The organism is Sedimentitalea todarodis (assembly GCF_032595355.1).
Lineage (GTDB): Bacteria > Pseudomonadota > Alphaproteobacteria > Rhodobacterales > Rhodobacteraceae > Sedimentitalea > Sedimentitalea todarodis.
The window spans coordinates 115,344-172,556 of the sequence record NZ_JASMWN010000007.1 but is presented as its reverse complement, the minus strand read 5'-3'; the positions used below and the strand labels follow the sequence as shown (position 1 = coordinate 172,556).

Here is a 57,213-nt window from a genome sequence, read left to right as displayed (position 1 = left end):
CCAGCTATCTGAATCAACTGGAAAATAATCAACGGCCTCTCTCGGCTGCGGTCATGCTGGGGCTTGTTGAAAAATTTGATATCGACCTCACAACTTTTGCGGAAGATGAGAGTCTTCGTCTCGCTGCAGACCTGCATGAGGCGCTCGCAGATCCTATTTTGGCAGGGCGACGTCCGTCGAAACAGGAAACAAAATCGGCAATTTCCCACTCTCCAGCGTTCGCGCACGCCCTCATTGCCTTCCACAGCGGCTACCAAAACCTGCAAAATAGCCTGGTTTCGCTGAATGACATACTGGAGCGCGGTCAGATTCCCGCCATACCACTGCCCTATGAAGAAGTGCGGGACTTTTTCCACTATAGCGACAACTATTTTGACGCTCTCGACAAGGCTGCGGAGGCGCGCGCGCGCGAGTCGGGAATTGACGGAATCAACAACAAACACGCTGCGATTGATCGCCTGTCCAAGAAACATGGTATTACAGTTTCGTTCGAACGCGACAATCTGCCCAAGGACAGTCTCAGCGAGTATCGTGCGGACTCAAAGCTCTTGCTCATCAACCGCGAGCATCCGGAGCCCAGCCAGATTTTCCTGCTTTGGCACCAGATTGCCTTGCTCGAAGATTCCGAGGAAATTGACCGGCTGATCGACAAAGCTGCGTTTCAGTCCCCGGAAGGACGTTCGATTGCGCGGATCGGTCTGGCAAATTTTAGCGCCGGGGCTACGGTGATGCCCTATGGGGAGTTCCTCGCGCTCGCCTCGGATTTCCGCCATGATCTCGATCTTCTGGCGGGCAGATTCGGTGCCAGTATCGAGCAGGTCGCGCATCGCCTGAGCACGTTGCAGCGGCCGGGGGCCAAAGGCGTGCCGTTCTATTTCATGCGTGTCGACAGGGCAGGGGCGATCACGAAACGCCATAGTACGACCCGTTTGCAATTTGCCAGATATGGCGGTGCCTGTCCTTTGTGGAATGTTCATCAGGCATTTGAAACGCCGGGAGAGATCGTGCGGCAGCTGGCCGAAACGCCCGACGGAGAGCGCTATGTATGCATCGCACGGACGATCACAAAGCGAGGGAGGGGATTCCGTGCGCCGATCAGACGATATGCAATCGCACTTGGCAGTCCGGCCGATTTTGCAAGGGACATCGTCTATGGTGATGACCTCAAGGTGAACTCGCTTGAAGCTTACGAAAAGATCGGCGTCTCATGCAGGATTTGCAATCGCAAGAACTGTCCGCAACGGGCAGTTCCACCCATTGATCGCAAAATCGAGGTAGACACGAACACGCGCAGAATAGTCCCATTTCGGATCGAATAGGGCCTTTTTTGTCGATACTTTGGTTCTTTGCCCCTGATTGCCGGTAGATTGGTGCCGGCGCACCGGGTCGCGATGTCAACACTGGACCGAAGCCTGATTCTGAAAAATGGCGCCTGAAAAGGCACCATTTGGGCGAAGCGGTTGCCAAACGCAATGGGACGCCGGACGTTCGCGATACGACCAGTCGAACTGTCCTCTTGCGTTCTATTCGGCTGCGCCCGATGAGGCGCCCAAAACCGTGATGTAGACCGAGCGCTGGATCATGTCGGTTCGCAAGTCGCGCGATGGCGCCGCCTGACCGGCGAGATCGCGCCCCTATTGGGCCAAAAAGGCCATATTTTGCTGGCATTCTGTCGCGAAAATTCTGGACTGAAACATGCATTGACGTTACATTAATTTGGGAGCTTAAGGAATTTACACGGAACTCGGAAGTGCCATCTGGTCCACGAACTCCGGATCTTTTCTATACGACGTCGGGGGGCGCGGATACTGCCAGTTGAGCCGTGAAAGGCAAACATGGTTGATATTTTTTCGAAGAAAGATGGGCCGAGGCGCGAGGATGTCGCGGCCAAGCGACTCATTAGTGAAAACAGGACCACGATACATCGGCTCGCCGATCAGTTCAGCGGTGGCGAGTTTTCCCGCTCGCGTACTGCGATGGCCAAGGCGAAAGAAGAGCCCAAAGCTGACGGTCTGAGTATTCATATCATGGGGGGCCCATCCAGCCCCACACCGCCAGAACCCGCGGTTCGCGTCAGCTTGAACGGTCGCGTCATTGTCGTGGATGCAAACGCTGGGAAACAAATGCAGTTTCTTGGGCAGATGCGCGTGAAGAACGGACAGAAGTTCTTTGCGTTGGCGACCAAGGAAAACGGGTTTGTGTCGCCGGTGGACGACGATGTCGAGCATCTTCTGGCCGATCTCAACGGGATCGTGATCGAGTCTGACGACATCGAGAACAAATTCGTTGGCGTGATCAAAGACAGGCTTAATCTCTAATCTGAAGCGACACGTGCCACTGGTTTCAGCGGGCATTTTTGTGGTTTCCTCACCGAAAGGTGACATATGCGAACGACCTATTTCGACGCCATGAACCGAATGAACAGACGGAAATCCTCGTCTGAAGCTGAACGCATCTCTCATGCGACGACACGTGCCTGGGAAAAATATGTGGAACGTGGACGGGCAGACGAGGAAATCGAACAATCCGTGCGGTCGGAGATATTGGAATCCTGGGCGCGTTGCACGGATTCGGGGATAAGCGCGCTGGCTGTCGCGACGCCGCAGAAGATTGGCGAGGAGGATGTCTCTGTTCTGCGCCGCAAGAACAGGTCGCTCTGTCAGGCGGCGCGAGCCGCCTTTGAGCGATTGGCACCGCACCTGACGGATTCCGGTGCGATCCTGATTCTAACCGATCAAACGGGTACTGTTATCGACGCCATTGGCGATCCCCAGACCTTGGAACTGGGGCAGGAAATCCAGTTGGAAATCGGCGGTGTCTGGGATGAGGCTGTGATTGGCACAAATGGGATCGGAACGGCGCTTCGGACCGGCAAGCCAACCTATGTGCATGCAAGCGAACATTTTTGTCAGGGTATACAATCTTGGACCTGCGCGGGTGTTCCGGTGTTCGACCCGCTGGACAGATCCATCATCGGTGTTGTCGACCTGTCCGGACCGCCCGATATCTTTCAGCCCCACAATGTGGCGCTCGTCGTGGCAGCGGCCCGTGAAATCGAGATTGCCTTGGCTGAACAGCAGCGCCAGGAACGCACGACACTCTTGGAAGCCTACATTGACTTGCCCAGAACGCATGACAGCGACGAGGCAATTGTGCTCCTGAACAGTTCCGGCCGCATTGTGTTCAGCCGGAATACCGACAAGGCATCCGACCAAAGCCGCGACAACCTGCCTATCGGTCGGCAATTACTGAACCTAAGCTCCGGTATGACGGATGGTGACCTTGCTGCGGCGCTGCCGCCCAACCTGGCTGCCACGGTGATCGACATTCTGAAATCCGGAAATGAAGTTCAGGGGGCCGCACTGATCCTGCCGGGCAAGGCGCCATCGCTGACGCGTCCCAAGCTCAAGGGTGTAACGATTAAACCCCGGGCGGGCGTTGAGGAAAGTGAAATCGTCATTATTGGCGAATGCCCGAAAATGCTGGAAGCCATCGAGTTCGCGCGCCGGGCGGCAATGGCCAATGTGACGGTTCTGGTTCAAGGTGAAACGGGGGTTGGAAAGGAACTGTTTGCGCGTCTGATTCACAGTCATCACACCAAGGAAGATGTGCCCTATGTTGCGGTGAACTGTGCTGCGATTTCTGGGGAACTGATTGGCGGAGAGCTGTTTGGCCATGTCGCCGGCGCCTTTACCGGTGCGCTGCGTGAAGGCAAATCCGGCAAGTTCGAGCAAGCCAATGGCGGCGTCCTATGTCTGGATGAAATCGGCGATATGCCCCCGGAACTGCAGACCTACCTACTGCGAACGCTTGAACAACGCGCGGTTTATCGGATCGGGTGCAACAAACGTCGACCTATTGACGTTCAGTTGATTGCCATGACCAACCGGAATCTACGTCAGGATATCGAAGCCGGCCGTTTCCGGCGCGATCTGTTCTATCGCATCGGGACGATCGTCATTGACGTGCCTCCCCTGCGTGAACGAGGCCGGGATATCGACCAGTTGGTCCAGCATTTCAATTTCACGCTTTCCACAAAATTCGAACGCGGGATTCTTGAGTTTTCTCCCGAGGCGATGGCCGCCCTGCGGACGTATCGCTGGCCGGGCAACGTAAGAGAGCTACGCAACACGATCGAGCGCCTGTGCCTGCTGCACGGGGATGGCGCTGTTGGCCTCAGCGATTTGCCAGATGAAATTTGTAACCCTCAGTCAAGTGACTTTCTGTTTGGAGGAACCCCCGCTGCGGCCACGGGGCAGATGGATTTGGATGGCATTGAATCCGTTGCCATTCAGCGCGCCATAGGTCGGGAGAACGGGAACTTGACCAAAGTTGCCCTGACGCTGGGAATATCACGCCCGACTTTGTACCGGAAAATCCGACAGTACAATCTGGACCGTGGAAAATAGATGTGGCGGTCAGGTTGAACCCTGCCGCCACCTGGAGCGCCTCGCGTTTGACCTGCGTCAGCTGGTTTCACCCGACGCCTTGGATCTATGATCACAGGCAGCGTTCGGTGAGTCAGGTTTGTCGCGAAACGCCTTGAACGGACCAGGGCTGTTGCGAAAGACGCATGTCACCTCTGGTCCAGGTTCAAGCAAAGCCGTGCTCAGGGCACAATCACCCCGCGGCCAGTGAACCGTCGGCTTTTGAAATCGTCGATGGCCTGATTGATGTTGGCGAGCGAGTATTCAGTCTGGTGCATCTTGACCAGCCCATCCGCGTTCAGTTCCATCAGCTCGACCAGTTCGGTGTAGTCTCCAACCAGACTGCCGCCGATCTTGATCTCGTTGACGACCAATTCGACCGTCGGAACTTCGATCGTGCCGCCATACCCGACCACGATCAGCTCGCCTCCCTGCCGCAGCAGTTTCCAGCAGACATTCTCGACGCCTAGTTCACCGACAAAATCGATGACCACATGGCTGCCGCCGCCGGTTGCATCCATGACTTTTTCGATCAAGTCTCCGTCGCCGTTGATGACGACATCGGCCCCCAGATCCTTGGCCAAGGCCAGTGCTCCGGGTTCGCGGTCAATCGCGATGACGCGCGCGCCGCACAGGTGTTTCAGGCACTGGATCGCAATGTGTCCGAGGCCACCCACGCCCAGGACGGTGACGTAGGCTCCGGGATAGACCAGCGCGGCGGCGCGTTTCGCCGCACGGTAGGCGGTGATCCCCGCATCGGCCATTGGCGCGACCTCCAGCGGCGTGACATTCGTATTCAGTTTGATCAGCGAGCTTTCGTTGGTGATGAAATACTCGGCAAATCCGCCGTCTAGGCCCAAACCGGGAAACAGACCGTGGTCGCAGTACATATCGTGGCCATACCGGCAGTTCAGACAAATGCCACAGCTTCGATGCGGATGACAAATCACCGCGTCGCCCGGTTTGATCGAGGTAACATTGCTGCCAACGTCCTCGACCCAACCGGCATTTTCATGCCCCATGACATAGGGCAAGAGGCTGCCCTCGGTATCCATGATGTCTTTCCAGACACCTTCGATGATGTGAAGGTCGGTGCGGCACAAACCTGCCGCCCCCACTTTGACGATCACTTCATCAGCCGAGTTGATCGTCGGTGCTGCCACCTCTTCAATCTTCAACTCAACATTCATGGCCGGATCGTATTCGTATAACCGTGCGGCTTTCATGTTTCGCTCCTTCTGGTTCAGATCTTGTTCCGGTTCGGCTGCGCTGCCGAACCGTGTTTGGGATTACGGGCGCCCCAAAAGCTCGGCACCGCCGCCCAGGGCAGGACCTTCGGTTGGGTCGGCCTCGCCTTCGGCCAGATCGCCCACCAAGGTTTCTGTCGTCAGGATCAGCGTGGCCACAGATGCCGCATTTACCAACGCGCTGGCGGTCACCCGCGCGGGATCAATGATCCCTGCCTGGAACATGTCGCGGAACTCACCGCCCGAGGCGTCATATCCGTACCCCGGTTGCGCCGAGATGACCGAAGCCACCACCGCGCAGGGGTCGGCGCCGGCGTTGCTGGCGATGCGCTCCATCGGGCGGGTGAGAACCGACCGGACCAGATCGACCCCTTTGCAGACGTCGCCTTCGTTGTCCGAGACAAGATCATCCAGCACCGCGCCGATCTGGGCCAGCGCCGTGCCGCCACCCGCGACCACGCCATCTTCGGCAGCGGCTTGAACAGCACAAAGCGAATCCTCGATCAGCTGTATCTTGCGCTTTTGCTCTACCGGAGTGAAACCGCCCGCGTAGATCACCGCAGTACCGCCGGACAACTTGGAAAGCCGCTCTCGCAGTTTGTCCTGTTCGATATTGGGTGGGGCGACATCGTGTTGACGCTGCACCTGATCGCGCCGCGCCCTGATCGCTGATGGCTCGCCCTCACCACGAATGATGCTGGTCAGTGATGCGCTGACCTTGGCCTTCTGAGCGCCACCAAGTTGTTCAAGTGTGACGTTTTCAATCTTCTTGCCCAAATCGCGCGCAAGCACTTCACCACCGGTGAGTATCGCCAGGTCATCCATCATTGCCGAACGCCAATGGCCATATTCCGGCGGGTGAACAATCAGGTACTTGCCCGCGCCGCCTTCGTTCATCAACGAAATCACCACTTCGGGGGCGATCTCTTCCGCGACGATCAGCAACGGGCGGTTTTCGCGACTGGCTATATCGCGCGCGTTCTGCAAGATATCGGGATGCAGGATTTTCTGATCGGACAACAGGATCAGCGGGTTCTCAAGAACCGCCTCCATGTTGTCGCGGTCCGTGACCATGTGATGCGAAATATATCCCCGTTCAAAGGACATTCCCTCGACCACTTCAAGGGTCGTGTCGATGGTCACGGAAAAATCAGTGGTTATCACGCCTTCCTTGCCGACCCGGCCGTAGGCTTCGGCCACGAGTGATCCCAGTTCAGGATCGGTGGCCGACACACGCGCAACGGCTGTCAAAAAGTCAGTGTTTTCGTCACAGGAGCGTGCACTCTCATCCAACTCCTGAATGATGCGCTCTACCGCGAGGTCGATCCCCTTGCACAAATCAACCGGCTTGACGCCCTGCTCGGTGATCCTCACACCCTGCTGGATCAGGGCATTGGCCAATACGATCGCCGTGGTTGTTCCGTCACCGGCCACCTCGTTTGTCTGCATCGATACCTCGCGCACGACCTGCGCGCCCATGTTTTCGAACCGATCCGGCAATTCAATCTCCGAGGCGATTGACACCCCATCGCGGGTCACTAGTGGGGTGCCGATCGGGCGATCGATCATGGCGTTCAGGCCCTTGGGGCCAAGGGTGGGCTCGACCGCTGCTGCGAGTTGTGCCACGCCCCGCGCAAGCGCCTGACGCGCAGTTCCGTTATGTATGAGAAGTTTGGCCATGATGCTCTCCCTGCCAGGACGTGTATGCCTGGACACTTTGTTTGATGAAGTCTGAGACGCCCGTGTTTGTGATTGGCTAGGTGGTCACTCCGGATTTGCCGCCCGCACCCTTCGGGGGCACGCGGTGCAGAATGAAATCGATCAATGTTGGCCCGTCCTTGCCGATCTCGACTTCTTTGTAGCGGGTCGATTGCAAGCCCCGGCACAGCGCTCCGCTGAACTCCATATTGATGCGGACGCCGCGCAGAGTGGCGAGATAGCCTCTCAATCCGTCGATGGTCAGCCGGTCACCTTCCCAGGTCACAAACGCCGGATCGTGAAGGCCAGTAGCCAGGCCCCGCGACACCAAGAGCGATCTGTATCTGGGTTTCTGCTTGGCTTCTTCGCAGCCTGTGAAATGGACCGCATCAAGGGTTTCAAGCGTCATGTTCACGATGTCTGCGCCCGAATACCCCTTGGCTTCCAGCCCCAGCAAAACGGTCTCCTGGCGCCGGATGAAGGCCTTTTCCAGGAACTTCAGACGCACCGCATCGAGATTCTCGCCGTCGCAGTAGTCGGCAAAGACATCTGAAAATTCGTGATTTCCGTTGACGCCATCATTTACGCGATCCGCGAAACAGTGATCGTTCAGCGTCACGTTGACATGGTTCACCCAGGGCAGAGTTGAGACCGCACTGCGAATGTCGAACGCCATGAGGAAGGCAAAATTCGGCGAACACCAGTAGGTAGGAAGCCGAAACTCGACTTCCACCCTTTTTTGCTGTGGGTCTACCGAGATGCGCTCGATAAAACCCATGTCTGTCACAGGTTCATCAAGCTCGGGGTCGGTGACATGCTCCAGGCATTCCCAGACCGCGTTTGCCTGTTCAGTTTCCTGGAGTTTCAGGAACATCGCGCTACTCCGCCGCGATCTGAACGGGAGCAGCGTTCAGCTGTTTCTTCTTGGCTTCGACATCGATGTTGTACATCTTGGCCGCATTCAGACCGAGGATTTTTTCCTTGACTTCATCGGTCAACTGCACGCCGACGCGTTCTGCCGAAATGTCTTCGTGGATCTGGAACTCCCAGAACTTTTCGACCAGCCATTGCGGCGTCCAGATCGCATAGTCGGACCCGAACAGGATCTTGTCCTCGCCGATCCAGAACAGCAATTCCGCCATCACTTCGGCGAAATACCGAGGGCGTGTATGGATAAACGGCATGACCACGGCCAAACCGGCATAGACGTTGGTTTCCTGCGTCGCGATCCAGCAGAAATCATCCAGCCGCGGCAATCCGCAATGCTCGATAATCCAGTTCAGGTTCTGGAAGTCGGTGGCCGCGTAATCCACATCGTGAACGTCAAATGCGTCCTTGTTCAGCGGAATGATCGTCGGGCCCTTGTGGACATGGATGTTCTTGATGCCGAGCTTGTCGCAAAGTTCGAAACACTTGTAGGCGGCCGGGTCGTTCAGCGCCCAACCCTTGCTCTCTCCGTTCCATTCGGCGGTGTACATTTTCACGCCCTGGATATCGAATTCTTCTTTCATGTAATGGATGTATTCCAGCGCCTTTTCCCCATCGCGCGGGTCGAAGGAGCCGTTCACGATGAAGCGTTCGGGATGGCGGGCCGCCATCGAGGTGCTGCGTTCGATGCTGGAGAACCCGTTCTTGTAGAAATCCCGCAGGTAGGTCGACTGGATGATCGCTACATCATCCGGCCCGTCGATGAACAGGTCACGGTATACATCATCTTCGGAGTACTTCTCGAACCGCCCCTTTTCCCATAGCTGTTCGGGGGGGCTCAGGTTGGTGTGATAGGCGTAAAAGCAATCAATGAACTGCTTGCCATGGATGTTGCTTTGGTTCTCGGGGCTGCCATCCCAGAAATGGGTATGGCCGTCGACGATGAAGACTTCCTTGCCATCTTTCGTAATGAACATATTGCTCCTCCTAAGGTCGTCAGAGTTGTGGGTCGATGAAGAATGCGGTGTGCCCCCGGACCTGGGTCCGAGAGCGAAAACGGATGTGGTTACTCGACGAATTCGAGTACATCATCCATGTTGCCGAACAGAACGACGGTGTTGTCATCAACCCGCACCATCCGCCCATAGTGGGTGGATGTGTTCACCTCGAAGGTCTCCGCCGTCATCTCACGGCCCAGAAACTCGCTGATCTCGTCCATCTGGAAGACCAGCTTGCCTTCGCCATCAATGCGGATCGTTGCCGGGTTATGAGTGATCGTCACTTTCGGATCTTCATTCATGAATTCGGCAATCGCCCGCGCCTCGACCGAGTCGTTCATGGTCACGCCGCACTGATGTGAGATGGTTTGCTCGAACGTGATATCCTTCATCGATTTGAAGATGTTCGTATTTGTCGCGTCACGCGCTATATCTGACATAAAAATTGCTCCCTTGGATTAGCGGTTCAGGCCCAGTTCACTCAGGATCTGACCGATGCGCTCATGCGACACGGCTTTGACATCCTCGAATGACACGGGTTTGGAATGCGGCTGCGACCAGATGGGTTGAAGCCCCTGAGCGGCCTTGTCAGCCAAGGCACCATGTTTGTTGACCCAGGACTGGAACAGCGCCTTGTTATGTGCGCCGTGCTGTTCGTCATTCGCCAACAGGAACATCAGATCGATGGTGTTGGCCAGATTGCGCTCGTAGTCGGCTTCGGCTGCAGAAATCACCGGCGGAGTGATGAAATCGTTGTTCGCGGCAGCCGCCTGCATCAGGAAGCCAGAGCGGAACAATTCACCCACCAGCGGTTCAAAGATCAGGTTGATGGCGAAGTACTGCTCCAGGTAATCCTCGGAGCCCATGATCGATTCAATGGCTTCGCGGGCCGGCTGCCAGATGGGATCTTCCAGCCAGGTCTTCTTACCCAACTCGTCATCCCAGCCTTCAATATCCATACCGATCTCGGCCAGATACAAGGTGATGTCCTGTGCCAGACGCAACTTGTAGGATGAGTTGGTCAAGGTCGCGTTGTTGATCATCTGGGTATAGCCATAGCGCTGCGCCTGCATCAGCGACGTGCCCAGACCGAACTCGGCATGTTTCCAGGCACCAAGATGGGTCTGCAGGATGCGGTTCCAGGACTTGTCAAACGCCGAGTGCGCGCCGGCTTTGCGGGCGTTGGCGATCACCGATTGGACCATCGTACAAATCTTGGACTGTCGCTGGTAGTGGGTGCGTTCCCATTCCTGGTCGGGGGCGCGGAAGGCATGCCAGTTCGAACTCAGTGCCTGTGTGAACTCTTTCTGATACGCGCCACCGCCCTTGCCGCCATCGAACTCGATGATCCAGTTCTGGATCAGATAGCGTTCGGGATCGGGTTGCACGTCAACCGTGACATCCTCGTAATGCGTGGCGCGTTTGCCGCGCGGTTCGTAGTAGTTGTATTTGCGGCTGTTCGATCCGACAAACGTGGCTGCACCCGCAGCGCCAGACCCGACAGAACTTGATGTAGCTACCATTGTAGCCTCCCATTATTGGTTTCATTCACATGACTAGCGATCAGCCCAAGCATCAGTGGGCCGATGAACCGGAAGTCGGTGTGAACTTGTCGTAGAAGATGCGGTCCAGTTCGAAATCGTTCATGAACAGCACAGGCGTAAGCGCATCGATCATCGGCGGGGGGCCACAGGCATAAACGTCCCCGTCCCCGTCGATGTCCATTTCCTTGAGCCGACGATCGACACATTCATGTACAAAGCCGCGCTCGCCGGTCCAGGTGTCGTCGTCATCTGCGTGGCTGAGCACAGGGACAAATTCGAGCGACGGGTTTGACTTGATCAACGCGTCAATCTCGTCAAGCTTGAACAGGTCATCCTGTCCACGGGCGCCGTAAAAAAACAGGATCGGGCGATCTTCACCGCTTACCAGTTGATCGTGAAGGATCGACCGCACCGGCGACATCCCTGATCCCGCACCCACGAGAATTACCGGTCCTTTTCGGTCTTCGCGTCGGAAGCACATTCCGTAGGGTCCTCTGATCTTGACCTTGGCGTCTTGCTTGATCCCTCCGGCGTCGAGTTCGTTTGAGAATCTTCCGTCCGGGAATTTTTTGATGATGAACGAGAGTTTTTGGGCTTCGCTCGGCGGATTTGCCATGGAGAACGAGCGTGTAATCTCCTCCCCCGTTTCGGTGGTGACCGTGATGTCGACATATTGCCCCGCCCAAAACTTGAGAGGTGTGTCTATTTCGATTTCGACGCCCCGGATGTCATGGGTCAGCTTTTCGAAGCTGACAATGCGACCGTCGAAGTCTCTCACCGGAATGGCCTTGGATAGGAGCTCTTCGTCGAAGTTCAGCAACTCGATCTCGACATCGCTATAGGCCAGCGTGCGGCACATCAGAATATGCCCGCTTTCGCGTTCAAAATCGTTGAGTGCGAACGTCGAGTATTTCAACAACTCGGTTTCGCCATCGAGCCGGATACATTTGCAGGCGGAACACTGGCCTTCCTTGCAGCCATGAGGCAGCGCAATGCCCTGGCGGAATGCGGCGTCGAGGATGGTTTCATCTTCTTCCACCTCGAACTCAACACCGACCGGTTCCAGCCTAACGTTGTAAACGTCACCCATATCTTCCATCTCCCCAAGCGCCAGAAATCCTTCTGGTCACCGTATTGTATTCAGATGCACAGGCCGCCGAGCGGCCTGTGCTTGTTTGTTGATCAGTTGCAGGGATTGATTGTGAAACCGGCGCGATACTCGGCCAGATGCGTTTCGCGTTCTGCATCCGACATGCCACGCAGAGCGTTGAGCGGTGAACCCAGCGTGTGACCGCGCACGTCATCAAGCGTCCACATGTCCTTGTTGTCAAAGCGCAGATGCGGCTGTGGCACCAGGGTCTTGCCGTCTTCGCGGACAAAGTTGAGATCGGTGATGGCATCCGCCAGATCCCAGCCGTCATACAGCGTTTCCCATTCGCGCTTGCCCGAGAACTTGCCCATGGCAGGAGTCGGACGGCCCTGGTATTCGTCGGCGAATGCCTCGACAGCGGTCCAACGATCCAGTTCATGCGCAAAGGTGTGAAGCTGACCGTCGATTTCATCGACAACCATGTCCTCCCGGATCAGGCAGGGCACCAGGCACGACCAGCAGCGATGCGGATAGACGTAACCCACTTCTTCGTTGAAGGTGATGACCTTCTGGCCAGGCACGCTCAGCTTGGCATACCATTTCCAGAAGTCGCCGAATTCGGCGTACCAGCCCGGATACTTGTGCTCGAACCACTCGAAGTCTTTCTCGGTCTGAGCTTCGATCCGCCAGAAATTCACCGGCCAACCAACCGCGAAGAACTGGGCAACCTTGTGCACATAGTTTTTTTCGGTGATCCGCTTCCAGGCTTCGTGCACATCGTCGTGGTGCACTTTGACGCCGTATTTTTCGAGCGGCAGCATGTAGGTCCGATAGTAGTCTTCAAAGATCCAGCGGTGCCACATTTCCGCGTAGGATTCCTTGTCTTTGTCGCGGTTGGTGGTGCCGTACTCGATGAAGGTACCGATTGCCGCATCGACAATGGCGTGGTTCTGCCAGAACGCATAGCGCAGATCGCGCTCAAGCAGCAGATGGTTTTCAGGCTCTTTCAGCGCCGCCATCAGCAGCGAATGCCCGTTGCCGATGTGGCGACTTTCGTCGGACTGGACCGACAGGAACACGGTCGGCAGCGCATAGTCGCCGTTGCGGGCGGCCTCGGACGGCATCGCGACGAACAGCGTGTTGGTGAATGCGGTTTCCGCAACGACGGTCAGGTACATGCACGCGGCGGTCATCGTGTCGCCGGTCAGGAACCCTTCACCGAACTGACGGCCAATGGTTGTCGCATAGCATTTGCCAAAGGCTTCTTCGGTGATATCGAACCCGGCCGGGTCGATGTAGTTTTCCATGTACCATTTCTTGAGGTTCATCTGGATCGTGGAGTGCCGGAACTCATCAACCATCTGCATGGTGAAACCGGTGCGCAGGTCTTCACCGGGGGCCAGTCGGGCCACCATTGCCATCGATCGCGCGGCCGAGATTTCCGGGAACGGGATGATCGCCAGGAACAGCTTCATCCACTCGATCCAGCGTGGCTCGACATTGCGGAACATGTCGCCGCGAAGCGCCGCATCCAACGCACCATAAACCCGATTGTCCTTTTCTTCTTCCATCGGGAAATACGACCGCAGGACCTGCTTCATCGGATCGCGCGGCGCTTTGGTGATCTTGTAGTCTGTCGGGAAGGTATTGGCTTCCTGCACATAGGTGGGATTCCATCCAAGGTCGGATATTTTCTTGGTGGCTTCACCCACCGAGATACCCCGTTGGGAGGTTATTTTGTTTAGCGTTATCGCCATGCCATGAGCCTCCTTTAGCTCTGACCGGTTTACCGGTCCGTTGGAGGCAGCAAGTGCTGCCAGTTCACTCGACCCGGCCCCGCCAGCCAACGAATGTTGCGGCGGTAAGCTCCGGTCGATCGGATCACGGCAAAGGTTTGAAAGCGTACAGCACTGCTTCAAACGGAGGAGAGATAAAGATCCCTCCAGGCTCGATGCGGTTCTTCACTCCCTGTTCCTTCGTTCTTGGTGGTTCCCGTTTTCGGAAACGCGGCGTTATGCACACTTACGTGCAAGTGCCGTGCCAGAACGCGCAGAGAGAGACCAAAAAAGAGGTCGCCTGATGAGGTGTAATCGCAAGTATTTGATTTGTATGAGATATTCGAGTACACTTTTGTGAAAAAGATCAAGACCAAAGGCGATCATGCAATTGCAACCGATCCGCCGCGACGCTAGGTTGTTGCAATACTTTACACTTTTTTACACCAAGAAGCGTGTTACACCGCATGTTACACTCTCGCTCAGAGGTCCCTCGGGCGCGGGTTCGGACCAACTTTCCGGAATTGATCCTGACCTGAAACGCAAAGCTGAAATCGCAGAAATTCGACCGCATGCCCATGCGCGAACGAAAACCGCCGGAAACGCTCGGTAGTGCGTCTGAAGCCGAGCCGGGTCAGAAAAGCTGCGGCGGTCTTGTTTTCAAACATGCAACACGCATTCACGACGCCGGTGTCATCTGGAAGCTGATCGAGAAAGCTGCGTACGGCCCACAGTCCCAGGCCCCGTTGGTGAAATGCACGCTTGATCCAGAAGGACAGCTCTGTTCCCAGACTGATGACGCCCACAGGGTTGCCATCGACACAGACAACACGCGCGAATACATCCGGGTCACAGAGGAAATCCAGATATCGCTGGTAGTCCACTGGATCGCCCGGAAGCGAAAAAGCCGCAAGCCAGCGCGCCAGTTCCGGATCCCAGAGTGCTTCGGTGATGGCCGATGCGTCCGACGGGCACATGCGGCGCAGCGATGGGTATTGTACATTGGGGACAATGCCGGTGTCTTCAGGGTCTGAAAGGTCAATCATGTCAGACGCCCGAGCAATGCTATCCATCACGACCAGAGCGTCGCAGATCTCCGCGTCGGCAACCGTCTGCCACGCGTACATGCGCCGTCAATTCGGACAATTTGGCATTCTTGCGCCGAATGCCGGGCGCTTCCAGACCAAGGGAATGTCGGTACTTGGTAATGGTACGCCGCGAAACTTCAATCCCGGCATTCTGGAGCAGGGCGGTGATTTTCCGATCACTGAGGGGTGCGTTCTTGTCTTCATCCGCGATCAGAGTTTTGATCATCTGCAGGGCCACGTGTCTGGTTTTGGGTTGGTCACACATCGAAACCGGGCTGCAAAACAAGGATTTCGCCTTGATATTACCCAAAGGACACTGAATCGTGAGTCCCGATACAATGCGGCTTACGGTGGCTTCGCTGACACTGACATCGTCTGCAATGTCACCCATTCGCATCGGACAAAGTGCCGTGTATCCATGTGCCAGAAAATCGCGTTGGCGTGTGAAAATGGCGGCAACCACCAGCAACGTCGTCGATCTTCGCATCTCGACAGCGGTTCGCAGTGCCTTGGCTTCACGAACCAGTTCAATCAACTCAGCACGGTGTGGCGATTGCGTTTGCCCGTTCACGCCGAATGCAGGCGACATGCGGATGGTCGGGAAACTGGACCGGCTCAGCTCAAAACTCAGACCCTGGTCGGTGACGCTCACCAATACATCGCTGGCTGTTTGCGTGACCGTGTCAAAACTGAACGCTTGGCCCGGCTTGGGGTCCATTCTGCGGATGTGCTCCAGCCGCTTGGCCAGGCTCTGCGGGTCAGTGTTCAGTCGCCGCGCCAGCTTTGGCAGTTCATGCGTCAACAGGAGATCCAGATGTGTGATCAAGGCTGCCATCACTTCATCAAGCAACCCCCGGTCCATTGCCTGAAGCCGCAGGCATTCCTTCAGGTCACGGGCAAACACGCCTGCCGGTTCCAGCGTCTGCAACTGACCAAGCACGCGTTCGCAATCGGCAGGGTCGAAACCGCTTGTCTGGGCGAGATGTTCAACCGGCACGGCAAGCCAGCCATTGGGGTCAACTTCCTCCAGGAACACCAGCGCGACCCGCATGTCCGTGTCATTGTCAAAGACCAGCGGAAACTGACAGGCGAGGTGGCGATAGAGGCTGGTGCGGGTATCGCTGGGAATCTCCCGCTCGGTCCAGACGTCTTTCGATGTGCCTGTCCCCTGTACCCCTCGATCAATGTCGACAAAGGGATTGCGCTCAACCGTTGTTGCCAGATGCTCTTGTAATTCCAGCCCGTTCATCCGCATCACCTTTGCGGTCTGCATCATCGCATGGTTCAGCGTTCCGGTCTGTCGGATCAGATGTGTGTAGGCTGACTTCATGCCGCTTCGCGCGCTGAGATTGTTGACAACGCAATGTGGAATATCCGACGCTCAAGCCATCCAACCGGGTATCCTGGCCAATGCCCGTCGTCGGATCGCTGACTGTTTTGACCTTTCTCATCAGGATTGACGTAGCCATGACGACCAGTTTTGCCGCTCCGGCATTCGTGCCATTCGATGCCCGTTATCCCGGTGTATCGCCGCAACTGTTGGCGCGCACCCGGCAGATGTGGTCGGCGGGCAGGCTGGATCTGGACGAGGTGTGGCACAAGACAATCGGACGCTTTCGCGGCAGCCAGACCATCGGCAACTGGAACCTTGCAGCAGATAGCGGTCCCATTGACCAGTTTCTCATGTTCGAGCAGGCGGCCATCTGGGTTGCGTCGCTGAATGCCACCGCGGCAATGGCGGTCGACAGACCACACACCATGCTGACCAATCCGCAGTGGCGTGCCCTGCACGCTCTGACGTTCCGGATGATTGAACAACTGGACGCGATCAGGTTGCTGTTCCTGACCGGATTGCCGACGCCGTCGCTGCAGATAGCGCGCAGCATTTCCGAAGACATCGACATGGCGCTGGCGTTCGTGTCCCGACCAAAACTGGCGGCACGGTTCATCGATTGTGCGACCATCGAAGAGGCCAATGAATTCTGGCGCCGGCACATCGCCGGTGGGCGGGCCTTCAAAGCGGTGAGCGAACAGCTTTATCGCGCAGGTCTGGAATTTGATCAGTCCGGAGAGTATGCGGCCTGGCGCAAGAATGTTAAGGCGATCCTTGGCACGGCAGTACATTCTGCCTATCGCTCGCCCGAACCGATGGGTGCTCTTCGGTCCGCCGGGCCAGACCGCAAAACCAGCGATTGCCTCTATTTTGTTACTCTTCGGTTGCAGGAAATGTGCGCCTATTCGCATGTGTTGACCAAGGACTTCGGCGAGGATCTGGAGGCAATCCGCCATGCCAGACAACCGAATTCCGAAGACGATCTGGGGTGCCTGACAGCGCGAATTTCCAAGATCACCGTGGAACAGCTGCGCTGGACACTGGCAACGGGTGATGTCCAGGATGTCGCCGTGTCGCCTCAATTGCACTAGTGTTCCATTTGCTGCTGGGGGCCATCTTGCCCACGAGCGAGCCACTGCGCAGCCATGATCAGGGCACCCATGGCAAAGTCCTTGCCATGCTCTTCAACCATCTCCGCGGAAATATCCGAAAGCTGACCAAAGAACTTGTCTTTGCTCAACTCCTCAGGTGTCAATTTGTCGGCCATAACGTCTCTCCTTCATCGGGTGTATCGGTGGGGACTGACTACTTGAACATTTGCTCCGGGAAAGTGACGAGTGCAGCCTTGCCCGAGGCAAATCCGATTGCCAGATGCTCACCGGTTTTCGACCAGCTGAGACTGGTGGCTTCGGTTGCCTTTTCCTGATGCAACATCATTTCCTGCATGCTGCCGATACTTGCGATCGCCACCAGACCGTTCGCATAGCCGGTCGCGACGAGGTCGCGTGCGGGATGGGTCGCAATCACGTTGATCACGACAAAGCCCGGCTTGCCGATTGTCAGCGGTGTGCCCGGAAGGTCGTTCTCCGGCAGATCATCGGCGCTCCAACCAACCAGACGAAAGGCACCGGATGCGATCAACGCTTTGCCGGTTTCGCTAAATTCGGTGTTGCGAACCGGACTTGGAAAATCCTCGACTCGCTGCGCAGTTCCTGCCGCGCAATCCACGATGTAAAAGCTCTTGTCAGCCGATGCACAGGACAGATGGCTGCCGGATTTGCGCCAACTGATTTCGGTAATATCGCCCGCGCATCTGATGATTTTCGGAGTGGCCGATGGGTTCTGAATATCAACAAGGCTCAGCGTGTCGTCTCCCCAGGCTGCCAGAGTGCGTTCATCGGGCGAAATTGCAGAACAGGTCACCGGATGGTTCAGCCCGATTTCGGCCAGCGTGTTCATGTCTTCGGTGCTATAGATCACGATCCGATCCTGCCGGGCCAGCGCAAGAATACTGCCGGAAACGCTGCTGCAAAGCGATGTCACTGCGTCGGTCTCGGGTTTCAATCTGATGACAACCTGCCCTCCGACCGTTACTTGCTGAAGCGTTCCGTCCTGATCGACAGTCGCGAATCCTTGTGCACCAAATCTTGCAATCGGCAGGTCAGAGCACACGGCTATTTCTGGCGTTGTCAGGGGAGGAACGGAGTTCTCGCGCGGTCGTATCATCGTACGCCCCGTGTCCAACTCCATGCGCGTGCGAATTTTCGGGCTCTCTGTGTCCCTGGTTGATGCCATTGCCAGTTTGCCGCTTCGCAACCTGAAAACCACGCCGGTGTCATCAAAATTGAAACGGGTCTGAATGACGTCGCATTCCAGTGACCAGTCTCGGGCCAACAGGTCGAACAGAGATAGCCCTGAAGCGCTGTTCTCAACCATCTTACTTCTCCTTTTGCGCGGCTTCGGCAATTGCCTTGTCGACTCTGTTCATTTCCGATTCCAATGTTTCGATGCGCTCCTGACACGCTGCGAGCTGGGCTTGGGTGTCTTCTTGAGCGATAATCGTTTCCTCGGTGTCCGGCTCCTTCATCAGAAGAACCTTGTGCCCGCTAAGCCGTTGCAAGAACTGCAGATGTTTCGCATTCTCCTGCGAAAGATGGCCGATAAGGTGCATGCGCTGCTCAAACAGTCCGGTGAGAGTATTGGATTGACCAGACATTCAGTTTTTTCCTATCGAATGTTGGATCGGTCCAAAACCTGACTGAGCGAGGGTCGCCACATGCCGGATGCGAACGCAACACAGCGGTTCTTTTCGAGCCTGGAAAAGGTCAGTTCCGAAATCGCAGGGGCCGACAGTGCCGTCTCCATTGCAGCCAAAGATGCTGCCCAAAATCCCAACCCGATCACCTTTGTCCGGGCACAGGAAGAACTGGCGCAACTGCCGGAGGATCTGCGCGACACGATACTGAGCGACTTGCATTCGCGAATGCGCAATGACGTGGAAGCGATATGGGACAACTTGCCCAACAGCCCCAAGACGCGCCGGCGCAATTGATCCGCGTCCCACTTGAACTGTCGCGATCAAAGCCGCCAAAGTCGGCCACGGTCTTCTCATCCTATCCCCCACACCAAGCCATCACCGGGCGATGTCACCTTTGGTGTTTCATGACGGCTTTCGGATGCATTTCGGCCCTGTGGCCAGCACAGTTTCAAAACACAAAGCTGGCCATCGACAGCCTACAGAGTAGCACTGCGTGAGCACTGCACAAAGAGAAAGCAGGGAACGATCCGCCTTGTTTTTATAGTTTTTTCCGGCCGGAATCGCTGTTCGTTACAGTTCGTTACGAGATGTAAACCAGAACGGTTTCATTATTTTACAAGTTGGAAATTAGCATCAGGAGCCGCCTCCGAATACCGAATCGTGCTTTGACAACTTCGCGCCACCATTCCCTCGCGAGAGCGGGCGTTTTGCTGATGGCAATTCAAGACGCGGCGAGTGGTACAGGTTGGCGATGGAACGTTTCGCGGTTGCAATAGGCGCACCACGAACCCTTCAGCCCAGCAGTGTGACCCCCCGTTCCGGCTTTCGGTGCGTCGATTATCGCCTGCGATTCAACGGGCACGCCCGCAATCCAGCCTGACCTGAAAACATGATCCACACCATAAAGGCTGCGCATTGGTCGAATATCCACGACCACCTTTTTCGTGGTCGGAGCGATGGGGTAGTTAGGTGTCGGATTTCAGCTATTCAGGCGCCAGGCCCTTGGCCTGCGCAATCCATTTGTCGCGTTCGATCCGGCCTCTGAAATTCAGTTGTTGGTCGATCTCTGTCGCCTTTTCCGGGCTCCAGCCCGCAATCTGCTCAAAGCGAAAAATGCCGATTCCATTTAGTTTCTCTTCCAGCTTCGGACCTATCCCATCGATCTGCTTGAGGTCGTCCACATCTCCGTCTTGTGCCTTGGCAGGCAAATCAGGCTGTGTCCCTGTCTGTTCCTCCGAGTGCAGGGTTGATCTGATCGGCACCGTCGAAGGTTCCTCTATTGGTTGGCGTACGGGCCCCGTTGGCTCCTCGGTGCTGTTCAGATCCGAACGGAACGCCGCCTTGAAGCCTTCAAACGGCCCCCAATGGTCGGCATTGAAACCGCATATGTAGATCTGGGAAAACACAGCGATTGCAACAGCAGCGGCGGTCCCGATCAAAGCGGCAAAAATTGCCGGGACACTATCACTAATGACCACAGCCAATCCGATCCCGATCAAGCCGCCAAGTATCCAACAAATGGCAATATATAGAGCAGAATTCTTGGTGCCAGACATGACAAACGCCTCCCTTAACTTCCCAAATCCCTCGGCGTTTCCCAAGGCGAACGCCGCAGCTCTGATGTTGACGCCACAATGCCCGCCGATCAAGCCCTTTGGGGAACTCTTGCAATTTCAGCCCCGCAAGATGGATTCGCACAGCGAATCGTGCCGGGGCTTTGCGCCGACTGCTTTCCGACCCATGGTAACTGGACGGGGTGGCGTCATGATCCGGGGCGAAAAGCACTGGCATTGGCATGCCGTGGTCAGCGCCACCGACATACTTGACATTCTGGTGCAAGCTCGCCGGAAGGACCGATCCATCAGGCGTAAAGGTGTCTGGTCTACATGATGGGTTCCAATCCTGACGCGGGCAGGTGTCCGCCTTCACCGACCGCCCGAAAAAGAGCCGCCTCAGTTCGTGAATGATATGGCTGCGCCGACAAACCGAGAGTTTGAAGCGCGCCGGGTCGGCAAATCCTTGGTCGAGAAAATCAACCTGACAGTATGCGCGAAGGTCAGCCGTGAAGGCTGATCTGGACTTGCGTCACGAGCTCTTCCCCTGGAGAAGGCTCTTACGAATATCATAGGCGCGACGTACGGATGTTGCGATTGCTCCGACAACCACAGCCCACAACGCAATGGTCAGTATCGTGCCCGGAGTCAGCAAGAGCGGTTCGAACATCGCCAGAAACGCGGCACCGGTGATCAGCGCCATGCGGTGCTGCTTGGCCATTGGTCCGGAGAAGTTCGGCGAAAGTCCGATGCTGGTTCCCAGTTCACGGGTATAGGCGGTCAATACGGCCATCGTCGCAGCAGCAAATCCCAGTGCGGGCGATCCAACGCCAAGCCCCACGCCCGCAAAGATGAGAATGTCAGCGATGCGATCGGGATATTCGTTCCAGAATGGCCCGTCCGGCGCACTTTTTCCGGCCTCAATTGCGACCATTCCGTCAAAAAGGTTGCACAGCAGGCGCAGTTGGCAGGCCAGCGCGGACAGGACAAGCAAGCCGCCTGTCAAGATGACATTGGTCGTCAGCCCTGTCATCCAGAACGCCCCGCCAGCGATGAGGGCTGCTCCGATACTGGCCTGCGAAATCTGGTTCGGTGTGATGGCGCGCGCAGCCAGAAAGCCGGCACACCTTTTGGCCCAATTCGTATTGCGGCTTTCCAGAGGGCGGCGGTTATTCAGATCACTCATGTTGTTCTTCTCTCGCCCTGCGCTGGCTCATGAAATTGTAGGTGAGAATATAGGAGGCCGACACCAGCAAGGGCACTGCGATTGTTTTGGCGATTTCGGGCGTTCCGGCCAACATATGCGCGATGATCAGCAGAATTGCCGAGGCCGATGATGCGATCAGTGCGGGTGCTACATGTCCTATGCCCTGAGAGAACGTTGGACGCAACCAGTCGACTGTCCGCTTGAGAAACAGCGTCAAGCCCGCCGAGATACTGCCCTGCACCAAGCCAGCCGGCAAGGGTCCGGGCATCGGGTGCGCCGCATTTGCATAGATCGCCCAGCCACCCATCGCAAGAAACGCAAACGCGACATGCAGCGGGGTGCTTTTTAGCGCGGCTGACAAGGCGTTGTTCAATGAACGTCCCAATAAAAGCGCACGATGTGAAAGAAGATCGGGGCGGAAAAGATGACCGAATCCAGCCGGTCGATGAAGCCGCCATGGCCCGCGATCAGATGACCCCAATCCTTGACGCCGCGATCCCGTTTGATCGCAGACATGACCAACCCGCCCAGGAAGCCCATGATGGTGATGACAACGGACATCCCGATTGCCTGTAGCACGGTGAACGGCGTGATCCAGTAGAGCGAAGCCCCCAGTGCACTGGCCGTTGCCACGCCGCCGATCAGGCCTTCCCAGGTTTTTGAGGGTGACACCTTGGGCGCGATCTTGTGTTTCCCAAGCAGCTTGCCCCAGACGTATTGGAACACATCGCTGGATTGAACGACGACCACGAGGAAGAAGATAAGAAACAGGTTCCGCCCTTCGAAACCCGGAATGTCCAAGCTGAGCAGCGCAGGCACGTGAGACACACAGAAGACACTGATCATCAACGCCCACTGCGCTTCGGCGATGCGCACCAGAAAATTATCGGTCTCGCCGCTGAACATGGAAAATATTGGCATCAACAAGAATGCGTAGACCGGGATGAAGATTGAATAGAATCCATACCAGTTCATGCCAACCGCGATGAATTGCACCGGCAGAACAAGGAACGCGGCGGCTGCGATGGCCCAATGGTCCGCGATCTCGATGTTTGTCAGCGTCAAAAATTCGCGCAGTGCCGCAAATGAGCAGATCGCGAAAAGAACGACAACACCGGTCTTGCCTGCCAAAAATGCCAATGCGGTCAGCGCCACCATGGCCCACCACGCATTGATGCGGGCATTCAGGTTATCAACCGTCAGGCTGGGACCGTCCGGCCCCGATTTGAACACCAGGTATCGCCCGATGCCCGTGGCAACCACGAGCACGGCCAGCACACAACCCAGCAGAAAGAGAAAGCTGTCTGCCATATCACCTATTCCCTCGCCGTTTCCGACAGTGCCAGCAACGTTGATTGGGCGCGTTCCAGAAAGTCGGCCTTGGTTTCGTCCTGTTGCACCCGCATCGGCTGCCCGAAGGTGATCGTACAGACCAGAGGGATCGGAATGAGCTTTCCCTTTGGCATCACTCTGTTCAGATTCTCGATCCAGACTGGCACCAGGTCAATGTCGGGCCTCTGTTTGGCGAGATGAAACAGTCCGGTCTTGAACGGGAGCAGGGGCGTTTGCGTCATGTTGCGGGTCCCTTCAGGGAACAGGATCAGACTATCACCCGCCTGCAGCGCATCTGCCATTTGCTGCACGGGATCGCCAGCGCGTGTTTCAGGGTTGCGATCAATCAGGACGGCATTGAACACAGACCTGCCGATGAATGTTTTCAGTTTGGTCGTGAGCCAATAATCGGCGGCGGCAACCGGGCGGGTTTTGTTTCGAAGCTTGCCGGGCAGGACGGACCAGATCAGGACAAAATCACCATTGCTGGCGTGGTTTGCAAAATAGACGCGCTGTTCAGGGACAGGGTCCGAACCCAACCAGATCGCGCGCACCGCCGTGATCAGCCGTGCAAAAATAATGATCAACAAGGCGACAAGGCGAGCAAACATCAACCGAATTTGCGGTAAGGCAAGCGGGAAGGCAACCGAAATAGCGGTCGAGATCTGCCCACTGTCCTGCATGCATTAAGAGGCAGGCTCGGGCTTTCATAAATGGATGCCGCATAAACGGTCAGCGGTCAAAATGTTTGTTGGATTCGATATTCCGAATCCCAAATGATCGGAGAAAACAAACCCCCAAGCTTGCCGACGCGTGTGGCAACAAACTGCGAAACATCGCAAGTATGTCGGCGCGTCAAAAAAATTACCCGATGCAGTTGAAGGACGCTATGATCTTGCACGCCACCGACAAAGGGATTGGTAGGCGCGAATATCAGTCAATTCAAAGAGAAGAAGGCATTCTGTCTGAGAGCGTCAGTTCGGAATGATCTAACCCGAGGAGAAGCCTCAATGATCAAACTTATTGGAATTGCGCTGTCGCTGTGTGTTGCCAGTACAGCCCAAGCAGAGATTCTGGCATCCTACTACACGACCATCGGACCCGCTGACCGGGTCAATTCCAGCGGCGCGCCATTGACGGATTTCGGCGCGATTCTGCAACAGGACCGCGCCAACGCGCATCGTTTTGGCCGCCCGAATCCAGGTGACGAGCGTGATCCGTTCTTTGGTGTTCGCAAAATGCGAGCAGCGATACCAACACTTTTCGCGCGTGGGGGCAACGGTGGCGACTATTGGAGGATTCAGGCCAACAGCCCTTACGATATCACAATTTTGGTGTTCATTTGCGGCTCGGGCGGACGCCCGGCGTACCTGAAGGTGAACCCGGCGGACGGAGACGGCTATTCTGGCTGTTAGAGCGTTTCGCGCGAAACGCCCAAAGCGGTTCAGTCAAGGGAGTGGCCAACTTTGGTGCACAGCACAGACCTTCGGACATTGCCAGGAAGTCCGCCGGATTGTGAAGCAGCGCCGAAGCTCGACCCTGTTGGAACGCAGGATATGGATACCCGTCCGGTCAGGAGCAGATGTCGGGACAATCGGCCTGAAACATCATGGCCAGTAGGTTTCCTTCAGCGTTCGCTTCATCAACTTTCCGGTTTCGGTGCGCGGCATGTCGGTCCGGAAATCGATGCTCTTGGGGCATTTGATTGTACTCATGGCTGCGCGGCACCAGCGGATCAATTCGGCTTCTAGCTCCGGAGTTGCCACGTCAGGGTCCATCAATTGAACCACCGCCTTGACCGCTTCGCCCAAATCCCCGTCCGGCACTCCGAAAACGGCCGCATCGGCAACCGCGGGATGGATGATGAGGCGGTCTTCGGTTTCCTGCGGATAGACATTCACCCCTCCGGAGATAATGGTATAGGCACGCCGATCGGTCAGGAAGAGATAGCCATCCTCGTCCAAATACCCGACATCCCCCAATGTCGACCAGCCCTGAGGGTGATGCGCCTTGGCGGTCTTTTCGGGGTCGTTGTGATACTCGAAGGCCAGACCTGAATCGAAAAAGACATCGCCAATCGCGTTGGGCGGCAGCGGTTCGCCTGCCTCGTCGGTGATCCAGATGCGCCCTAGCATGGATCGCCCGACCGTACCGGGCCGTGTCAACCACTCCTCAGATGTACAGATCGTCACGCCATTGCCCTCGGTACCGCCATAATACTCCAGAACGATGGGCCCCCACCAGTTGATTATCCTTTGTTTGATCTCGACGGGGCAGGGGGCCGCGACGTGGATCGCCGAGCGCAGACTGGACAGGTCGTACCGGCTGCGGTTCTCTTCTGGCAGTTTGAGAATGCGCACGAACATCGTCGGCACGACCTGCGTATGGGTGACTCCGAATTCCTCGATTGCAGACAGGAACGCTTTGGGCTCGAATTTCTCCATGACCACGACTTTGGCTCCGTACATCAATGCCGTCGCGGCGACAGCCAGCGGCGCGGAGTGATACAGAGGCGCGGGCGCGAGATAGGTACTGTCCGTTGTCATATTCGCCAGTTTCAGGCAGACCACCTCCATCATCGGGTGCGCGCCTTCGATCGGGGCGTTTTCCATCGGTCGCTTGATGCCCTTGGGCCGCCCGGTGGTGCCGGAAGAATAGAGCATCGGCGCCCCTTTGGCTTCATCGCCGATGCGTTCGGAGGGAAAGGAGGCGCGGAAGGGTTCCCATTGGCGAAAGCCCTCGATCTCTGTCTCCAGCATGAAACAGGCAACATCCGGGCCCAGATCGGCGCGAAGGGCGGACGCCGTTTCTACAGTGCCGGGCGAGGCGACAAAGATCCTGGCATCGCAGTCGCGGATGATGTAGCTGGCTTCTTCTGGCCCCAGATACCGGCTGACAAAGGTAAAATAGAGCCCTGCTCGCTGGGCCGCGAAGAGTAGTTCAAAGAAATCGAGCCGGTTCTCGAGCAGGAAAGCCACATGGTCGCCACGCTGTAAACCCAGTGCGCGAAACGCTTGGGCCGCCTGGTTGGAACGGTCTTCGAGTTCAAGGAATGTCAGGCTGAGGCCAGAATTTGCCATGACGACCGCAGTTCTATCGGGTGTCAGCGCAGCCTGGATATGAATGTGGCTCATGTGACGTCCCTTGCACTCTGCATATCGCACCGGGTGTTCCGTGAAGGTATTGCCAGTTTGATCGAAGGTCGATCAGCGCTTGCCAAGGTAATGCGGCGCTTGGGCAAGGTTAAGTGGTCCAGCGTGATCCAACAAGAGTTTCGTCACCATCTGGCTCCGAGTTCGCAAGAAGCGTTCTGTCATGTCCCATCGGCGCACCAGCAATCAAGAACATGGAAGGTCCAGCCGGTGCATTTGGCTCTGAACGGCCCAAGTGCGCGGTGGAACACCGAACATCGAATGCTTGAACTCTTGGATCAGCAACGTCAGGCCCACACAGGCCTTCACTACACTTGCGCCGCCGCTTGAATTCCGGTGCATCGCAAAACGAAAGGCGGGTCATTCGAGAAAAGCGCACCGAGACCTTTCAGGGCAGTGCCCGGGTCGCGGAAGCCGAGGTTCTTCAGAACGTTCTGACGCCGCAGTTGCACCTTTGACGCGAAACTGCAACGCTCAAGACACGCATGACAAATGGGAGGGACTCAATGAGACACATTTTTACAGGGGCTGTATGCTTCGCGATGACAGCGGCACCCGCGCTGCACGCACAAGAAGCGGCGATTTTCTCCGGGAGCGACCGCGTACACCCGGTGTATGCAGAAAACGGAATGGTTTCGGCGCAAGAAGCTGTGGCTGCGCAGATCGGCCTCGACATCCTGAAGGCAGGCGGCAATGCCGTTGACGCAGGTGTCGCGGTGGCCTTTGCGCTGGCGGTAACTCTCCCGCGAGCCGGTAATATCGGTGGCGGCGGCTTCATGATCATTCATGACGCGGAGACCGGTGAGACCAAGGCCATAGACTATCGCGAAATGGCACCTTCAACCGCTGATCGCGACATGTTTCTCGACGCCGAGGGCAATGCCGACAGCGAACTTTCCCGCTTCACGGGTCTGGCCGTCGGTGTGCCCGGAACGGTTGCCGGTATGCAGATGGCGCTCGAAAACTACGGTAGCATGACACTCGCCGAAGTCATCGAACCGGCGATACTGCTCGCCCGCGACGGTATCGCGGTGACGCCCGGACTTGCCGACAGCCTCAAGGGGCTCGAGGCCCGGCTCAAGAAGTGGCCGTCCTCGGAGAGCATCTTCTACAAGGAAGGCGGCGGTTTCTACGAGCCCGGCGAGGCGCTGGTTCAGGCAGATCTCGCCAATACCCTTCAGAAGATCGCAGATGAAGGCCCGGACGGATTCTACAAAGGCGAAACGGCGGCGAAAATCGCCGAAGCGGTGCAGGCCGCCGGTGGCCGGATGACCGTCGAGGACATGGCCGGCTACACGCCGGTTCTGCGCGATCCGGTCCGTGGCACCTATCGCGGCTACGAAATCGTCTCGATGCCGCCGCCCAGTTCGGGTGGTGCACATATCATCCAGATCCTCAACGTCCTTGAGGACTATCCGATTTCGTTCCTCGGCCACAATTCCGCCGACACAATTCATCTGATGGCCGAGGCGATGAAACGCGCCTATGCCGACCGTTCGGAATACCTTGGCGACAGTGATTTCGTGGATGTGCCTCTGGCAGAGATCACCTCCAAAACCTACGCCGCCGACATCCGCACCGGGATCAGCCTCAACGCGGCCACCCCGTCGGTCACCATCAAACCGGGCGATCTTGCGCCCTACGAGTCCGACCAGACCACCCATTTCTCGATCGTGGACAAGGATGGCAATGCCGTTTCCAACACCTACACGATCAATTTCTCCTATGGCTCGGGAATGGTTGCCGATGGCACCGGCGTTCTCCTGAACAACGAGATGGACGACTTTGCCGCCAAGCCCGGCGTGCCCAATGCCTATGGCCTGATTGGAGGGGATGCCAATGCCGTCGAGGGCGGCAAGCGGCCGCTGTCGTCGATGTCGCCGACGATCGTGATGAAGGACGGAGAGGTGTTCATGGTGACCGGTTCGCCCGGCGGCTCGCGCATCATCACAACCACGTTGCAGGTCATCATGAACGTAATCGATCATGGGATGAACGTTGCCGAGGCGTCCTTTGCGCCCCGTATCCACCACCAGTGGTTGCCGGATGAAATCCGGATCGAGGATGGCATCAGCGCCGACACCATCGGCTTGCTCGAACAGCGGGGTCACAAGGTGAGCGAACAATCCGTGATGGGCTCGACCCAGTCGATCCTCATGGACAAGGAAAGCGGATACATCTTTGGCGCCTCGGACCCTCGTCGTGTCGACGCGGCGACCCTGGGGCACTGATCCTCGACATAAAAATGCCCCGGCGACTCCGCCGGGGCAACCTTGCCCCACCTGGCAGGCGGTCGTCCAACTTCCCCGTATTCGTCTATTCTCTCTAGGCCACATTTCCCGAAGAGGAGAGCATCGTCGAACCTTGCTCCGTAAGGTGAGAGCGTGCGGCCATCTTGGTGTGAGCCAGTATCGATCCCTAACCGAAACCCAGAGTCCGTGGCATTCACCATTGCGTTGCAAAGTTGCTATGTTCTGGCAAAGCTGTAGTGTTCGAGGATGAATTTGGAACATACTCACTTCAGCGAGATGCAGGCGCCCGAGGGTGTACGGCAACCGTATGTGCACTACGCGGACTGGTTTTCCGGGCAGGATGCGAAACGATTGGCGAAAAAGGCAGCCCAGGCGGAAGCATTCTTTCGCCGGACCGGGATAACCTTCAACGTCTATGGCGACAACGATGGTGAGGAACGGCTAATTCCATTCGATTTGGTCCCGCGTATCGTGTCCAGCCGGGAGTGGTCAAAAATCTCCAAAGGCATCGACCAACGTGTGCGCGCGATCAACGCATTCCTGCATGACATCTATCACCGGCAGGAGATATTGCGCGCTGGCGTCGTCCCGATTGAACTGATCGCCCGCAACGACGCCTTCTTACCGCAGATGATGGATTTCAGCCCGCCAGGCGATGTTTACACCCATATCGTCGGGACAGACATCGTACGTACCGGCGAAGATGATTTTTTCGTGCTTGAGGACAATGCGCGCACGCCATCCGGTGTCAGCTACATGCTGGAAAATCGCGAGACGATGTTGCAGATGTTTCCTGAACTTTTCAGCAAAATCAGGGTGCAACAGGTTGGTGACTATCCCAAGAGCCTCCGCCGCTCGCTCGCCGCTTCGGCGCCGGCGTCTTGCACGGGGCGACCTTGTGTTGCGGTGCTGACGCCCGGGATTCACAATTCGGCCTATTACGAACATAGTTTTCTGGCTGACCAGATGGGTGTCGAACTGGTAGAAGGCCATGATTTGCGTGTTGTGGATGGCCATATCGCAATGCGTACGACCCGCGGCTACAGAGTGATCGATGTGCTCTACCGCCGCGTTGATGATGACTTTCTTGATCCGTTGACCTTCAATCCCAAATCCATGCTGGGCGTGCCGGGCATCATGGATGTCTATCGCGCTGGTAACATCACAATTGCCAACGCCCCCGGCACCGGCGTCGCGGATGACAAGGCGATCTACAGCTACATGCCGGATATCATCGAGTTTTACACTGGTGAACGCGCGATTCTGAAGAACGTTGAAACCCACCGGTGTTCAGAATCGCAAGCGCTGCAATACGTACTCGACAACCTTGCCGACCTGGTCGTGAAAGAAGTGCATGGCTCGGGCGGCTATGGCATGTTGGTCGGCCCTGCCGCCAGCAGGCATGAACTTTCGGAATTTGCAGAAAAACTCAAAGCTCGGCCGCACAACTATATCGCGCAACCTACACTGTCATTGTCGACGGTGCCGATTTTCACCAAAAAGGGCCTTGCACCACGCCATGTCGATCTGCGGCCTTTTGCGCTTGTCTCACCCAATGGCGTCGACATCACACCCGGCGGCCTGACCCGTGTGGCGCTCAAAGAGGGCAGCCTGGTCGTCAATTCAAGCCAGGGTGGCGGCACCAAAGATACCTGGGTATTGGAAGACTGATGCTGGGAAAAACCGCAGGGGGTCTGTATTGGATGTTCCGCTCACTTGAGCGGGCGGAAAACACGACGCGTCTTATCGAAGCGGGCTTTCGCATCGCACTGACACGGTCCACGGACGCCGAGGCTGAATGGAAATCCGTGATTGTCACGTCGGCCGCGCAGTCGGCTTACGAAGCGACGTACGACGGCTACGATAGTGCCCGGGTTACCAACTTTCTCTTGCGTGATACTGATAATCCCGGCTCCGTTTTCTCGGCGGTCAAATCGGCCCGTGACAATGCCCGGCTCGTGCGCACGGCGCTCACGTCGGAGGTTTGGGTGGCGGTCAATGAAACATGGATGTTGCTTTGTGACATATTGAAGCATCCGGTCAAGGAAACGGAGCTTCCAGAACTACTGGCCGCGATCCGCCAGCAATGTGCTTTTGTGCGTGGCGCCCTGACCGGCACGATGCTGCGCAAAGACACCTACCATTTCTGCCAGATTGGCATTTTCATAGAACGCGCCGACAACACCGCGCGGATCATTGACGTAAAATATCACGCCCTGCTGCCTGCATCCTCGTTTGTGGGGGGCAGGCTCGATAACGTGCAGTGGGAAACCCTGCTGCGCTCGGTGTCTGCGCATCGGTCGTTCCGCTGGGCGGTGGAAGAGGGTTATACTGCTCCGGCAATTGCAAGTTTCCTGATACTTGACCGGAGAATGCCGCGCTCGTTGTTGTTCTGCATGGACGAAATCGTGGCCAACCTTGGCAACCTGGCTGATAGCTATGGCGGGCGGTGCGCCAGCCATGGGTTGGCCGACACGTTGTGTGCACGTCTTGACAACCGCGATATCTCCTCGATCTTTGATGAAGGTCTGCATGAATTTCTGGGGTCCGTGATCCGCGATACTGCAACCCTCGGTCAGCAGATCGAGCAGGACTACAGGTTCAACAACTAGATGCAGCTTCATGTAAATCATACGACGCGGTACAACTACGATCAGCCTGTTGATTACGCGCTGCAAAAGGTTCGACTGCATCCGCTGCCATCACCTCTGCAGGATATCTCTGATTGGGAGATGGTCGTGGAAGGCGGAAAAATTGAAGCCAGTTACCTGGATCACTATGGCAATCACACCGATCTGGTCAGTATCGAGCCCGGCGCGCAGGTCTTGACCATCTCTGCGGCCGGCACCGTCACCACCCGTGACACAGCTGGTGTGCTGGGCAAGGTTTACGGCTGCGCCCCGCTTTGGCATTTCGCGCAGGCCACCGCGCTTACGAGTCCAGGTGACCGTGTCCAGGCGCTTGCCAAAGTGCTGGGTCAAAGTGACTCTGATCTGGCCGGGTTGCACGCCCTTTCCGCCGCAGTATTGCAAGCTACACCCTATCAAACAGGCGAAACAAATACGGACACCACAGCCGAAGAGGCGCTGAAGATTGGACATGGCGTGTGTCAGGACCATGCCCATATTTTCGTGGCAGCGGCCCGCGATGCGGGCATTCCGGCACGCTATGTCAGCGGCTATCTGATGATCAACGATCAGATTGACCAGGACGCAAGCCATGCGTGGGCCGAAGCTCATCTGGATGATCTGGGCTGGGTCGGCTTTGACGTGTCCAACGGTGTCGCTCCGGATGAGAAATATGTGCGTATCGCCATCGGTCGCGATGCGCGTGACGCGGCCCCTATTTCCGGTATGCGGATCGGCGTATCGGACGAAGCGATGATTGTAACTTTGCAGGTGCAGCAGTAAGCAAGCCTGAACACAATTCAAATGGCGAACTGAAATGACATATTGCGTTGGCATGCGGATCAAACGCGGTCTTGTATTTATTTCCGATACCCGCACAAGTGCAGGTGTCGATAACTTTTCGGTCAGCCGGAAAATGTTTACCTGGACTGTTCCGGGTGAGCGCAAGATCACCATCATGACGGCTGGCAACCTTGCAACAACGCAATCCATGATAAGCCTGCTAGAAGAACGCTCAAAATCAGCCGAGGAGCGCGACCCCAGTATCTTGCGTCAGGCAACAATGTTCCAAATCGCGCGGCTGGTTGGCACAACGCTCAAAGAAGTCATCGCCGCCAGCAGCCCCGCTGGACAAACCTCCGAGGATCAGTTCAGGGCATCCGTCATCGTGGGGGGGCAGATCGAGGGTGGGCAGCCCACAATCTTCCTGATCTACCCCGAGGGCAATTTTATCGAGATCACCGAAGACACTCCGTTTTTCCAGATCGGTGAAACCAAGTACGGCAAACCCATCCTGGTGCGCGCCTATGACCCCGATCTCAGCTTTGATGCCGCCGTGAAGCTGCTACTCGTTTCATTTGATTCCACCGTCAAAGCCAACCTGGGGGTCGGACTGCCATTCGACGTCGAAGTATACGAAACCGATTCCTTCAGCTCGGATCGCAAGAAGCGTATAGAAGCCACCGATGAGATATTCCAAAGCATCTCCGCGAATTGGGGTGACGCTCTCAGGGAAGCCTTTCGAAAGTTGCCGAGCTATTCGATCTAAAGCGTTTCGCGCAAAACCTGACTCTCCTGACACTGCCTGAATCATAGATTTCAACGCGTTAGGTGATACCATATGACCCAAGTCATACGCGAAACGCCTTGATTGGATGATTCGAGCCAAGAAAGCCGCAGTCAGGAACTTGGCGATACCAACGGAAGAATTAGGTCGAGGTCAGTCGGGCAGTGGGATGAACTCATCCCGATCATCGGCTGGCAGGTCAAACAAGCCGTCACCCCAGCGGGTCGCGCGCCATTCTTCTTTCGCCGCTTCGATCTTGTCCTTGCTGGAAGCCACAAAGTTCCACCACACATGACGTGGACCGTTCAATGTGGCTCCACCAAGCGCCATCAGTCGCGCGCCCTGCGAACCCGCCGAGACGGTGATGCTATCGCCGGGACGAAACACCATCATCTGCCCGGCGTCAAATTCCTGACCGGCAATGCTGACCGACCCTTGGGTGATGTAGAGACCGCGATCTTCGTGATCATCGGGCAACGGGAAACGCGCGCCTGCTTGCAGGGTGACGTCAAGATAGAATGTCTCCGAAAACATCGTCGCCGGGGCGCTCTCGCTGTAGGCCGTGCCGAGGATCAGCTTGGCGTTGACACCGTCGGCCTCGATCTCGGGGATGGCGTCTTTGCCGTGGTGTTCAAAGATCGGACCCATGTCTTCCTTGTCCTCCGGCAGGGCCATCCAGGTCTGAATTCCGAATAGCGAATGCGGCCCGCTGCGTCCCTCATCCGAGGTCCGCTCGGAATGGGTCACGCCTTTGCCAGCTACCATCCAGTTGAGTGCGCCGGGGCGGATGATCTGGTCCGTGCCGATGCTGTCGCGATGATGGAAATCGCCTTGGTAGAGATATGTGACGGTGCCCAACCCGATATGAGGATGCGGGCGCACATCGATGCCTTGCCCTGCAAGGAACTCGGCCGGACCCGCCTGATCGAAGAATATGAACGGGCCGACCATCTGGCGTTTTGGTGCAGGCAGCGCGCGCTTGACTTCGAACCCGCCAAGGTCGCGCGCACGGGGAATAATCAGAGTCTCAATGGCGTCTACGCCGATTTCATCGGGGCAGCCTGGGGCCAGTGCGGGGTTCCAGCTCATCATATTCTCCTGTCTGTTTGTTTCGTATATGGGGTGTCGGTGCGTTGCTGAAAACCCTTCTTGTGTTCCGCCCAACAAACCGCGGGGCGCGTCTCGGCGGTCCAAACCGTTCAATCAGACGCCTCGTTCTGATCATGTCTGGTGGCGATCTGGTCTATGCAATGTGAAGCAAGCGGTCTGGCGCCATTGCGGGTACTGACTGCGATGAGTGCAAGCGATTGCCTGCAATCTGGGGTGGCACCCGGCTAACGATAATACTGGGCACGCCAGACACGGGTAAGAACAGCACGTCAAACGTTGGTGCCAGAACATTTTCATGCGGATGGGTCTGCGCCGGGTCACCCGTCTGCCAGATGCGTTCAGAGAGTCCTCTTGGGGCAGGTCAGCCAAATTGAAGGACCCGCGGAAGAGATTGACATTTTTCAGGGCGTGTTTACAAATACTTACACGGTCTATTGCAGTGCATTTATCAAAATTTTGCATACGATTGCAAATTTTGTCTTGCGATAATTTCGAGCGGCGCCTAACTTTTGCATGCGTATGCAAACGCTGCGGGGGAGAGATATGGCCGAAATTCAACTCAAGAACATTTCCAAACGCTGGGGGTCTTTTGTAGGGGTCGACGATTTCGATCTGACCATTGCAGATCAGGAATTCCTCGTCCTTCTTGGTCCCTCCGGTTGTGGCAAGACAACCACGATGCGAATGATTGCCGGATTGGAAGAAGCCAGCGGTGGCGAGATCTGGATCGGTGATCGGGTTGTGAATGATCTCGATCCCAAGGACCGCGATGTGGCCATGGTGTTCCAGTCCTACGGACTGTACCCGCACTTGAATGTCTACGAAAACATCCGCTTTCCTCTCAAGGTTCGCAAGGCCGATCCGGCCACGCACGACGACCGGGTGATGAAAGCGGCAGAGATGGTCGAATTGACCGATTTTCTGCATCGCAAGCCTGCCGAACTGTCGGGTGGTCAGCGCCAGCGTGTCGCCCTCGCGCGGGCCATCGTACGCAAGCCGTCGGTCTTTCTGATGGACGAACCCCTGTCCAACCTCGACGCCAAATTGCGAGTCTCAACGCGCGCGCAGATCAAGAATCTCAGCCATGAACTGAAGGTCACAACGGTCTACGTGACCCATGACCAGATCGAGGCGATGACGCTGGCGGATCGGGTCGTCGTGATGAAAGCCGGGGTGGTTCAGCAGGTCGGCACACCAACCGATATCTATGACAACCCGGCAAATACCTTTGTCGCCAGTTTCATCGGCTCACCGGCCATGAACCTGATGGAAGGCGAGATCAAGGGCGGGACGTTCACCGGGCGCAACGTTTCGATTTCCGGGCTGAGCGCGTCGGACGGGCCGGCGACGCTGGGCTTTAGGGCCGAGGACGCCGAAGTGGTCGAAGGCACCACGGGACAGATCACCGCCCCGCTCTATACGATCGAACTGTTGGGGGATGCGACGATGCTGACGGTGCGCGCCGGTGGCGAACTGGTATCGGTCAAGGCGCACAAGGAATACCGGGCCGAGATCGGCGACTCGGTGTCGTACTCGGTCCCGACAACGATCTGTCATCTCTTTGATAGCAAGACCGGAAAAAGGCTGGCGCAGTAACAGAAAACCTCTGTTACGGCAGCACAGTCGTACCAAGAAAAATCTCAACAGGAGGAAACACCCCAATGAATGTCAGAACACTCGTCCTAGCCGGGGCAGTGTCGGTTGTCGGAACCGCCACATTGGCCTGCGAAATCAAGAACGAAACCCCGGTCAGCATGCTGTCTGCGGGGTTCGAAGCCTGGAAGGCCGTTGCCTCGGCGATGGAAGAATGCGGTAATTTCGAAGCCGAACTGGATCAGGAATTCCGCCAGAAACAGCCTGCTGCCTTTGCGGCCAACCCCTCGTTGTATGCCCTGGGTGGAGTCTCGAACGGGACGATCACGCCGCTGATCAACGAAGGGACGATCCGTCCGCTGGATGATCTGGTCGAAAAATATGGCCAGGACCTGACCGCCAATCAGCTCATCCGCATTGATGGCAAGGTCATGGCCATCGCGATGATGGTGAACACCCAGCATCTGATGTATCGCAATGACATCCTCGAGCAACTGGAGATCCCGGTGCCGGAAACCTGGGACCAGGTTCTGGAAGCTGCGGCCAAGATCCGGGATGCGGGAGTGGTCGACTATCCGTTGGGTGCAACGATGAAGACCGGCTGGAACCTGTCTCAGGACTTCAACAACATGTTCTTTGGCTTCGGCGGGAAATTCGTCGATGACAACAACATGCCCACGGTGAACACCGAGGCCGGGGTCAAGGCGTTGGAAATGATGAAGGCGTCGACCGAATATCTTGATCCGGAATACCTGATTTCGGACTCGACCTATGTTCAGCAGCAGTTCCAGCAGGGCAAGATCGCCATGGCGAACCTCTGGGCCAGCCGGGCCGGCGCCGCCGATGACGAGGCCGAAAGCCAGGTTGTCGGGTTGGTCAACGGGGCCGCGGCACCGCGTGCCTTTGAAGGTGGCCCGCCCGCAACCACGATCTGGTGGGATGGCATCGTCATCGCCAAGAACATCTCCGATGAAGAGGCCGAGGCAGCGTTCCGCTTGATCGTGGAAGGGCTGGACTCCGAAATGGTCAAGGCCAACAACGATGCGGCTGTCTGGCTGGTGCCGGGCTATGAGCCGGGACGTCTGGCGCAGGGTGCGATCGCGACACTTCAGGCACAGCCGTCGGCAGTTTCGTATCCGTCAACCTCGGCCATGGGGCTGATGCATACGGCAGTCGGCAACAAGGTCAGCAACTACCTGACCGGCGCCACCGATGCCGAGGCGACGCTGCAGGCGATCGAGGACGAATATCTGGTCTCGGCCAAGGAAGCCGGGCTGATCCAGTAACCGGATCCGCATCGCACGACCGGGAGGCGCGGGCCGCGCCTCTCGCACGATCCCCTGCATCCTGCAGGACGGAGGCCGCTTTGCAGCGCCTCGCCGACCCCGAAACCGATAGTCACAGAATGAGGGCAGGACCATGAAATTCAAGACTTTCGCGGCGTTTGTTGGACCTTCGCTTTTCATGATGATCCTGTTCATCGCGTTGCCGCTGATCAGCGTGTTCATCCAGAGCTTCTATGTCACGCAACCGGTGTTCGAGCAGGTTGAGATCGAGACCTGTACACCGGGATTCCCGCAGCCGGTCTGCGTGACTGAGGTGAAGAGCCAGCCGATCATCGGCGAAGATGGCAAGATGCAGACCAATACCTATTTCGCCGGTCTGGAAAGCTATCGCAACGTTCTGGAACTGGACCGGGTGGCCGAGGCGATTGGCAACGGCAGCTGGAGCGAGCTGATGAGCATCGATTTCTGGAAGGCGCTGCGGTTCACGCTGACCTTCACGCTGCTGACCCTGCCCTTGGTGCTGATCGTCGGATTGGGCATCGCCCTGGCCGTGAACAATGCGATCCGGTCGGTCCGGGGGCCGGTCATCTTTATCTCGCTTCTTCCTTTCATCATCACACCGATCATCGGCGGCCTGTCGATCTATTGGCTGTTCATCGGTGACGGCATCCTGACGTCGGCCATGGAATGGTGGAGCGGGACGGATATTTCCATGTTCACGCAGGCCTGGACCTTTGAGCTGATGATGATGTTCTACCGGGTCTGGCACGTGGCGCCGTTTGCCTTTGTCATCTTTTACGCCGGCCTTCAGACGGTGAATCAGGACACATTGGAAAGCGCGATCATTGACGGCGCCAGCCGGTGGGAACGCCTGCGATTTGTCATCGTACCGCATCTGATGCCGCTGATTGTTTTCATCGCTCTCATCCACCTGATGGACTGCTACCGGGTGTTCGAAGAGATCGTCGCATTCAAGAGCCAGAGCTACGTCATTTCGCTGCAGTGGCTGACCTATGACTTCCTGACGCCGGACGATGCCGGAAACCGTGCGATCAGCCGCGCATCGGCCACGGCCATGCTGACCATGGTGGGAATTGTCATCCTGCTGATCCTGCCGCTCAAGCGCACTTGGCGCGACCACAAGGGGAGCCACTGATATGTCTACACCCAAGGCACTTCGCCAATCCGTCGCACTACGTATAGGGTCCGCCAGTTTCTTGACATTCTGGTGCCTGCTTGCCGCCTTCCCGATCTTCTGGATCCTGGTGATGAGCTTCAAGAGTCCGGTCGACGCCTTTGCGTCAAATCCGCTGGATGTGATCTTTGGCCCGGCTACGCGGGCCGAGGGGAACGGCCTGAGCGTCATGGACATCGTGATCGGGCTCTTTGTGCTCTGGCTCAGTTTCCGCTTTGCCTTCAAGCATCTGCCGGAGATGATCGAGAAGTTCACAAAGCCGGGCACGGTGATCATCGGCTGGGTCATCGCAGTGCTTGGCTTTGCGCTGACCTTTGTCGTGGTGTTCTTTGGCATCCTGCCGTGGTTGCTGGTCGGGGTGAATGCGATCACCGGACCGCTGGGCGAGCCGATCATAGGGCTGACCACAAAGAACTACGTGTCGGTCTGGGTCGAGAACGAGTTCTACCGCAACTTCCTCAACTCGCTGATCGTGACCGCGGGCGTGGTCACCGTATCGCTGACCGTCGGCACACTGGCGGGCTACGGGCTGGCGCGGTCGGGATCGAATCTGGCCTTCTGGCTGCTGATCCTGGCCCTGATCTTCCGGGCGCTGCCGCATTCGGTGCTGGTGGCGGGCTATCTGCCGGTCTTCATCAATTCGTCGGAAATCCTGCGTCCGATCCTGGGGGACGCGGCCCCGACGCTTTACGGACAGCCCTATGCGGTCATCGCGGTGCTGGTCGCAATCAACCAGCCCTTCACCATCTGGATGCTGCGGTCGTTCTTTCAGAACATTCCGGCAGAACTGGACGAGGCAGCGCGCGTCGATGGCTGTTCGCATTTTCAGGCGTTCCGGCGCGTTATCATGCCGGTCATGTGGCCGGGTGTCATCACAACGGGTCTGTTCAGCTTCCTGCTGGGATACAACGACTTCCTGGTGACATCGCTACTGCTGGATGCGCAGAACCAGACCATGGTTCCGGCGATTGCAGGGTACTTCAACCGCGAAACCACCACCACCGATCAGGTCGAGGCAATCGCTGCCGCCGTGTCTATCACCGCGCCGTTGTTCCTGTTGGTCATGGTGTTTCAACGCCAGATCGTCAGTGGTCTGACAGCCGGGGCGGTCAAAGGCTGACGCTCCAGTGACGCTCACATAGAAAGGTACAAACCAATGAAACATACCCTCCTTGCCGCTGCTGGCCTGTCGCTCGCCCTGACCGTTCCGGCGTTTGCGGACAGCACCATCCGGATTGGCCATGCCACGCCGGAATCCTCACCGATCCATCAGGCGCTGCTCTATTTCCAGGAGCAGATCGCAGAACGCTCCAACGGTGAAATGCAGGTCGAATTGTTTCCGGGTGGTCAGTTGGGCAGCGTCAAGGAAATGACGGAACTTGTGCAATCGGGCAATATCACGATGACCACCGGCGCCTCGGTGCTGCTGAGCGCGGCGGTCGATCAGTTGGCAATTCTTGACCAGTTCCTTCTGTTTGAGAACGAGGAACAGGCGCGTGAATTGCTGGATGGCGCGGCGGGCCAGTCGATTTCCGATGCGATGGAGGCCCGTGGGCTGAAAAACATGGGGTTCATGGAACTGGGCTTCCGCAGTTTCACCAACAGCCGTGCGCCACTGGACAGCTACGAGGCCTTTGCCGGACTTCGGATGCGCTCGGCCGACAACCCGATCGCGATCAAGGCGTGGCGTTCGGTTGACGCCGTTCCGGTTCCGCTGGCCTGGGGCGAAATCTATTCGTCGCTGCAACAGGGGCTGATCGACGGGCAGGAAAGCGCCTTGAATTCGATGGTCATCGAACGGTTCTTTGAAGTGCAGAAGTACGTATCGCTGACCGGACATATCTATTGGCCGGAACTGTGGATGGCCAATCTGGACTGGTTTCAGGGCCTGAGCCCCGAGGATCAGACACTTATCATGGACGTGGCCAGCGAAACTGTCGTGAAACAGCGCGAACTGGCCGCCGCCGCCAACGCTGCGACCCTCGTTGAACTGGAAGAGGTCGGACTGGAGATCAACGAGCTTCCCGCTGCTGACAAGCAACGCCTGGCCGACACCATGAATGCAGCCATCGAAGCGGATATTCGCGCCAAGGTCGGCACCGAATTCTATGACACCTTCATGGCGGCAATCGGCAAGTAGTCTGCTGGAAAGGAAACAGGCGAATGCGTGCTTTGGAGAAATGGTTCGAGCCGGTTGTGATCGTGGGCATGCTTGGGGCGATCATTCTGCTGGTGTTCGTCGATGTTATTGCACGTTTCGCTTTTTCGACTTCGGTTGCCGTGGCCAACGAACTGGCGCGGTTTTGCTTTGTCTACATGATCTATTTCGGGGTCAGCTACGCGATCCGTGAACGTCGCCACATGCGGGTCACTGTTGTTCTGGACATGATGCCCGAGGCCGCGCGGCGATGGGTCTTTGCACTGGCCGAATTCGTGTTCCTTGCCTATTCGGTGATGGTTTGCTGGCTGGGTGTGGTGATCACCCAGCAAGCGTTCGACCGCGGCAAGATCCTGAGTTCGACGGAATGGCCGCTGGGTGTGCTGTATGCGGCGATCATCCTGTCGGGCGCGCTCAGTTCGGCGCGGCTGGTCCACTCGCTCTGGCGTGTTGTGGCCCGCGGGGACACGCATCTTGGCCCGCAGATGGATGTTTGACCGATGACCACCGCAATTCTCTTCGGCAGCTTCTTTCTCTCGCTCGTGATTGGCGTACCCATCGGCATCGCGCTTGGGACCGCCAGCCTCCTGGCCATCGCCTATATCCCGTTCCTGAGCTTTGATTTGTACGCGCTTGGACTGGTGTCGGGCATCAACAGCTTCACTCTGATCGCTGTTGTCCTGTTCACCCTTGCGGGCAGCCTGATGGCGCAGGGCGGTATTTCGCGGCGGCTGATCGCGGTGGCCGACCGTGCGTTTGGCCGCAGCCCCGGTGATCTGGGGACTGTCACGATCATGGCCTGCCTGTTCTTTGCCGCGATTTCGGGCACCGGAAGCGCGACCGTGGCGGCCATCGGTCTGGCGATGATCCCGGCACTGGTCGAACGTTGCTACGACCGTGCCTATGCCGGGGCCATGGTTGCCAGCGCCGGTGGGCTGGGCGTGATGATCCCGCCCTCGGTGGTGATGATCGTCTATGCCGTCGCGGCCGGCGTTTCCGTCACCGCCTTGTTCATGGCCGGGATCGTGCCCGGCATTGTCATCGCGCTGACGCTCATCGTCTATAACATCCTGCAACGCCGCAAAGCCGTGGCCCAGGGCGACCGGGTGGTCCTTGAAGGCAGTGTCTGGACAGCGCTGAACCAGGCCAAGCTGGCACTGGCCATGCCGATTGTGGTGTTGGGCGGAATTTATTCGGGCATCGTGACTCCGACTGAAAGCTCTGCCGTCGCGGTGGTTTATGCCCTGATCGTCAGCTGCTTCGTCTACAAGGAACTGCCGCTCCGCGATCTGCCAAAGATGATGCTGGATTCCGCGCTTCTGGTGTCGGCGGTGCTGGTGATCATTGGCGCTTCGGTCGCCTTCGGTCGTATCATCGCATTGGAGAAGATCCCCACCGAGCTGGCGCAGTTCGTGCTGTCGCTGACGCAAAGCAAATACATCGTTCTGCTGGCCGCAATCGCGCTCCTGCTGGTTGTGGGAACTTTCCTTGAAACTCTGGCGGCGATTGTCATCCTGACGCCGGTGTTGCTGCCGATCATGACCCAGTTGGGTGTCGACCCGGTGCATTTTGGCATCGTCATGATCGTGGCGCTGGCCATCGGGTTCGTGACGCCGCCGTTGGGTGCCAACCTGTTCATGGCCGCACAGGTCGGGCAGATCCCGTTCGACCAGATCGCCCGGCGCATTTTCCCGTGGGTGGTCGCCATGGTGGTGGCACTGCTGATCATCGCGTTCATTCCGTGGCTGTCGCTGGTACTGCCTCAGATATTCCTTGGCTACGGAGGCTGACATGAAAGGATCAAGACCCGAACAGGCCGTTCTGAGCCGTAGCACCGATATGGCCAAGACAGAGGCGACCCGCACCGTTATCGAAGGCATGGTGGATGGGTTGAACGACCATCGCATTGCCGATATCGGAGACTTTTTCGCCGAGAACTTTCGCTGGATGGGCAATCAGGGCTGCGGCACCAAGAATGGGCTGCGCGAGTTTCAGGACAACTGGCAGCGCCCGTTTCAGGCGGCGTTTTCCGACAAGGTCTGTATCGACGAGGCACGTCTGTACATGGGAGAATGGGCCGCTGCCTTCGGGCGGCAAGAGGCAACGCACAGTGGCGATTTCATGGGCATCGCCCCCACCGGCAAGCGCGTGACCATCCGGTATATGGATTTCTGGAAGGTGAAGGACGACCGTATCACCGACAACTGGGTGATGGTCGATTTCCCGCATGTTCTTGCCCAGCTCGGTCGCGATGTGTTCGCGGGTGAAGGCTGGGAAAACTATGATGAGGGCCGGCGCGTTTCGCCCGGTGCGAAACAAGAGGGACTGACATGACGATCGAATACCTGAAACGCGGCAAGGCGGCAGAAGCCCGCGCCGAGGATGATGCCAAGACCCGTGCCATCGTGGAATCCACGCTAAAGGCCATCGAGGAGCGCGGCGACACTGCCGTGCGCGAATTGTCGGAGAAATTCGACAAGTATTCGCCAGAGGCCTTTCGCCTGTCACAGGACCAAATCGTCGCTTTGATGGCCAAGGTGTCCGATCAGGAAATGGCCGATATCAAGTTCGCGCAGGAACAGGTCAGGAATTTCGCACAGGCGCAGCGCGATTCGATGCTGGATATCGAAGTGGAAACCCTGCCGGGGGTGATACTGGGCCACAAGAACATTCCGGTGCAGTCGGTCGGCTGCTACGTGCCGGGCGGCAAGTTTCCGATGGTCGCCAGCGCCCATATGTCTGTCGCCACCGCCAAGGTCGCGGGCGTGCCGCGCATCATCGCCTGCACCCCGCCGTTTGGCGGCGAGCCGAACCCGGCGGTGATCGCTGCCATGCATCTGGGCGGGGCGGACGAGATTTACGTTCTGGGCGGCATCCAGGCCGTCGGGGCCATGGCCATCGGCACCGAAACCATCGAACCGGTGCACCTGCTGGTGGGGCCGGGCAACGCCTTTGTCGCCGAAGCCAAGCGGCAATTGTTCGGCCGCGTCGGCATCGACCTGTTCGCCGGGCCGACCGAAACCATGGTGATCGCGGACGAAACCGCTGCCGATGCCGAACTGTGCGCCACCGACCTGCTGGGACAGGCCGAGCATGGCTACAACAGCCCCTGTGTGCTCTTGACCAACAGCCGCGCATTGGCCGACGGCACGCTGGAAGAAATCGAACGTCTTCTGGGCATCCTGCCGACGGCCAATACCGCCAGGGTCAGTTGGGAGGACTATGGCGAGGTGATCGTCTGTGACACCTACGAGGAAATGCTGGAAACGGCGGATGACATCGCGTCCGAGCATGTTCAGGTGATGACCGACCGCGACGATTGGTTCCTTGAGAACATGACCTGCTATGGCGCTCTGTTCCTCGGGCCGCGCACCAATGTCGCCAATGGCGACAAGGTGATCGGCACCAACCATACCCTGCCAACCAAGAAGGCGGGGCGCTATACGGGTGGCCTTTGGGTTGGCAAGTATCTGAAAACCCACAGCTATCAGAAGGTCTTGACCGATGAGGCGGCGACGATGATCGGCGAGTACGGCAGCCGGTTGTGCATGCTGGAGGGCTTCGTCGGACATGCCGAACAATGTAACGTCCGTGTGCGTCGCTATGGCGGCATCAACGTTCCTTACGGCGAAGGCGCGCCGGTCCGCAAGGCAGCGGAGTAATTCGGACAAGGCACAGCGGGGTGGCGGTTGCCGCCGCCGCAAAGCAATGACAGGCGCGAACGAGGAAAGAATGGACCGGTCAACGGCTCACAAGAACAAGATCGAACCATTGCGCCGGGCGATGCGCGATTTTGACGAGGGCAGGGTGCGCGTGGCCCTGGCTGGAGTGTGCGCGGAGGATGCGGTGTTTCATCATTGTCATCCGTTCGGCGATCTGGTGGGGCCAGCGGCGTTCTACGATACCGCCCTTTCGCCATTGTTTGGGGCATGGCCGGATCTGGAGCGCCGCGACTGGATCGTGATGGCGGGCCAGACGCCGCAAGGGGCCGACTGGGTCGGCTGCGGCGGGCATTATGTCGGGACGTTCCTTGCTCCATGGCTGGACATTCCGCCGACGGGCCACCTGGTTCACATGCGATTTCACGAATTCTATCGCTTCGAAAATGGCAAGGTGGTTGAGTTCCAGGCGATCTGGGACATTCCCGAGGTCATGATGCAGGCCTGCGCCTGGCCCATGGCCCCGTCGCTGGGGCGCGAACTCTGTGTGCCCGGGCCGGCCACCCAGGACGGTTTCGTGGCGGGGCCGCAGGACACAGTGAAAAGCCGTGACAGCATGGATCACATCGTCGAAATGCTGGACCACCTCAAACGTCACCCGTCTCAGGGTGGGCTGGAGGTCATGCAGATGGAACGGTACTGGCACCCCCGGATGAATTGGTATGGACCCGCCGGGATCGGCACCGGGCGCGGCATTGCAGGGTTCCGCAACTGGCATCAGATCCCGTTTTTGAACGGGATGCCGGATCGCGGGCGACATGAGGACGAGATCGTCTATCACTTCTTTGGCGACGGGCACTACGCCGCCGTCACCGGTTGGCCGGACATGATCCAGACTGTGAGCCATGACGGGTGGCTGGGCATTGCCCCCACTGGCAGAAAAATCTCCATGCGCAGTCTCGATTTCTGGCGCTTGGAAGACGGGCTGATACGTGAGAACTGGGTTTTGGTGGATCTGCTTGATGCCTACGCACAGCTAGGCGTTGATGTCTTTGCGCGGTTGCATGAATTCAACAAGGCCCGCAATCTGGGGCGCATCACCCTGCCGGAGTCATCGCTATGACAACTTTGCCTCGTACTCCCTCGCTGCGCCTTGATGGCAAACGTGCGCTGGTCACCGGAGCATCCTCGGGGATTGGAATGGGGTGCGCCGTGGCGCTGGCCGAGGCGGGCGCTCATGTGGTCTGCGCCGCGCGGGGCAAGGACAAGTTACAGGCCGCCGTCGATGCGATGCGCGACCAAGGCTGGTCGGCCGAAACATTGACACTCGATATGGGCGATCTTTCTGCTTTGAATGCTGCACTCACGGCGCAGGATCCGTTTGATGTGGTCGTCAACTCCGCCGGTGCGGCACGCCATGGCCCGGCGCTGGAAACGCAGCCCGACGACTACGATGCGGTGATGAACCTCAATCTGCGGGCCGCCTACTTCCTGTCGGTCGGTGCCGCTGAGGGTATGAAATCTGCATCGCGGGGTGGGTCGATCATCCACGTCAGCAGCCAGATGGGTCATGTCGGAGGCATTGACCGCGCGGTCTATTGCGCCTCGAAACACGGGCTGGAAGGCATGGTCAAGGCAATGGCCATTGAATGGGGAGCGGAACGCATCCGCATCAATACCGTCTGCCCGACCTTTATCCGCACGCCCCTGACCGAAGCGACGTTCGACAACCCGGAGCGCGCGGCCTGGATCACCGAGAAGATCAAGCTGGGCCGCGTCGGTGAGGTCGAGGACATCATGGGAGCGGTCCTGTATCTGGCGTCGGATGCCGCAGCGCTGGTCACCGGCACCTCGTTGCTGATCGACGGGGGTTGGACCGCAGATTGATGGGGAGCAAAATCACATCTCAGCAAGTGGCCGAACGTGCCGGCGTCAGCCAGTCGGCAGTCAGCCGTGTGTTCACGCCGGGCGCTTCGGCGTCCGAGAAAACCGCCGCGAAGGTGCGCAAGGCGGCCGCGGAACTGGGATACCGGCCGAATATACTGGCCCGCTCGCTGATCACCGGCAAGAGCCGGATCATCGGATTGGTTGTCGCCTATCTGGAAAACCAGTTCTACCCGGAAGCCATGGAACGGTTGTCCCGGCGGTTGCAGGAAGAGGGCTATCACATCCTCGTTTTCCTGTCGAACAACGACGATGCAGTCACCGGTGGCGTGATCGATGAACTGCTCGACTATCAGGTCGACGGCATCATCACCGCATCGGTCAGCATGTCGTCGGACCTGACCGCGCGTTGCGAGGCGGCGGGCATCCCGATCGTCCTGTTCAACCGGCAACAGGATGATGAGCGGCTGTCCTGCGTACGGTCCGACAATGTGGCGGGCGGGCGCAAGGTGGCCGATCTGTTGCTGCGCGCCGGGCATAGAAAAATCGCCTATATCGCAGGCTGGGAGGGGGCCTCGACGCAACGCGATCGCGAGGCCGGGTTCCTGAAGGGGCTCGCAGATGGCGGGCAGGAGCTGTTCGCACGCGGAGAAGGCAGGTTTTCCTACGACGCCGCCGCCGAGGCCGCGCGGGACATGTTCACCCGGTCGGACCGTCCGGATGCGGTATTCGTGGCCAATGATCACATGGCCTTTGCGGTGATGGACGTGCTGCGGTTCAAGCTGGGACTGCGCATACCCGAGGATGTTTCTGTCGTCGGCTATGACGATGTGCAGCTTGCCGCCTGGCCTGCCTATGACCTGACAACCGTTCGCCAGCCTGCCAACCGCATGGTCGCCGCGACGGTGGATATCCTCTTGACAAGGATAAACAATCCCGAGTCAGACCCGCGCCGCGTGGCCATCGACGGCCCGCTTATTCTGCGCGGATCGTCTCGCAAACACAAAGGACAGACGACATGAAGGGCTTTGACCCGAAATGGAAGGATTTTCCCGACTACATCATCGGCATCACCAAGGAGATCTGGGAAGATCGCGGCATCGCAACGCTGGATCACTATTACGGCGACACGATGCCGGTGCGGTCTCCGTCCTCGATCGTGATCGGCAACAAGAATGTGGTCGCCGCGACCATGGCGACGCTGGCCGAGTTTCCTGACCGCACGTTGTTCGGCGAAGACGTGATCTGGTGTCCGGGCAACGATGACGGTCTGCTCAGCTCGCACCGGCTGCTGTCGACCGCCACCCATAGCAATCCGGGTGTCTATGGCGAACCGACCGGAAAGAAGCTGCGGTACCGCATCATTGCCGACTGCTTCGCCCAGGCCAACGCGATCACCGACGAATGGCTGGTGCGCGATCAGGGCGCGATCGTGCGGCAACTGGGGTGGGAGCCTGTGGATTACGCCCGTGACCTGATCGAGCGCGAAGGCGGACCCGAACATTGCATTGCGCCCTATCTGCCGGAAAACGATGTGCCCGGACCCTATTCGGGAAATGGCAACGACAACGAATGGGGGGCGAAATACGCCGATATCCTGACCCGAATGATGAATGCAGATTTCACCGTGATCCCGGCCGAATACGACCGCGCGGTGATCGGGGAATACCCCGGTGGCGTGACATCGATCAGCCACGAGGGCGTAGACCGGCACTGGCTGGGATTGCGCGCCTCCTTTCCCAATGCGGAGTTTCGGATCCATCATGTTATCGGCCGCGACGATCCGACGATGTCACCGCGCGCCGCGATCCGCTGGTCGCTGGATGGCGCGCACGACGGCTGGGGAAGTCTTGGACGTCCGACCGGCAAGCGCGTGCACATCATGGGGATATGCCATGCCGAGTTCGGCCCTTGGGGCCTGCGCCGGGAATACGTGCTTTATGACGAAACCGCGCTCTGGAAACAGATCATCCTGCAAACCGGCTGACGCCATGCGCTGCAGCGCGACATCTTCCCGGAATCGAGACGTATCTGGCACCGGCTGGACGCAACGAACGGCAAACTGGAGAACACAATGACACCTGAAGACATGGAATCCCGCATCGTCCGCTATGGCGATCTGCAACCCTGCAAGACCGCCTTTATCGACGCCCACACACCGGGCAGCGATCAAAAGGAGAACTTTACCATCATCGGCGGCGGCGTTTCCGAAAGCCCCGATCAGCACGTGCACATCACCATTCCGCACGGCTTCAACATCGGCGCTGCCGGGCAGCCGCCGAAATGCCGCAACAGTCTGCACAACCACCGCACCGCCGAGGTGTTCTTTGTCCTCAAGGGGCGCTGGCGGTTCTTCTGGGGCCGCTGGGGCGATGCAGGCGAGGTGGTGCTCGAAGAGGGCGACATCATCAACATTCCGACCAACCTGTTCCGCGGCTTCGAAAACATCGGAACCGATTACGGGATGATCATGGCCGTGCTGGGTGGCGATGATGCCGGCGGCGGCGTGCTCTGGGCACCGCAGGTGATCGAGGATGCCAAGGATCACGGGCTGGTTCTGGGCGACAACGGCAAGCTCTACGACAGCAAGAAGGGCCAGACCCTGCCCGAAGGCGTCAAGCCGATGCCGCTCCTGACGGACGAGGAACTGGCCAAGATCCCGGAACCCCCTGCGATAGAGGTGATCGGTGGCTATGTCCGGCGCTATTGGGATCTGGTGGCCATCGCCGACAAGAAACCGGCCAAGGTGATCGGCGAGACCGGGGTGATCCGCGACAAGCCGGGTTTCGAGGTCGATTTCATCACCCGTGCCAGCGCCAGCGATGACAGGCACAGCCATGGCAAGCCGTCCGTGCTCATGCCGGTCAAGGGTCACTGGCGTGTTGAATGGGACGGTGGCGACGCAACCCTTGCGCCCGGCGACACCATGAGCATTCCAGAGAACCTGGCCCACAGCGCGGTGCCGTCGATGTCGGGCGAGGCGTCGATGTATCACGTGATCGCGACCAACGATCCCGCCGGGCCGACCTGGCGTAGCTAGTACAACGGTCCCATGCCGCAAACGCCATGACCCCGTGGTGTTTGCCGTGATCCCCATACCCGACGGAACGTCTCCCATGTCCAACTCCGCCCTCCAAACGCTGTCCAGCACCACCCGCGATGTCTATGAACAGAACGCCGCCGCATACGACGCCCAGCGGTCGCGTGCGATGTTCGAGGCGGGTTGGCTGACGCGATTCACCGCCTGCCTGCCTGCCGGTGGCCGGGTTCTTGACCTGGGCTGTGGCGCTGGCGAGCCGATCGCGCGCTGGTTCATCGCCGAGGGGTTCAGGGTGACGGGTGTCGATTTCGCCGATGCCATGCTGGATATGGTCCGCGCGCGCTGGCCGCAGGGCGACTGGCGGGCTGCCGACATGCGGACGCTCGATCTGGGAGAGACCTTTGACGGAATCATCGCCTGGGACAGCTTTTTTCACCTGACCGTTGAGGAACAACGCTGTGCAATCCACCGGATGGCCCGGCATCTGAGGATCGGCGGGTCGCTTCTGTTCACCGTTGGCCCCGACCACGGGGAACGGTCAGGCAGCGTCGCGGGCAAATCGGTCTATCATGCCAGCCTTTCCCCTGCCGAATACGCGACGCTGCTTCAGGATCAGGGATTGCGATTGACCGGATTTCTGGCCGAAGACCCCGAATGCGATAGCCACAGCGTCATGATGGCGCGCAAGAACGGAGACTAACATGGCCATTAACACGACACACGTCGGCAGCTTGCCTCGTACGCAGGAAGTGGTGGACTATATTTTTGCCCGCGAGCAGGGCGAGCCTTATGACGTCCCCGGTTTTGACGCCGCCATGACGCGCGCGGTGTCCGAAACGGTAAAAAAACAGGTAGAGGCCGGGATTGGCATCGTGTCGGATGGTGAGACGTCCAAGATCAGCTACGCCACCTATGTCAAGGACCGCTACACCGGTTTTGATGGTGACAGCCCGCGCAACGCGCCCGCCGATCTGAAGTTGTTTCCCAGCTTTCTGGAACGGATCGCCTCCGAAGGCGGCACCCCGAAATACGCCCGCCCGATGTGCGTGGGCGAGGTCCGCTCTAAGGGACAGGGCGAACTGGAAAAGGATATCGCCAACCTCAAGGCGGCGATGGCGGAGCATAGTGCCGAACGCGGTTTCATGAACGCAGCCAGCCCCGGTGTCATCTCGTTGTTCTTGCAGAATGACTATTACCCAACCCGCGAGGCCTACCTGGCGGCGCTGGCCGATGCGATGAAGGTGGAATATGAAACCATCGTCGCATCCGGACTGGATCTGCAACTGGATTGCCCCGATCTGGCGCTGTCGCGGCACATGCTGTTCACCGATCTGGATGACGATGACTTCGTCAAGGTGGCGCAAACCCATGTCGAGGCTTTGGCGCACGCGCTTGCGGATGTGCCTGCGGAAAAGGTCCGCGTTCATATCTGTTGGGGCAACTACGAAGGCCCGCATGTCTGCGACATTTCCATGGAGCGGATGTTTGACACGCTGATGTCGGTGCCTGCGCGCTACGTTCTCTTTGAAACGTCCAATCCGCGCCACGGCCACGAATGGGAAGTGTTTCGCGACCGCAAGGCCGATATCCCCGACGACAAGGTGCTGGTGCCCGGCGTCGTGGACACGACAACCAATTTTGTCGAACATCCCCGGCTGGTGGCACAGCGTCTGCAAAGGTTCGTTGATATCGTCGGTTCGGATCGGGTAATCGCCGGGTCCGACTGCGGGTTCGGCACCTTTGCTGGGTTCGGGGCGATCGACCCGGCCATTGCCTACGCAAAACTGGGCGCACTGGCAGAGGGGGCGGGTCTGCTGAAATGACTCCTCTGGTCCTGATCCCCGGCATGATGTGCGATGCGCGGCTGTTCGGTCCGCAGATCGACGCGTTTTCGGGGCGGCATCCGATCACCCTGGCGCCCATCAACGCTCACGACACAGTCGCGGCCCTCGCCGCCGATATCCTGACCTGGGCCCCGCAGCGCTTTGCGATGGCCGGACTCAGCATGGGTGGCATCGTGGCGATGGAGGTGCTGCGCCAGGCGCCGGACCGGGTGGTGCGTCTGGCGCTTCTGGACACCAATCCGCTGGCTGAAACCGACGCGGTCAAGTCCCGGCGTGAGCCGCAGATCGGCACGGTACGCGCGGGTGGCTTGCGAGCGGTGATGCGCGACGAGATGAAGCCGAATTACCTGACTGACGGCCCTAGGCGTGGCGCGATCCTGGACCTGTGCATGGCGATGGCCGAAAGCCTCGGTCCCGAGGTGTTCATCCGTCAGTCACGCGCCTTGCAAACCCGTCCTGACCAACAGCAAACCCTGCGCGCCTTTTCCGGACCGTCCCTGGTTCTGTGCGGGCGCGACGATGCGCTGTGCCCGGTGCATCGCCACGAACTGATGGCGTCGTTGATGCCGCAGGCCAGGCTGGAAATCATCGAAGACGCTGGCCATCTGCCGGTGTTGGAACAACCGGAACAAACCAATGCGGCCCTGCGCCGCTGGTTGGAGGACTGACATGGACGATTCACTGTTGGCGCTGCTGCGCAAGGTCGACACCCCCACCGTGTGCAATGCCATCGAGGTGGCGCAGGGCAAGCGCGGGTTCGACCGGTTCACGCGTGGCACCATGCTGTGCAGCGACCCCGGTGCCCCCGCCATCGTGGGCCGCGCCGTGACCGCCAAAATCGCCGCGCTGGCCCCATCGACCGAGGCACCCGAAGTCATCCGTGCGCGCCGGATGGACTATTATCGGTGCATGGCCGAGGCACCCAAGCCTTCGGTCGCGGTGGTCGAGGATGTCGATTTCCCGGACTGCATCGGTGCCTACTGGGGTGAGATCAACACTGCCGTCCACAAGGGTTTTGGCATGTCGGGCGCGCTGACCAATGGTGTCATGCGCGATCTCGGTGACTTGCCGGACGGATTCCCGGTGGTGGCGGGGTCGATCGGGCCAAGCCACGGGTTCGTGCATGTGCGCGAGTTGGGCACACCGGTCACGATCTTTGGTCTGACCGTTGCTGAAGGTGAATTGATCCACGCCGACCGTCACGGCGCGCTGGTCATCCCCGAAGATATCGCGCCGGTGCTGGGCGAGGCCATTCATCGGTTGCTTGACACCGAAAGGCTGGTGCTTGAACCGGCACGCAAGCAGGGGTTTGACTTTGCTGCGTTCGAGGCCGCCTGGTCCGCCTTCGAGAAGGCCCGGACCTGACAGACGCCAGCAGAGGCAAGGCAAGATCACGCAATGACCGATTTTCAGGCCGAAAAACAGATTGTGCGGGCGTTTTATCAGGCGCTCGACAATGCCGATTCGCAACGGATGCCCGAGGTAATGAGTGATCATTGTGCCGATGATCTGCTTTGGCGCGGCTTTCATCCCTTCGGTGAAATTCGAGGGGCCGCCAGGGTCGGCACTGAATTCTGGCAACCCCTGCATTACGGCCTGACACGGCTGCAACGGCGCATGGATGTGTTCATGGCCGGTCACAACATGTTCGACGAAACCCGAGGCGTCTGGGTCTGCTCGATGGGACATCTCATGGGCCTGTTCGATCGGCCCTGGCTGAATATCCGGCCAACCGGGAAAATGGCGTTCCTTCGCTATTGCGCCTTTCACAAGGTGGCGGGCGGCCGCATCGTCGAGACGGCGATGTACTTTGACATTCCGCATCTGATGATGCAGGCGGGGCTGGACCCCTTTCCACCGCAGACAGCCGCGCATCTGGTGCAGCCGGGGCCGCTGACCCATGACGGCCTGATGTTTGATGCGCAACCTGCCGAAGCGGGTCGGAAAACGCTGGCGCTGATCAATGCCATGGTTGCCGTGCTGGGTCAGTGGGACAGCCGCATGCCGCTCGAGCAGGAACTGGCGCAAACCTGGGCAGACGACATGCTCTGGTGGGGGCCGGCCGGAATCGGGGCGACCTACACGATCGATCGCTACGCAAAGCAGCACTCCGCCGTGTTCCGCGCGGGTTTCGGCGAGCGGTCAAGGACCCGGCACATCTGTCGTTTGGCCGAAGGGCATTTTGGTGGCTTCTTTGGCTGGCCCAACTTTTCCGCAACGCCGACGGGGGGCTTCATGGGCATGCCGGCGACGGGCAAGCCCGGAGATTTCCGAGTCATCGACATCTATCGCCGGCAAGAAGGCAAACTGGCGGAGAACTGGGTATTTATCGACCTGCTGCATTTCTGGGATCAGCAAGGTGTCGATATTCTCGCGCGGACAACCGGGATCGATGAGGCCTGTGTTTACCCTTGAAGTGATCGTTTGCACCATTGCGAGCCTCAATCGACGATAAAGACGCTGCATCCTTGGGACGTACGGACGCGGTGGGCTGCATCGCCGTGATTGGAAACGCAAAAACTGCTGCCCTGGCTTATGGGGATCTCGCGGCCATCGGCCAGTTCCACGACCAGTTCTCCTGAAATCACGTGCAGGACATGGCCGCGGTCACACCAATGATCGGCGAGGTATCCGGGCCCGTAATCGACCATGCGAACCCGCAGGTCACCCGAAGAGAAGCTGCGCCATCGGGACGTTCCGGTCGTTCCGGGGTACTCTTCGGACGGGATAGCGTTCCAATCGAGGGTTGTGAAAGGCGTGTCAGGAAGGTTCATTTTCGTTCCCTTTTGCGGTGTGCTGCCCGGTTTCCATCGTCGTGGTCTGAAGCAAACCCGGACCTGCCGCGATCTTGCGGGCAAGCTGGAAAAAGGTCTCGCGTTCCTGATCATTCAACGGTGAGAACAGTTCCTCCTGACGCCGGACCGACACGGCGCGGATTTCCGCAAGCAGTTCCTTGCCCGTCGCTGTCGCAAAGAGCCTTTTCTCGCGGCCATCGGCCGCCGATGCCTGCTGTTCAATCAGGTCACGGTCTTCCAACAGGGCAACCGCACGGCTGAGCGTGTTCTGCGGTCGGGGAAACAGATGCCTGATTTCCTTGGCCCGGATACCGGGGAACATGACGATTGCGAACAATGCGGACCACGCCTGTACCGGCATCCGATAGGTCCGTTCGATAAACCGGTTGGTCACCGCGTTGTTGCCCAGGACGATGTAGCTGACCAGCATGAGATATCGCAGGTCAGACTGGAAAATGGCGTCAAGCTTTTCTTGTTCATTCATTGGGCATTTCCTCGGGCGGCCTTGTCGATGTGATGGGCGGTGGCAGAAACTCCTTGCCATATACATCCATATGGATCAATCTTTTGATGGCAACCAAGGAGACAGGTGGGATGATCGTATTGGGCGTTGATGTGGGCGGCACCTTTACCGACCTGATCCTGGCTGACCTGGAAAAGCAGGAGCTGACGATCCACAAGACATCTTCTACCCCGGCCAACCCGGCAATCGGGGTGGTCAACGGGTTGACGGCGATCTGCGAAAAGGCGGGCATCAGGGCATCCGATATCAATTCGCTGTTTCATGGCACGACTGTTGGCACAAACGCCATGCTCGAGCATGACGGCGCGGTTACCGGCATGATTACCAATGAAGGGTTCCGCGATATTCTGCACATCGGGCGCCACCAGCGCCCCCAGCATTACTCCATCATGCAAGATCTGCCATGGCAGAACCGTCCGTTGATCAGGCGACGTTACCGTCATACCGTCGCCGGGCGGCTCGACGCGGCGGGTCAGGAGTTGATCCCGCTCGACGAAGATGCCCTGCGCAAGGCCGCGCGCACGCTGGCCGCCGAAGGGGTCGAAGCGGTGCTTGTAGGGTTTCTGTTCTCCTACGTGAACCCGATGCATGAACGCCGTGCCGCAGAAATCTTGCGCAATGAAATGCCTGATGTTTTTGTGACCACGTCCGCAGATGTCGCCCCGCAGTTTCGCGAGTTCGAACGCTTTACGACCGGTGCAATGTCGGCGTTCATTGGCCCCAAGGTGCGTCGCTACATCACCCAACTCCAGGATGAGTTGAGCCTTCAGGGATTGAAAGGTGAGCTACATGTGATGACATCATCAGGTGGCGTAGCGACGCCCAAGATGATTGCCGAAAAACCGGCCTCTACACTGTTGTCGGGTTTGGTCGCGGGCGTGCGCGGCGGGGCATGGGTGGGCAGCCATATCGGTGCTAATCGTCTGATTACCCTTGATATCGGCGGGACGAGTGCCGATATCGGCATTGTGCTGGATGGCCGTCTGACAGAGGCCGATGCACGCTCGGCATCGATTGCCGGCTTTCCGGTCATGTTGCCGATGATAGATATTCACACCATCGGGGCAGGAGGCGGTTCGATTGCCTATGTCGACCGTGGTGGCGCGTTTCGTGTCGGCCCCGAAAGCGCCGGCGCCGATCCGGGGCCTGCCGCCTATGGCCAGGGCGGCGACCGGCCCACCGTGACAGATGCCAATCTCGTTCTGGGCCGGCTGGCGCCTCAGAATTTTCTGGGTGGCGACATGACGCTGGACACGGGCGCGGCACGGCGCGTCATTACGCAGTTGGCCGGTGAACTGGGCCGCACGCCGGAAGAGACCGCAGAAGGGGCGTTGACGGTCCTGAACTCCAATATGGCCAACGCGATCCGCTCGCGCACGGTGCAAAAGGGCATTGATCCACGCGAATTCACGCTGAGCGGTTTCGGCGGGGCCGGCCCGCTGCATGCGGCAGAGGTCGCGGGGATGCTGGGCGTGCGCCGCGTGCTGATCCCGCCGCATCCGGGCATCACATCTGCACTCGGGTTGCTGACGGCGGACCTTGAGTATCATGCATTACGCACTGCTTTCTCTGTGAAGGGCAACGTGGATCATCCGCGACTGACTGGTCTCTTTCAGGACATGGAAACAGAGTTGAACGACATCTTTGAACAAGATGGAGTGCCCCATGCCAAGCGGCGGATGCTGCGCGAGGGCGACCTGCGCTATGTCGGGCAAGGCTATGAACTGAAGATCGACTTCCCCGATGGCCCTTTGGACCATTCAGCTCTGGAACAGGTCTGGCAGGATTTCCATGACCGCCACCGCGCAGAGTATGGTCACGCCTTCGAGGCGAGTCCGATCGAGATCGTGACCGTCAAGGTCCGTGGGCTGGGCGAAGTGGACAAGCTGGGCACGCCGCCATTGGCAACAGCAGCGGGCAGCGCCGAGCCTGTCGGGCAGGGCAGGTGCGTGTTCCGGGTGAACGATACGCTCGAGACCTTTCAGACTCCCTATTTCGACCGGGCATCGCTACCGACAGGGCAGTCGCTGACCGGCCCCGCGATCCTGCTTCAGACCGACAGCACCACCGTGGTTCCGCCCGGGTGGAACTATGTGGTGGACAAGTTCGCAAACGTCCTGATGACCCGCGAGGAGGCCCAAGATGCAGACCAGAGTTGATCCGTTTCTGGCTGCCGTGATCCACGGTGCGCTCGAAAATATCGCCATTGAAATGGGCCACAAACTGATGCGGATGAGCTATTCCAGCATCATCCGCGAAAGTGAGGATTTCGGGGCTGCGCTGACCGACGCCAAGGGGCGGCAATTGTGCGAATGCACCATGTCCACACCTTTGCAGTCGGGACCGATCCCGGGCTATATCGACGGTATCCTGAGCGAGCTGGACCGGCGCGGAGACACCATCCGACCCGGCGATGTGTTCATGCACAACGATGCCTATGCGGGCGCGTCGCACGGACCCGACGTGGGATTCGTGGTGCCGATCTTTCATGAGGGCACATTGGCCGGATTTTCAGTGACAACGGCGCATCATCTTGACATCGGGGCGTTGACACCCGGCAGCTGCGGGATCGTGGATGCCGTGGATGCCTATGCCGAAGGTCTGCAATTCAAGGCCGTGCGGGTCTATGACGAAGGAAAGAAGGTCGAGCCGGTCTGGCAGATCCTGCGCAGCAATATCCGCATTGCCGATCTGGTCGTCGGTGACATGGAAGCGCAGGTCGCGGCCGCGCGGATCGGGGCCGACCGCTATGCCGTGCTGTTGAGTCAGTATGGTTTGGACACGGTGACGGCTGCCTACGAAGATCTCCTGGACTATTCCGAAAAGATGATGCGCGATGCCATCGCAGCAATCCCCGACGGCAGGTACCATGCAATCACCTACATCGACGGTTACCTCGACAGTGACGATCCTGCGCTCAAGGAATTGCCGATCGCGGTCACGCTGACGATCACCGGTTCGGATATACACGTTGATCTGACGGGCACGGCACCGCAGACCCCGAACAAGCCCATCAACATGCCCTTGGTCGGAACCGTGGATTGCGCCGTCTGGCTGACACTTCGCTCGATCCTGTTGGACAGCGACAAGTTCGGGGCGATACCGCAAAACTCGGGCCTGACACGGCCCATCACGATCTTTGCGCCCAAAGGGTGCCTGGCCAACCCGATCTTTCCGGCCCCCGTGATCGCACGATTCTGTCCCGGCAATGCCGTTGCAGATACGGTCATGAAGGCGATCGCGCCCGCGGTGCCACAACAGATCAGCGCGGGCATCGGTAACCTGCGCGTCATGGCGTTTTCCGGGGCCACAAGCGCGGGGCCCTGGGTGCATATGGAGATCATGGAGGGCGCTTACGGCGGGCGATACGGCAAGGACGGAATGGATGCGGTCGATACGCTTTACGCCAACACCCGCAACAACCCGGTTGAAGACATCGAAAGTCACCTGCCGCTTCGCGTGCTGAATTACGAGCTACGCGAGAATGTCGCCGGACCGGGCCAATGGCGGGGCGGCATCGGATCAATCCGGTCGTTCGAATTGTTGCAGGA

Annotated in this window: 54 protein-coding genes (2 of these 54 running past the window's edge); 32 read left to right on the top strand and 22 right to left on the bottom strand. The window is 58.3% G+C overall.

All coding sequences use genetic code 11. From position 1 onward, the window contains the following. The 3 genes from QO231_RS11440 to QO231_RS11430 all read left to right on the top strand — a co-directional run. Nucleotides 1–1,319, top strand: partial view of a helix-turn-helix domain-containing protein gene (locus QO231_RS11440; protein ID WP_316776201.1) — the 3' portion only. The gene continues 100 nt to the left of window position 1, outside the view; the window shows 1,319 of its 1,419 coding nt (coding positions 101–1,419); its start codon lies off the left edge, out of view; the stop codon is at nt 1,317–1,319. A gap of 516 nt (nt 1,320–1,835) precedes the next feature. After that, nucleotides 1,836–2,318 (top strand): hypothetical protein, encoded by a 483-nt coding sequence (locus QO231_RS11435; protein WP_316776199.1) that lies wholly within the window; start codon nt 1,836–1,838, stop codon nt 2,316–2,318. A 66-nt stretch (nt 2,319–2,384) separates the two neighbouring features. After that, the gene (locus QO231_RS11430) at nt 2,385–4,409 is read left to right on the top strand and encodes a sigma-54-dependent Fis family transcriptional regulator (protein ID WP_316776197.1); all 2,025 of its coding nucleotides are present in this window, start codon (nt 2,385–2,387) and stop codon (nt 4,407–4,409) included. 200 nt (nt 4,410–4,609) lie between these two features. Here the strand turns inward: QO231_RS11430 and QO231_RS11425 are convergent, their stop codons facing one another. The 10 genes from QO231_RS11425 to rpoN all read right to left on the bottom strand — a co-directional run bounded on the left by QO231_RS11425 (nt 4,610) and on the right by rpoN (nt 16,124). After that, nucleotides 4,610–5,653: an NAD(P)-dependent alcohol dehydrogenase gene (locus tag QO231_RS11425; protein ID WP_316776195.1), complete on the bottom strand. Its 1,044-nt coding sequence runs from the start codon at nt 5,651–5,653 to the stop codon at nt 4,610–4,612. 63 nt (nt 5,654–5,716) lie between these two features. Continuing rightward, complete coding sequence (groEL, locus tag QO231_RS11420; RefSeq protein ID WP_316776193.1) at nt 5,717–7,354, bottom strand: molecular chaperone GroEL; 1,638 nt, start codon at nt 7,352–7,354, stop codon at nt 5,717–5,719. Nucleotides 7,355–7,430: 76 nt separating this feature from the next. Continuing rightward, nucleotides 7,431–8,246 (bottom strand): iron-sulfur cluster assembly protein, encoded by an 816-nt coding sequence (locus QO231_RS11415; RefSeq protein WP_316776191.1) that lies wholly within the window; start codon nt 8,244–8,246, stop codon nt 7,431–7,433. 4 nt (nt 8,247–8,250) lie between these two features. Further along, nucleotides 8,251–9,276: an amidohydrolase family protein gene (locus tag QO231_RS11410; RefSeq protein WP_316776189.1), complete on the bottom strand. Its 1,026-nt coding sequence runs from the start codon at nt 9,274–9,276 to the stop codon at nt 8,251–8,253. 89 nt (nt 9,277–9,365) lie between these two features. After that, on the bottom strand, nt 9,366–9,737 hold the full coding sequence (locus tag QO231_RS11405; protein WP_316776187.1) for an MmoB/DmpM family protein: 372 nt from the start codon (nt 9,735–9,737) through the stop codon (nt 9,366–9,368). An 18-nt stretch (nt 9,738–9,755) separates the two neighbouring features. Continuing rightward, on the bottom strand, nt 9,756–10,820 hold the full coding sequence (locus tag QO231_RS11400) for an aromatic/alkene monooxygenase hydroxylase subunit beta (RefSeq protein WP_316776185.1): 1,065 nt from the start codon (nt 10,818–10,820) through the stop codon (nt 9,756–9,758). Nucleotides 10,821–10,872: 52 nt separating this feature from the next. Next, nucleotides 10,873–11,931, bottom strand: a complete 1,059-nt coding sequence (locus tag QO231_RS11395; protein ID WP_316776183.1) for an NADH:ubiquinone reductase (Na(+)-transporting) subunit F — start codon at nt 11,929–11,931, stop codon at nt 10,873–10,875. 92 nt (nt 11,932–12,023) lie between these two features. Further along, nucleotides 12,024–13,688 (bottom strand): aromatic/alkene/methane monooxygenase hydroxylase/oxygenase subunit alpha, encoded by a 1,665-nt coding sequence (locus tag QO231_RS11390; RefSeq protein WP_316776181.1) that lies wholly within the window; start codon nt 13,686–13,688, stop codon nt 12,024–12,026. 500 nt (nt 13,689–14,188) lie between these two features. Then, nucleotides 14,189–14,752, bottom strand: a complete 564-nt coding sequence (locus QO231_RS11385) for a GNAT family N-acetyltransferase (protein WP_316776179.1) — start codon at nt 14,750–14,752, stop codon at nt 14,189–14,191. A gap of 19 nt (nt 14,753–14,771) precedes the next feature. Further along, nucleotides 14,772–16,124 carry an RNA polymerase factor sigma-54 gene (rpoN, locus tag QO231_RS11380; RefSeq protein WP_316776177.1) on the bottom strand — a complete coding sequence of 451 codons (1,353 nt, stop codon included), beginning with the start codon at nt 16,122–16,124 and terminating at the stop codon, nt 14,772–14,774. A 137-nt stretch (nt 16,125–16,261) separates the two neighbouring features. Here rpoN and QO231_RS11375 point away from each other — a divergent pair, with 137 nt between their 5' ends. Further along, the gene (locus tag QO231_RS11375; RefSeq protein WP_316776176.1) at nt 16,262–17,218 is read left to right on the top strand and encodes a hypothetical protein; all 957 of its coding nucleotides are present in this window, start codon (nt 16,262–16,264) and stop codon (nt 17,216–17,218) included. Here the strand turns inward: QO231_RS11375 and QO231_RS11370 are convergent. From QO231_RS11370 to QO231_RS11360, 3 genes are read right to left on the bottom strand one after another with little or no spacing between them, the layout of a single operon-like run. Continuing rightward, on the bottom strand, nt 17,215–17,394 hold the full coding sequence (locus QO231_RS11370) for a hypothetical protein (RefSeq protein ID WP_316776174.1): 180 nt from the start codon (nt 17,392–17,394) through the stop codon (nt 17,215–17,217). The two genes, QO231_RS11375 and QO231_RS11370, sit on opposite strands and share 4 nt — an antisense overlap. Before the next feature lie 38 nt (nt 17,395–17,432). Then, nucleotides 17,433–18,563 (bottom strand): WD40 repeat domain-containing protein, encoded by a 1,131-nt coding sequence (locus QO231_RS11365; RefSeq protein ID WP_316776173.1) that lies wholly within the window; start codon nt 18,561–18,563, stop codon nt 17,433–17,435. Nucleotide 18,564: 1 nt separating this feature from the next. Next, nucleotides 18,565–18,843 carry a hypothetical protein gene (locus tag QO231_RS11360; protein ID WP_316776172.1) on the bottom strand — a complete coding sequence of 93 codons (279 nt, stop codon included), beginning with the start codon at nt 18,841–18,843 and terminating at the stop codon, nt 18,565–18,567. 60 nt (nt 18,844–18,903) lie between these two features. Here QO231_RS11360 and QO231_RS11355 point away from each other — a divergent pair, with 60 nt between their 5' ends. After that, complete coding sequence (locus tag QO231_RS11355) at nt 18,904–19,179, top strand: hypothetical protein (RefSeq protein WP_316776170.1); 276 nt, start codon at nt 18,904–18,906, stop codon at nt 19,177–19,179. A gap of 689 nt (nt 19,180–19,868) precedes the next feature. Here the strand turns inward: QO231_RS11355 and QO231_RS11350 are convergent. From QO231_RS11350 to QO231_RS11330, 5 genes are all read right to left on the bottom strand, one after another. Continuing rightward, complete coding sequence (locus QO231_RS11350; RefSeq protein WP_316776168.1) at nt 19,869–20,441, bottom strand: hypothetical protein; 573 nt, start codon at nt 20,439–20,441, stop codon at nt 19,869–19,871. A 529-nt stretch (nt 20,442–20,970) separates the two neighbouring features. Further along, nucleotides 20,971–21,624, bottom strand: a complete 654-nt coding sequence (locus QO231_RS11345) for a CDP-alcohol phosphatidyltransferase family protein (RefSeq protein WP_316776166.1) — start codon at nt 21,622–21,624, stop codon at nt 20,971–20,973. After that, entirely contained in the window at nt 21,617–22,018 is a 402-nt protein-coding gene (locus tag QO231_RS11340; RefSeq protein WP_316776164.1) for a hypothetical protein, read from the bottom strand. Before QO231_RS11340 ends, QO231_RS11345 begins: the two co-directional genes overlap by 8 nt. After that, the gene (locus QO231_RS11335; RefSeq protein WP_316776162.1) at nt 22,015–22,956 is read right to left on the bottom strand and encodes a phosphatidate cytidylyltransferase; all 942 of its coding nucleotides are present in this window, start codon (nt 22,954–22,956) and stop codon (nt 22,015–22,017) included. The genes QO231_RS11340 and QO231_RS11335 overlap by 4 nt, the downstream gene beginning before the upstream one ends. 5 nt (nt 22,957–22,961) lie before the next feature. Beyond that, nucleotides 22,962–23,588: a lysophospholipid acyltransferase family protein gene (locus QO231_RS11330; RefSeq protein ID WP_316776160.1), complete on the bottom strand. Its 627-nt coding sequence runs from the start codon at nt 23,586–23,588 to the stop codon at nt 22,962–22,964. 399 nt (nt 23,589–23,987) lie between these two features. On the opposite strand from QO231_RS11330, the gene QO231_RS11325 reads away from it, so the two are divergent. After that, on the top strand, nt 23,988–24,392 hold the full coding sequence (locus tag QO231_RS11325) for a hypothetical protein (RefSeq protein WP_316776158.1): 405 nt from the start codon (nt 23,988–23,990) through the stop codon (nt 24,390–24,392). A gap of 192 nt (nt 24,393–24,584) precedes the next feature. Here QO231_RS11325 and QO231_RS11320 read toward each other — a convergent pair whose 3' ends face one another. After that, nucleotides 24,585–26,111, bottom strand: coding sequence for an acyl-CoA synthetase (locus QO231_RS11320; protein ID WP_316776156.1), 1,527 nt, complete (start codon nt 26,109–26,111; stop codon nt 24,585–24,587). A gap of 524 nt (nt 26,112–26,635) precedes the next feature. Between QO231_RS11320 and ggt the strand changes: the two genes are divergently transcribed. From ggt to QO231_RS11295, 5 genes are all read left to right on the top strand, one after another. Further along, the gene (gene ggt / locus QO231_RS11315) at nt 26,636–28,360 is read left to right on the top strand and encodes a gamma-glutamyltransferase (RefSeq protein ID WP_316776152.1); all 1,725 of its coding nucleotides are present in this window, start codon (nt 26,636–26,638) and stop codon (nt 28,358–28,360) included. A gap of 267 nt (nt 28,361–28,627) precedes the next feature. Further along, nucleotides 28,628–30,052 (top strand): circularly permuted type 2 ATP-grasp protein, encoded by a 1,425-nt coding sequence (locus QO231_RS11310; RefSeq protein WP_316776150.1) that lies wholly within the window; start codon nt 28,628–28,630, stop codon nt 30,050–30,052. Then, on the top strand, nt 30,052–30,993 hold the full coding sequence (locus QO231_RS11305; RefSeq protein WP_316776148.1) for an alpha-E domain-containing protein: 942 nt from the start codon (nt 30,052–30,054) through the stop codon (nt 30,991–30,993). The genes QO231_RS11310 and QO231_RS11305 overlap by 1 nt, the downstream gene beginning before the upstream one ends. After that, the gene (locus QO231_RS11300) at nt 30,994–31,791 is read left to right on the top strand and encodes a transglutaminase family protein (protein ID WP_316776146.1); all 798 of its coding nucleotides are present in this window, start codon (nt 30,994–30,996) and stop codon (nt 31,789–31,791) included. A gap of 34 nt (nt 31,792–31,825) precedes the next feature. Beyond that, nucleotides 31,826–32,557 carry a peptidase gene (locus QO231_RS11295; RefSeq protein ID WP_316776145.1) on the top strand — a complete coding sequence of 244 codons (732 nt, stop codon included), beginning with the start codon at nt 31,826–31,828 and terminating at the stop codon, nt 32,555–32,557. Nucleotides 32,558–32,728: 171 nt separating this feature from the next. Here the strand turns inward: QO231_RS11295 and QO231_RS11290 are convergent, their stop codons facing one another. Further along, nucleotides 32,729–33,664 (bottom strand): pirin family protein, encoded by a 936-nt coding sequence (locus tag QO231_RS11290; RefSeq protein WP_316776144.1) that lies wholly within the window; start codon nt 33,662–33,664, stop codon nt 32,729–32,731. A gap of 564 nt (nt 33,665–34,228) precedes the next feature. Here QO231_RS11290 and QO231_RS11285 point away from each other — a divergent pair. The 19 genes from QO231_RS11285 (at nt 34,229) to QO231_RS11195 (ending at nt 52,759) form a co-directional block, all read left to right on the top strand. Then, nucleotides 34,229–35,281: an ABC transporter ATP-binding protein gene (locus QO231_RS11285; protein ID WP_316776143.1), complete on the top strand. Its 1,053-nt coding sequence runs from the start codon at nt 34,229–34,231 to the stop codon at nt 35,279–35,281. A gap of 65 nt (nt 35,282–35,346) precedes the next feature. Next, the gene (locus QO231_RS11280) at nt 35,347–36,564 is read left to right on the top strand and encodes an ABC transporter substrate-binding protein (protein WP_316776141.1); all 1,218 of its coding nucleotides are present in this window, start codon (nt 35,347–35,349) and stop codon (nt 36,562–36,564) included. Between the two features lie 133 nt (nt 36,565–36,697). Beyond that, nucleotides 36,698–37,720, top strand: coding sequence for a carbohydrate ABC transporter permease (locus QO231_RS11275; protein WP_316776139.1), 1,023 nt, complete (start codon nt 36,698–36,700; stop codon nt 37,718–37,720). Between the two features lies 1 nt (nt 37,721). Then, a complete protein-coding gene (locus QO231_RS11270; RefSeq protein WP_316776138.1) occupies nt 37,722–38,879 on the top strand; it encodes a carbohydrate ABC transporter permease in 1,158 nt (385 codons plus the stop codon). A gap of 36 nt (nt 38,880–38,915) precedes the next feature. Then, complete coding sequence (locus QO231_RS11265) at nt 38,916–39,899, top strand: TRAP transporter substrate-binding protein (protein WP_316776136.1); 984 nt, start codon at nt 38,916–38,918, stop codon at nt 39,897–39,899. Nucleotides 39,900–39,922: 23 nt separating this feature from the next. Continuing rightward, complete coding sequence (locus QO231_RS11260; RefSeq protein WP_316776134.1) at nt 39,923–40,414, top strand: TRAP transporter small permease; 492 nt, start codon at nt 39,923–39,925, stop codon at nt 40,412–40,414. 3 nt (nt 40,415–40,417) lie between these two features. After that, nucleotides 40,418–41,707 (top strand): TRAP transporter large permease, encoded by a 1,290-nt coding sequence (locus QO231_RS11255; protein ID WP_316776133.1) that lies wholly within the window; start codon nt 40,418–40,420, stop codon nt 41,705–41,707. 1 nt (nt 41,708) lies between these two features. After that, nucleotides 41,709–42,251: an ester cyclase gene (locus tag QO231_RS11250; protein ID WP_316776131.1), complete on the top strand. Its 543-nt coding sequence runs from the start codon at nt 41,709–41,711 to the stop codon at nt 42,249–42,251. Continuing rightward, nucleotides 42,248–43,579 (top strand): histidinol dehydrogenase, encoded by a 1,332-nt coding sequence (hisD, locus tag QO231_RS11245; protein WP_316776130.1) that lies wholly within the window; start codon nt 42,248–42,250, stop codon nt 43,577–43,579. The genes QO231_RS11250 and hisD overlap by 4 nt, the downstream gene beginning before the upstream one ends. Before the next feature lie 70 nt (nt 43,580–43,649). Further along, nucleotides 43,650–44,699, top strand: a complete 1,050-nt coding sequence (locus QO231_RS11240) for an ester cyclase (RefSeq protein WP_316776128.1) — start codon at nt 43,650–43,652, stop codon at nt 44,697–44,699. After that, complete coding sequence (locus tag QO231_RS11235; RefSeq protein WP_316776126.1) at nt 44,696–45,463, top strand: SDR family NAD(P)-dependent oxidoreductase; 768 nt, start codon at nt 44,696–44,698, stop codon at nt 45,461–45,463. The genes QO231_RS11240 and QO231_RS11235 overlap by 4 nt, the downstream gene beginning before the upstream one ends. After that, nucleotides 45,463–46,482, top strand: coding sequence for a LacI family DNA-binding transcriptional regulator (locus QO231_RS11230; protein ID WP_316776125.1), 1,020 nt, complete (start codon nt 45,463–45,465; stop codon nt 46,480–46,482). Before QO231_RS11235 ends, QO231_RS11230 begins: the two co-directional genes overlap by 1 nt. Continuing rightward, on the top strand, nt 46,479–47,447 hold the full coding sequence (locus QO231_RS11225; protein WP_316776123.1) for a nuclear transport factor 2 family protein: 969 nt from the start codon (nt 46,479–46,481) through the stop codon (nt 47,445–47,447). Before QO231_RS11230 ends, QO231_RS11225 begins: the two co-directional genes overlap by 4 nt. A gap of 87 nt (nt 47,448–47,534) precedes the next feature. After that, on the top strand, nt 47,535–48,500 hold the full coding sequence (locus tag QO231_RS11220) for a cupin domain-containing protein (protein WP_316776121.1): 966 nt from the start codon (nt 47,535–47,537) through the stop codon (nt 48,498–48,500). Nucleotides 48,501–48,576: 76 nt separating this feature from the next. Then, complete coding sequence (locus QO231_RS11215; RefSeq protein WP_316776119.1) at nt 48,577–49,200, top strand: class I SAM-dependent methyltransferase; 624 nt, start codon at nt 48,577–48,579, stop codon at nt 49,198–49,200. A 1-nt stretch (nt 49,201) separates the two neighbouring features. Further along, nucleotides 49,202–50,323, top strand: coding sequence for a cobalamin-independent methionine synthase II family protein (locus QO231_RS11210; protein WP_316776117.1), 1,122 nt, complete (start codon nt 49,202–49,204; stop codon nt 50,321–50,323). Beyond that, a complete protein-coding gene (locus QO231_RS11205; protein ID WP_316776225.1) occupies nt 50,224–51,012 on the top strand; it encodes an alpha/beta fold hydrolase in 789 nt (262 codons plus the stop codon). Before QO231_RS11210 ends, QO231_RS11205 begins: the two co-directional genes overlap by 100 nt. A gap of 1 nt (nt 51,013) precedes the next feature. Then, a complete protein-coding gene (locus QO231_RS11200; protein ID WP_316776115.1) occupies nt 51,014–51,709 on the top strand; it encodes an RraA family protein in 696 nt (231 codons plus the stop codon). Nucleotides 51,710–51,742: 33 nt separating this feature from the next. After that, complete coding sequence (locus tag QO231_RS11195; protein ID WP_316776114.1) at nt 51,743–52,759, top strand: nuclear transport factor 2 family protein; 1,017 nt, start codon at nt 51,743–51,745, stop codon at nt 52,757–52,759. 26 nt (nt 52,760–52,785) lie between these two features. On the opposite strand, the gene QO231_RS11190 is transcribed toward QO231_RS11195, so the two are convergent. Both QO231_RS11190 and QO231_RS11185 read right to left on the bottom strand, forming a co-directional pair. Continuing rightward, nucleotides 52,786–53,118, bottom strand: coding sequence for a DHCW motif cupin fold protein (locus QO231_RS11190; protein WP_316776113.1), 333 nt, complete (start codon nt 53,116–53,118; stop codon nt 52,786–52,788). After that, nucleotides 53,105–53,623, bottom strand: coding sequence for a MarR family winged helix-turn-helix transcriptional regulator (locus QO231_RS11185; RefSeq protein WP_316776111.1), 519 nt, complete (start codon nt 53,621–53,623; stop codon nt 53,105–53,107). Before QO231_RS11185 ends, QO231_RS11190 begins: the two co-directional genes overlap by 14 nt. 110 nt (nt 53,624–53,733) lie before the next feature. Here QO231_RS11185 and QO231_RS11180 point away from each other — a divergent pair, with 110 nt between their 5' ends. Both QO231_RS11180 and QO231_RS11175 read left to right on the top strand, forming a co-directional pair. After that, nucleotides 53,734–55,821 (top strand): hydantoinase/oxoprolinase family protein, encoded by a 2,088-nt coding sequence (locus QO231_RS11180; RefSeq protein WP_316776109.1) that lies wholly within the window; start codon nt 53,734–53,736, stop codon nt 55,819–55,821. After that, nucleotides 55,805–57,213, top strand: partial view of a hydantoinase B/oxoprolinase family protein gene (locus QO231_RS11175; RefSeq protein ID WP_316776107.1) — the 5' portion only. 352 nt of this gene lie beyond the right edge of the window; 1,409 of the gene's 1,761 nt are visible here — the first part of the coding sequence; it begins with the start codon at nt 55,805–55,807; its stop codon lies beyond the right edge, outside the window. Before QO231_RS11180 ends, QO231_RS11175 begins: the two co-directional genes overlap by 17 nt.

Bases quoted from the DNA above. Each gene is read 5' to 3' on its own strand.
- QO231_RS11435 (WP_316776199.1), top strand. From the start codon at position 1,836: ATGGTTGATATTTTTTCGAAGAAAGATGGGCCGAGGCGCGAGGATGTC.
- QO231_RS11430 (WP_316776197.1), top strand. From the start codon at position 2,385: ATGCGAACGACCTATTTCGACGCCATGAACCGAATGAACAGACGGAAA.
- QO231_RS11425 (WP_316776195.1), bottom strand. From the start codon at position 5,653: ATGAAAGCCGCACGGTTATACGAATACGATCCGGCCATGAATGTTGAG.
- groEL (WP_316776193.1), bottom strand. From the start codon at position 7,354: ATGGCCAAACTTCTCATACATAACGGAACTGCGCGTCAGGCGCTTGCG.
- QO231_RS11415 (WP_316776191.1), bottom strand. From the start codon at position 8,246: ATGTTCCTGAAACTCCAGGAAACTGAACAGGCAAACGCGGTCTGGGAA.
- QO231_RS11410 (WP_316776189.1), bottom strand. From the start codon at position 9,276: ATGTTCATTACGAAAGATGGCAAGGAAGTCTTCATCGTCGACGGCCAT.
- QO231_RS11405 (WP_316776187.1), bottom strand. From the start codon at position 9,737: ATGTCAGATATAGCGCGTGACGCGACAAATACGAACATCTTCAAATCG.
- QO231_RS11400 (WP_316776185.1), bottom strand. From the start codon at position 10,820: ATGGTAGCTACATCAAGTTCTGTCGGGTCTGGCGCTGCGGGTGCAGCC.
- QO231_RS11395 (WP_316776183.1), bottom strand. From the start codon at position 11,931: ATGGGTGACGTTTACAACGTTAGGCTGGAACCGGTCGGTGTTGAGTTC.
- QO231_RS11390 (WP_316776181.1), bottom strand. From the start codon at position 13,688: ATGGCGATAACGCTAAACAAAATAACCTCCCAACGGGGTATCTCGGTG.
- QO231_RS11385 (WP_316776179.1), bottom strand. From the start codon at position 14,752: ATGATTGACCTTTCAGACCCTGAAGACACCGGCATTGTCCCCAATGTA.
- rpoN (WP_316776177.1), bottom strand. From the start codon at position 16,124: ATGAAGTCAGCCTACACACATCTGATCCGACAGACCGGAACGCTGAAC.
- QO231_RS11375 (WP_316776176.1), top strand. From the start codon at position 16,262: ATGACGACCAGTTTTGCCGCTCCGGCATTCGTGCCATTCGATGCCCGT.
- QO231_RS11370 (WP_316776174.1), bottom strand. From the start codon at position 17,394: ATGGCCGACAAATTGACACCTGAGGAGTTGAGCAAAGACAAGTTCTTT.
- QO231_RS11365 (WP_316776173.1), bottom strand. From the start codon at position 18,563: ATGGTTGAGAACAGCGCTTCAGGGCTATCTCTGTTCGACCTGTTGGCC.
- QO231_RS11360 (WP_316776172.1), bottom strand. From the start codon at position 18,843: ATGTCTGGTCAATCCAATACTCTCACCGGACTGTTTGAGCAGCGCATG.
- QO231_RS11355 (WP_316776170.1), top strand. From the start codon at position 18,904: ATGCCGGATGCGAACGCAACACAGCGGTTCTTTTCGAGCCTGGAAAAG.
- QO231_RS11350 (WP_316776168.1), bottom strand. From the start codon at position 20,441: ATGTCTGGCACCAAGAATTCTGCTCTATATATTGCCATTTGTTGGATA.
- QO231_RS11345 (WP_316776166.1), bottom strand. From the start codon at position 21,624: ATGAGTGATCTGAATAACCGCCGCCCTCTGGAAAGCCGCAATACGAAT.
- QO231_RS11335 (WP_316776162.1), bottom strand. From the start codon at position 22,956: ATGGCAGACAGCTTTCTCTTTCTGCTGGGTTGTGTGCTGGCCGTGCTC.
- QO231_RS11330 (WP_316776160.1), bottom strand. From the start codon at position 23,588: ATGTTTGCTCGCCTTGTCGCCTTGTTGATCATTATTTTTGCACGGCTG.
- QO231_RS11325 (WP_316776158.1), top strand. From the start codon at position 23,988: ATGATCAAACTTATTGGAATTGCGCTGTCGCTGTGTGTTGCCAGTACA.
- QO231_RS11320 (WP_316776156.1), bottom strand. From the start codon at position 26,111: ATGAGCCACATTCATATCCAGGCTGCGCTGACACCCGATAGAACTGCG.
- ggt (WP_316776152.1), top strand. From the start codon at position 26,636: ATGAGACACATTTTTACAGGGGCTGTATGCTTCGCGATGACAGCGGCA.
- QO231_RS11310 (WP_316776150.1), top strand. From the start codon at position 28,628: ATGAATTTGGAACATACTCACTTCAGCGAGATGCAGGCGCCCGAGGGT.
- QO231_RS11305 (WP_316776148.1), top strand. From the start codon at position 30,052: ATGCTGGGAAAAACCGCAGGGGGTCTGTATTGGATGTTCCGCTCACTT.
- QO231_RS11300 (WP_316776146.1), top strand. From the start codon at position 30,994: ATGCAGCTTCATGTAAATCATACGACGCGGTACAACTACGATCAGCCT.
- QO231_RS11295 (WP_316776145.1), top strand. From the start codon at position 31,826: ATGACATATTGCGTTGGCATGCGGATCAAACGCGGTCTTGTATTTATT.
- QO231_RS11290 (WP_316776144.1), bottom strand. From the start codon at position 33,664: ATGAGCTGGAACCCCGCACTGGCCCCAGGCTGCCCCGATGAAATCGGC.
- QO231_RS11285 (WP_316776143.1), top strand. From the start codon at position 34,229: ATGGCCGAAATTCAACTCAAGAACATTTCCAAACGCTGGGGGTCTTTT.
- QO231_RS11280 (WP_316776141.1), top strand. From the start codon at position 35,347: ATGAATGTCAGAACACTCGTCCTAGCCGGGGCAGTGTCGGTTGTCGGA.
- QO231_RS11275 (WP_316776139.1), top strand. From the start codon at position 36,698: ATGAAATTCAAGACTTTCGCGGCGTTTGTTGGACCTTCGCTTTTCATG.
- QO231_RS11270 (WP_316776138.1), top strand. From the start codon at position 37,722: ATGTCTACACCCAAGGCACTTCGCCAATCCGTCGCACTACGTATAGGG.
- QO231_RS11265 (WP_316776136.1), top strand. From the start codon at position 38,916: ATGAAACATACCCTCCTTGCCGCTGCTGGCCTGTCGCTCGCCCTGACC.
- QO231_RS11260 (WP_316776134.1), top strand. From the start codon at position 39,923: ATGCGTGCTTTGGAGAAATGGTTCGAGCCGGTTGTGATCGTGGGCATG.
- QO231_RS11255 (WP_316776133.1), top strand. From the start codon at position 40,418: ATGACCACCGCAATTCTCTTCGGCAGCTTCTTTCTCTCGCTCGTGATT.
- QO231_RS11250 (WP_316776131.1), top strand. From the start codon at position 41,709: ATGAAAGGATCAAGACCCGAACAGGCCGTTCTGAGCCGTAGCACCGAT.
- hisD (WP_316776130.1), top strand. From the start codon at position 42,248: ATGACGATCGAATACCTGAAACGCGGCAAGGCGGCAGAAGCCCGCGCC.
- QO231_RS11240 (WP_316776128.1), top strand. From the start codon at position 43,650: ATGGACCGGTCAACGGCTCACAAGAACAAGATCGAACCATTGCGCCGG.
- QO231_RS11235 (WP_316776126.1), top strand. From the start codon at position 44,696: ATGACAACTTTGCCTCGTACTCCCTCGCTGCGCCTTGATGGCAAACGT.
- QO231_RS11230 (WP_316776125.1), top strand. From the start codon at position 45,463: ATGGGGAGCAAAATCACATCTCAGCAAGTGGCCGAACGTGCCGGCGTC.
- QO231_RS11225 (WP_316776123.1), top strand. From the start codon at position 46,479: ATGAAGGGCTTTGACCCGAAATGGAAGGATTTTCCCGACTACATCATC.
- QO231_RS11220 (WP_316776121.1), top strand. From the start codon at position 47,535: ATGACACCTGAAGACATGGAATCCCGCATCGTCCGCTATGGCGATCTG.
- QO231_RS11215 (WP_316776119.1), top strand. From the start codon at position 48,577: ATGTCCAACTCCGCCCTCCAAACGCTGTCCAGCACCACCCGCGATGTC.
- QO231_RS11210 (WP_316776117.1), top strand. From the start codon at position 49,202: ATGGCCATTAACACGACACACGTCGGCAGCTTGCCTCGTACGCAGGAA.
- QO231_RS11200 (WP_316776115.1), top strand. From the start codon at position 51,014: ATGGACGATTCACTGTTGGCGCTGCTGCGCAAGGTCGACACCCCCACC.
- QO231_RS11195 (WP_316776114.1), top strand. From the start codon at position 51,743: ATGACCGATTTTCAGGCCGAAAAACAGATTGTGCGGGCGTTTTATCAG.
- QO231_RS11190 (WP_316776113.1), bottom strand. From the start codon at position 53,118: ATGAACCTTCCTGACACGCCTTTCACAACCCTCGATTGGAACGCTATC.
- QO231_RS11185 (WP_316776111.1), bottom strand. From the start codon at position 53,623: ATGAATGAACAAGAAAAGCTTGACGCCATTTTCCAGTCTGACCTGCGA.
- QO231_RS11180 (WP_316776109.1), top strand. From the start codon at position 53,734: ATGATCGTATTGGGCGTTGATGTGGGCGGCACCTTTACCGACCTGATC.